50 protein-coding genes, 3 tRNA genes and 1 riboswitch (1 of these 54 running past the window's edge) are annotated in these 57,671 nt (G+C 44.0%); of the genes, 27 read left to right on the top strand and 26 right to left on the bottom strand.

The window, feature by feature from the left end:
* Window positions 1-93: 93 nt before the first annotated feature.
* Both AACT19_RS17270 and AACT19_RS17275 read right to left on the bottom strand, forming a co-directional pair.
* The gene (locus AACT19_RS17270; protein ID WP_165689850.1) at window positions 94-855 is read right to left on the bottom strand and encodes a tyrosine-type recombinase/integrase; all 762 of its coding nucleotides are present in this window, start codon (window positions 853-855) and stop codon (window positions 94-96) included.
* A 613-nt stretch (window positions 856-1,468) separates the two neighbouring features.
* Window positions 1,469-1,559, bottom strand: a tRNA-Ser gene (locus tag AACT19_RS17275).
* A gap of 325 nt (window positions 1,560-1,884) precedes the next feature.
* On the opposite strand from AACT19_RS17275, the gene AACT19_RS17280 reads away from it, so the two are divergent.
* Together AACT19_RS17280 and AACT19_RS17285 are read left to right on the top strand one after the other, a co-directional pair.
* Window positions 1,885-2,328 (top strand): RrF2 family transcriptional regulator, encoded by a 444-nt coding sequence (locus tag AACT19_RS17280; RefSeq protein ID WP_076647699.1) that lies wholly within the window; start codon window positions 1,885-1,887, stop codon window positions 2,326-2,328.
* A 38-nt stretch (window positions 2,329-2,366) separates the two neighbouring features.
* The gene (locus AACT19_RS17285; protein ID WP_076647702.1) at window positions 2,367-3,551 is read left to right on the top strand and encodes an NnrS family protein; all 1,185 of its coding nucleotides are present in this window, start codon (window positions 2,367-2,369) and stop codon (window positions 3,549-3,551) included.
* 655 nt (window positions 3,552-4,206) lie between these two features.
* On the opposite strand, the gene AACT19_RS17290 is transcribed toward AACT19_RS17285, so the two are convergent.
* The 3 genes from AACT19_RS17290 to AACT19_RS17300 all read right to left on the bottom strand — a co-directional run bounded on the left by AACT19_RS17290 (window position 4,207) and on the right by AACT19_RS17300 (window position 6,500).
* Window positions 4,207-4,297, bottom strand: a tRNA-Ser gene (locus AACT19_RS17290).
* Window positions 4,298-4,435: 138 nt separating this feature from the next.
* Window positions 4,436-6,244, bottom strand: coding sequence for a DUF3413 domain-containing protein (locus AACT19_RS17295; RefSeq protein WP_076647705.1), 1,809 nt, complete (start codon window positions 6,242-6,244; stop codon window positions 4,436-4,438).
* Window positions 6,245-6,272: 28 nt separating this feature from the next.
* Window positions 6,273-6,500 carry a YejL family protein gene (locus AACT19_RS17300; protein ID WP_004734063.1) on the bottom strand — a complete coding sequence of 76 codons (228 nt, stop codon included), beginning with the start codon at window positions 6,498-6,500 and terminating at the stop codon, window positions 6,273-6,275.
* 84 nt (window positions 6,501-6,584) lie between these two features.
* On the opposite strand from AACT19_RS17300, the gene yejK reads away from it, so the two are divergent.
* The 3 genes from yejK (at window position 6,585) to AACT19_RS17315 (ending at window position 10,332) form a co-directional block, all read left to right on the top strand.
* Window positions 6,585-7,589 (top strand): nucleoid-associated protein YejK, encoded by a 1,005-nt coding sequence (gene yejK / locus AACT19_RS17305; protein ID WP_017079528.1) that lies wholly within the window; start codon window positions 6,585-6,587, stop codon window positions 7,587-7,589.
* Between the two features lie 105 nt (window positions 7,590-7,694).
* A complete protein-coding gene (locus AACT19_RS17310) occupies window positions 7,695-9,065 on the top strand; it encodes an Hpt domain-containing protein (protein ID WP_076647708.1) in 1,371 nt (456 codons plus the stop codon).
* A gap of 76 nt (window positions 9,066-9,141) precedes the next feature.
* A complete protein-coding gene (locus AACT19_RS17315; protein WP_076647711.1) occupies window positions 9,142-10,332 on the top strand; it encodes a chemotaxis protein in 1,191 nt (396 codons plus the stop codon).
* A 112-nt stretch (window positions 10,333-10,444) separates the two neighbouring features.
* Here AACT19_RS17315 and nhaC read toward each other — a convergent pair whose 3' ends face one another.
* Window positions 10,445-11,881, bottom strand: a complete 1,437-nt coding sequence (gene nhaC / locus AACT19_RS17320) for a Na+/H+ antiporter NhaC (protein ID WP_017079531.1) — start codon at window positions 11,879-11,881, stop codon at window positions 10,445-10,447.
* A 500-nt stretch (window positions 11,882-12,381) separates the two neighbouring features.
* Here nhaC and asd point away from each other — a divergent pair, with 500 nt between their 5' ends.
* The gene (asd, locus tag AACT19_RS17325) at window positions 12,382-13,500 is read left to right on the top strand and encodes an aspartate-semialdehyde dehydrogenase (protein WP_076647714.1); all 1,119 of its coding nucleotides are present in this window, start codon (window positions 12,382-12,384) and stop codon (window positions 13,498-13,500) included.
* 138 nt (window positions 13,501-13,638) lie between these two features.
* Here asd and AACT19_RS17330 read toward each other — a convergent pair whose 3' ends face one another.
* The gene (locus tag AACT19_RS17330; RefSeq protein ID WP_029405983.1) at window positions 13,639-14,481 is read right to left on the bottom strand and encodes an ion transporter; all 843 of its coding nucleotides are present in this window, start codon (window positions 14,479-14,481) and stop codon (window positions 13,639-13,641) included.
* Between the two features lie 149 nt (window positions 14,482-14,630).
* Window positions 14,631-15,269 (bottom strand): YchE family NAAT transporter, encoded by a 639-nt coding sequence (locus AACT19_RS17335; protein ID WP_004734056.1) that lies wholly within the window; start codon window positions 15,267-15,269, stop codon window positions 14,631-14,633.
* Window positions 15,270-15,907: 638 nt separating this feature from the next.
* Between AACT19_RS17335 and adhE the strand changes: the two genes are divergently transcribed.
* Window positions 15,908-18,613: a bifunctional acetaldehyde-CoA/alcohol dehydrogenase gene (gene adhE, locus AACT19_RS17340; protein WP_076647717.1), complete on the top strand. Its 2,706-nt coding sequence runs from the start codon at window positions 15,908-15,910 to the stop codon at window positions 18,611-18,613.
* A 190-nt stretch (window positions 18,614-18,803) separates the two neighbouring features.
* Here adhE and AACT19_RS17345 read toward each other — a convergent pair whose 3' ends face one another.
* The 3 genes from AACT19_RS17345 to sodB form a co-directional block, all read right to left on the bottom strand.
* The gene (locus tag AACT19_RS17345) at window positions 18,804-19,487 is read right to left on the bottom strand and encodes an SDR family oxidoreductase (RefSeq protein WP_004734052.1); all 684 of its coding nucleotides are present in this window, start codon (window positions 19,485-19,487) and stop codon (window positions 18,804-18,806) included.
* A gap of 279 nt (window positions 19,488-19,766) precedes the next feature.
* Window positions 19,767-20,270 (bottom strand): VC2046/SO_2500 family protein, encoded by a 504-nt coding sequence (locus AACT19_RS17350; RefSeq protein ID WP_004734051.1) that lies wholly within the window; start codon window positions 20,268-20,270, stop codon window positions 19,767-19,769.
* 302 nt (window positions 20,271-20,572) lie between these two features.
* Window positions 20,573-21,157 (bottom strand): superoxide dismutase [Fe], encoded by a 585-nt coding sequence (gene sodB / locus AACT19_RS17355; protein WP_004734050.1) that lies wholly within the window; start codon window positions 21,155-21,157, stop codon window positions 20,573-20,575.
* 269 nt (window positions 21,158-21,426) lie between these two features.
* Here sodB and AACT19_RS17360 point away from each other — a divergent pair, with 269 nt between their 5' ends.
* Entirely contained in the window at window positions 21,427-21,765 is a 339-nt protein-coding gene (locus AACT19_RS17360; protein ID WP_017076187.1) for a Grx4 family monothiol glutaredoxin, read from the top strand.
* A gap of 97 nt (window positions 21,766-21,862) precedes the next feature.
* The gene (locus AACT19_RS17365; protein ID WP_076647720.1) at window positions 21,863-22,492 is read left to right on the top strand and encodes a DsbA family protein; all 630 of its coding nucleotides are present in this window, start codon (window positions 21,863-21,865) and stop codon (window positions 22,490-22,492) included.
* Between the two features lie 236 nt (window positions 22,493-22,728).
* Here AACT19_RS17365 and AACT19_RS17370 read toward each other — a convergent pair whose 3' ends face one another.
* Together AACT19_RS17370 and rnt are read right to left on the bottom strand one after the other, a co-directional pair.
* A complete protein-coding gene (locus AACT19_RS17370) occupies window positions 22,729-24,054 on the bottom strand; it encodes a Na+/H+ antiporter family protein (protein ID WP_017079305.1) in 1,326 nt (441 codons plus the stop codon).
* A 65-nt stretch (window positions 24,055-24,119) separates the two neighbouring features.
* A complete protein-coding gene (gene rnt / locus AACT19_RS17375) occupies window positions 24,120-24,764 on the bottom strand; it encodes a ribonuclease T (protein WP_017061178.1) in 645 nt (214 codons plus the stop codon).
* A gap of 188 nt (window positions 24,765-24,952) precedes the next feature.
* Between rnt and motY the strand changes: the two genes are divergently transcribed.
* Complete coding sequence (gene motY / locus AACT19_RS17380) at window positions 24,953-25,834, top strand: flagellar protein MotY (protein WP_017080932.1); 882 nt, start codon at window positions 24,953-24,955, stop codon at window positions 25,832-25,834.
* Between the two features lie 95 nt (window positions 25,835-25,929).
* Here motY and AACT19_RS17385 read toward each other — a convergent pair whose 3' ends face one another.
* From AACT19_RS17385 to AACT19_RS17430, 10 genes are all read right to left on the bottom strand, one after another.
* Window positions 25,930-26,364 carry a DUF2753 domain-containing protein gene (locus AACT19_RS17385; protein ID WP_004734047.1) on the bottom strand — a complete coding sequence of 145 codons (435 nt, stop codon included), beginning with the start codon at window positions 26,362-26,364 and terminating at the stop codon, window positions 25,930-25,932.
* A gap of 201 nt (window positions 26,365-26,565) precedes the next feature.
* On the bottom strand, window positions 26,566-26,982 hold the full coding sequence (gloA, locus tag AACT19_RS17390) for a lactoylglutathione lyase (protein ID WP_004734046.1): 417 nt from the start codon (window positions 26,980-26,982) through the stop codon (window positions 26,566-26,568).
* Between the two features lie 126 nt (window positions 26,983-27,108).
* Window positions 27,109-27,744, bottom strand: a complete 636-nt coding sequence (gene nth / locus AACT19_RS17395; protein ID WP_076647724.1) for an endonuclease III — start codon at window positions 27,742-27,744, stop codon at window positions 27,109-27,111.
* A 206-nt stretch (window positions 27,745-27,950) separates the two neighbouring features.
* Complete coding sequence (locus AACT19_RS17400; RefSeq protein WP_004734044.1) at window positions 27,951-28,643, bottom strand: electron transport complex subunit E; 693 nt, start codon at window positions 28,641-28,643, stop codon at window positions 27,951-27,953.
* Complete coding sequence (gene rsxG / locus AACT19_RS17405; RefSeq protein ID WP_017085651.1) at window positions 28,643-29,272, bottom strand: electron transport complex subunit RsxG; 630 nt, start codon at window positions 29,270-29,272, stop codon at window positions 28,643-28,645. Before rsxG ends, AACT19_RS17400 begins: the two co-directional genes overlap by 1 nt.
* A gap of 12 nt (window positions 29,273-29,284) precedes the next feature.
* On the bottom strand, window positions 29,285-30,331 hold the full coding sequence (gene rsxD / locus AACT19_RS17410) for an electron transport complex subunit RsxD (RefSeq protein ID WP_004734042.1): 1,047 nt from the start codon (window positions 30,329-30,331) through the stop codon (window positions 29,285-29,287).
* A complete protein-coding gene (rsxC, locus tag AACT19_RS17415; RefSeq protein WP_076647728.1) occupies window positions 30,331-32,895 on the bottom strand; it encodes an electron transport complex subunit RsxC in 2,565 nt (854 codons plus the stop codon). The genes rsxD and rsxC overlap by 1 nt, the downstream gene beginning before the upstream one ends.
* Window positions 32,896-32,902: 7 nt before the next feature.
* Window positions 32,903-33,496 carry an electron transport complex subunit RsxB gene (gene rsxB / locus AACT19_RS17420; protein ID WP_076647731.1) on the bottom strand — a complete coding sequence of 198 codons (594 nt, stop codon included), beginning with the start codon at window positions 33,494-33,496 and terminating at the stop codon, window positions 32,903-32,905.
* A gap of 2 nt (window positions 33,497-33,498) precedes the next feature.
* Window positions 33,499-34,077, bottom strand: coding sequence for an electron transport complex subunit RsxA (gene rsxA, locus AACT19_RS17425; protein WP_004734039.1), 579 nt, complete (start codon window positions 34,075-34,077; stop codon window positions 33,499-33,501).
* A gap of 367 nt (window positions 34,078-34,444) precedes the next feature.
* A tRNA-Asn gene (locus AACT19_RS17430) sits at window positions 34,445-34,520 on the bottom strand.
* A gap of 509 nt (window positions 34,521-35,029) precedes the next feature.
* Here AACT19_RS17430 and uvrB point away from each other — a divergent pair.
* From uvrB to luxU, 3 genes are all read left to right on the top strand, one after another.
* Window positions 35,030-37,060: an excinuclease ABC subunit UvrB gene (gene uvrB / locus AACT19_RS17435; RefSeq protein ID WP_017084035.1), complete on the top strand. Its 2,031-nt coding sequence runs from the start codon at window positions 35,030-35,032 to the stop codon at window positions 37,058-37,060.
* Between the two features lie 302 nt (window positions 37,061-37,362).
* Window positions 37,363-38,751, top strand: a complete 1,389-nt coding sequence (luxO, locus tag AACT19_RS17440) for a quorum-sensing sigma-54 dependent transcriptional regulator LuxO (RefSeq protein WP_004734031.1) — start codon at window positions 37,363-37,365, stop codon at window positions 38,749-38,751.
* 24 nt (window positions 38,752-38,775) lie between these two features.
* Entirely contained in the window at window positions 38,776-39,120 is a 345-nt protein-coding gene (gene luxU, locus AACT19_RS17445) for a quorum-sensing phosphorelay protein LuxU (RefSeq protein WP_004734030.1), read from the top strand.
* A 90-nt stretch (window positions 39,121-39,210) separates the two neighbouring features.
* Here the strand turns inward: luxU and AACT19_RS17450 are convergent, their stop codons facing one another.
* Complete coding sequence (locus tag AACT19_RS17450) at window positions 39,211-40,098, bottom strand: YvcK family protein (RefSeq protein WP_017092489.1); 888 nt, start codon at window positions 40,096-40,098, stop codon at window positions 39,211-39,213.
* A 194-nt stretch (window positions 40,099-40,292) separates the two neighbouring features.
* Window positions 40,293-40,445, top strand: a riboswitch (molybdenum cofactor riboswitch).
* Between AACT19_RS17450 and moaA the strand changes: the two genes are divergently transcribed.
* The 11 genes from moaA to AACT19_RS17505 all read left to right on the top strand — a co-directional run bounded on the left by moaA (window position 40,434) and on the right by AACT19_RS17505 (window position 51,029).
* Complete coding sequence (gene moaA, locus AACT19_RS17455; RefSeq protein WP_009848642.1) at window positions 40,434-41,423, top strand: GTP 3',8-cyclase MoaA; 990 nt, start codon at window positions 40,434-40,436, stop codon at window positions 41,421-41,423. (Overlaps the previous riboswitch by 12 nt.)
* 356 nt (window positions 41,424-41,779) lie before the next feature.
* Window positions 41,780-42,292: a molybdenum cofactor biosynthesis protein B gene (gene moaB, locus AACT19_RS17460; protein WP_017084034.1), complete on the top strand. Its 513-nt coding sequence runs from the start codon at window positions 41,780-41,782 to the stop codon at window positions 42,290-42,292.
* Window positions 42,293-42,304: 12 nt separating this feature from the next.
* A complete protein-coding gene (gene moaC / locus AACT19_RS17465) occupies window positions 42,305-42,784 on the top strand; it encodes a cyclic pyranopterin monophosphate synthase MoaC (RefSeq protein ID WP_004734026.1) in 480 nt (159 codons plus the stop codon).
* Window positions 42,781-43,026, top strand: coding sequence for a molybdopterin synthase sulfur carrier subunit (gene moaD / locus AACT19_RS17470; protein WP_076647734.1), 246 nt, complete (start codon window positions 42,781-42,783; stop codon window positions 43,024-43,026). Before moaC ends, moaD begins: the two co-directional genes overlap by 4 nt.
* A gap of 2 nt (window positions 43,027-43,028) precedes the next feature.
* Window positions 43,029-43,502, top strand: a complete 474-nt coding sequence (gene moaE / locus AACT19_RS17475) for a molybdopterin synthase catalytic subunit MoaE (RefSeq protein WP_076647737.1) — start codon at window positions 43,029-43,031, stop codon at window positions 43,500-43,502.
* A 663-nt stretch (window positions 43,503-44,165) separates the two neighbouring features.
* Window positions 44,166-45,797, top strand: coding sequence for an ABC transporter substrate-binding protein (locus tag AACT19_RS17480; protein WP_076647740.1), 1,632 nt, complete (start codon window positions 44,166-44,168; stop codon window positions 45,795-45,797).
* A gap of 103 nt (window positions 45,798-45,900) precedes the next feature.
* Window positions 45,901-46,821 carry an oligopeptide ABC transporter permease OppB gene (gene oppB / locus AACT19_RS17485; protein ID WP_017078103.1) on the top strand — a complete coding sequence of 307 codons (921 nt, stop codon included), beginning with the start codon at window positions 45,901-45,903 and terminating at the stop codon, window positions 46,819-46,821.
* A 15-nt stretch (window positions 46,822-46,836) separates the two neighbouring features.
* Window positions 46,837-47,739 carry an oligopeptide ABC transporter permease OppC gene (gene oppC / locus AACT19_RS17490; protein ID WP_017078104.1) on the top strand — a complete coding sequence of 301 codons (903 nt, stop codon included), beginning with the start codon at window positions 46,837-46,839 and terminating at the stop codon, window positions 47,737-47,739.
* Window positions 47,740-47,781: 42 nt separating this feature from the next.
* On the top strand, window positions 47,782-48,753 hold the full coding sequence (locus AACT19_RS17495; protein ID WP_017078105.1) for an ABC transporter ATP-binding protein: 972 nt from the start codon (window positions 47,782-47,784) through the stop codon (window positions 48,751-48,753).
* Window positions 48,750-49,736, top strand: a complete 987-nt coding sequence (oppF, locus tag AACT19_RS17500; RefSeq protein WP_004734019.1) for a murein tripeptide/oligopeptide ABC transporter ATP binding protein OppF — start codon at window positions 48,750-48,752, stop codon at window positions 49,734-49,736. The genes AACT19_RS17495 and oppF overlap by 4 nt, the downstream gene beginning before the upstream one ends.
* Before the next feature lie 354 nt (window positions 49,737-50,090).
* On the top strand, window positions 50,091-51,029 hold the full coding sequence (locus AACT19_RS17505) for a glutathione S-transferase family protein (RefSeq protein WP_076647744.1): 939 nt from the start codon (window positions 50,091-50,093) through the stop codon (window positions 51,027-51,029).
* A 92-nt stretch (window positions 51,030-51,121) separates the two neighbouring features.
* On the opposite strand, the gene pta is transcribed toward AACT19_RS17505, so the two are convergent.
* A complete protein-coding gene (gene pta, locus AACT19_RS17510; protein WP_004734017.1) occupies window positions 51,122-53,287 on the bottom strand; it encodes a phosphate acetyltransferase in 2,166 nt (721 codons plus the stop codon).
* 147 nt (window positions 53,288-53,434) lie between these two features.
* On the bottom strand, window positions 53,435-54,631 hold the full coding sequence (locus AACT19_RS17515; RefSeq protein WP_004734016.1) for an acetate kinase: 1,197 nt from the start codon (window positions 54,629-54,631) through the stop codon (window positions 53,435-53,437).
* 344 nt (window positions 54,632-54,975) lie between these two features.
* Between AACT19_RS17515 and yfbV the strand changes: the two genes are divergently transcribed.
* From yfbV to malZ, 3 genes are all read left to right on the top strand, one after another.
* On the top strand, window positions 54,976-55,428 hold the full coding sequence (yfbV, locus tag AACT19_RS17520; protein WP_017084030.1) for a terminus macrodomain insulation protein YfbV: 453 nt from the start codon (window positions 54,976-54,978) through the stop codon (window positions 55,426-55,428).
* 346 nt (window positions 55,429-55,774) lie between these two features.
* Window positions 55,775-56,740, top strand: coding sequence for an ABC transporter substrate binding protein (locus AACT19_RS17525; RefSeq protein WP_017078108.1), 966 nt, complete (start codon window positions 55,775-55,777; stop codon window positions 56,738-56,740).
* A gap of 190 nt (window positions 56,741-56,930) precedes the next feature.
* Window positions 56,931-57,671: the beginning of a maltodextrin glucosidase gene (gene malZ, locus AACT19_RS17530; RefSeq protein ID WP_076647747.1), read on the top strand. Its footprint extends 1,128 nt past the window's final position; the window shows 741 of its 1,869 coding nt (coding positions 1-741); the start codon lies at window positions 56,931-56,933; its stop codon lies off the right edge, out of view.

Below are 57,671 nucleotides of genomic sequence, written 5' to 3' on the forward strand. Positions count from 1 at the left end.
TAGTTCTAACAAAGTTTGGGGCAAAAGCAATTCAGGCAACTGGTAAGGATTTGTTATTAGTTGCCAGCGACTTGCGGGATTAATGTTTTAACTTTAGTCTCCTATTGGCTCATAGCTGATCCCATTAACAACTTCTGCTAACTGGCTCAGTGGCAACCGCTTTCCATAACGCCCGTAAGTCATACTATTATTTCCATGCCCAACGAGCTGAGCGGTGATGTGCTCAGGAACACCTTGTTGCTTCAATTCGTCTATGAAAGTGTGTCGGAACCCGTAAGCGGTAGGTCTCTGGCGGGGTTTCATACCTATCAACGTTTGGTATTTACCGATCTTTATGCAATATGATTTAGACCAATCATCAAACTGATTTCCTGGGCTATAGTTAAATAACTGTCTTCTACCCGCAGCCTTCACCTTAGCAACATAGTCTAGAATGCCCATATTGATCAGGTGATTGTGAATGGGAACCTCACGGATACTGTTAGCGTTTTTTACATATTTACCGTCCTCACTTTCTGTAATAGAGAAGTAGTAAATACCGTTTTCTTGCTTGATATCAGCAACTCGCAATTGGCAAGCTTCCGATGGACGCATACCAGATAGAGGTAGGATTTTCGAAATCCACTGAAACTCTTCATCTTTTTCTTTAAATAGGCGTGTGCCGAAAAACTTCTTCATATCCTTCAATAGCCAGCGTTCCCGTTGTTCATCTTGGCGCTTAGTTGCCTTCTTCTGGATTTTAACGTCCTCAAAAGCATTGAACCCTGTGTGGTTCATCAGTTTGCAGTATTTAAAGAACTGAAAACAAGCTGCAAGGTATTCTTTATCCGTTTTAGCGCTTCGACCTTTTTTCAACAAATGGTCTCTGTACAGTAAGGCATGAGCCGTTGTTATATTGGCAACTCTATCTACTGGCGCAAATTGAATGAAATCGTTAATACGTGATTCTAGCTGATGGATTGTAAGCGGTCGGATTGATTGGAGCTTTTTAGAGTCGATAAATTTTACCAGTGCACATTTCAAGGAAGCAAGTTATGTAGCTTGTCGTGTTAAGGGCACTGATTGTGTCTGTAGAGAAGTATTGCGTACTGGTATTGGTTTAGTAACGAAAGTACTGTCATTATCGTCAAAGTCGCTTCTAAGCTCATTGATAAGCTTATTTGCAGCAATATTGAAGTCTGCGGGGTGAGTCTGAATTGTAATGCTGTCAATAAGCTGTTTGAGCTCGATGGCAACGTTTAAGTTACGTAGTGAGGCAATTCGACGATTTTTGGTTAACAGTGATACTTTTAGGTCAAAAGGGAACCCACGATCACGACAACTTTTAGGTAGGCAAATACGAGTGTAGTAGTTATGGCTAGCAGTTTTTAAAAGGTACATTGTCTCAGTCAATCCTTGCGGTTGAACTTAGTACCCTTCAGATATGAAAAAAGCCGTTGATAATCAACGGCTTTTTTCATTTTTAAAGTGGTGGAGGGATAGGGATTTGAACCCTAGAACCGCTATTAACGGTTGCCGGTTTTCAAGACCGGTGCTTTCGACCACTCAGCCATCCCTCCAATGGAGCATATAATATAAGGGTGGCTTAGGCTTGTAAATACCCTTATCAACTGACTGCTTTTTTTATGAACAAGTTTGAGCATTTTTATATGGTTAGAGTGAAAATACATCGAAAAATGTTCCTGATCGTTTCGGCTTAGGGGGTTAGGTATCGTTTGAGGAAGGAAAATGGAGAAAGGATCGAATACAACTGATGTGAGGAACGTAATTAGGTCCGAAGCCTTAGCTTTTGGTGTGTAGCCACCATTCCTCATTGGGGTTAACTTGCCTTTGCTGTCTATAAGATTCATAATGAATACATCTTATAGAGTGAAATATCCCACCATGCATATCACACGTTACACTGATTATTCCCTACGAGTATTGATCTATTTAGCGATCAACAACCAATCTCTTAGCACCATCGGCGACATTGCTAACAGTTATGGTATTTCTAAAAACCATTTAATGAAGATCGTTCAGCAACTCAACCTCAAAGGACATCTGATCGCCACAAGAGGAAAAAATGGTGGTTTGAAACTCAGTTGCCATCCAAGTCAGATCAACATAGGTACGTTAGTTCGAGAGTTAGAAGACAAACGTAACTTGGTTGAATGTTTTGGCGAGGATAATAGCTGTGTCATTACACCAAATTGCCAATTGAAAACTATCTTTGCCGAAGCTCAAGAGTGTTTTTACACAAGCTTAGACGCTTATAGCTTACAAGATCTCCTAGGCGAAGAGCACAGCTACAAGCTAGGGCAACTTTTGGCGGTTGAAGTTATTTAAAAGTAAGCAAGTTTTGTTTACTCACTAGGTTTACGATGATGAAAGATTTAAATCAAAACCCCAACAATGGCGTTTCAATGACGGCATTTTTTGAACTCGCGTTTCGACCGTTTTTCTTGTTTGCGTCACTTTTTAGTATTGCAGCGTTAGTCGGGTGGGCCGCGTTTTGGAATGGCAGCGCAACCTTAAATGTTTATGGCGGTGCAATGTGGTGGCATATTCATGAAATGTTGTTTGGCTTTGCAGCCACTGTCGTGGTTGGTTTTTTACTGACGGCCGTACAAAATTGGACGGGTGTCCGCAGTATTAACGGACGCGGGTTAATGATACTTCTGGCTATCTGGTTGTGTGCAAGAATAGCCATGTTCCTGCCTGAAGTTCTAAGCCCTTGGCTGGTGGCTGGACTCGATTTACTGTTTTTATCTATCGCTGTAATTTATCTTGCTCACAATATTGTCAGTGTGAAGCTTTGGCGAAACCTGTTGTTCGTCCCCATTTTATTGCTAATGACTTTTGCCAATGCCGCAATGCACTATGGCGTTTTATTTCAGCAGCCAGTCTTAATTTCACAAGCTAGCACAAGCATGGTGCTGTTGGTGACCCTAGTCATGTGCATTATGGGTGGGCGAGTTTTTCCTATGTTTACCGCTAATGGCACACAGACACCACGAACCCCTGCATTACCATGGCTTGAAAAGCTGAGCATCGTGAGCACGATTTTCGCCGTTGTGTTGAGCTTTCAGATACTTCCAGTTCCACAAAGTGTCGTTGCTTTCGTTTTTATTGTCAGTGGCTTGGCAAATGCGGTTAGGGCGGTAAGGTGGAAAATATGGGTTGCTTTTAAGACTCCTCTTGTGTGGTCTTTACACTTAAGCTACTGGGCCATTTCGTTAGGGTTGGTTTTGTATGGCGTTTCGATCATTTCGTCATTGGTCACACAATCACAAGCGATTCATGCATTAACCGTTGGTGGAATGGGAGTGATGATCTTATCAATGATCTCACGTGTGTCTTTAGGGCATACAGGCCGAACTATTGCGATTGGTAAAATAATGACTGTGGCGTTAATCGCCATTGTTTTTGCCTTTATTGTTCGAGTGTTTGGTGGATACTTTACCCATGATATTGTCTCTATCATCACCTTATCCAGCGCTCTGTGGGTCGCTGCATACAGTTGTTTCGTTGTATTGTACTTACCAATTTTAATAAAACCAAAAGCTTAAATTACTACAAGTTGCGAATGTTCAATATTGATGACTTTAAAGTTGCATTTAAAATGCATCTTTAATATTATGTCTGCAGTGAATGACTTAAACACAATCAAAGAGAGTATGATTATGAGCTGTTGTGGCGGATGTGGTGGTTCAAACCACGAAGAAAAAGCAAATCAAGCTGAACAAAAGAAACAAGCAGAGCAGCAAGAGACTAAGCAAGAAAACGCTTAATTAAAGTAGCGCTCAAGCCAAATTTAGAAATCCAGAGACTTAGATGAAGCCTCTGGATTTTTTTTATTTTTATGGATTTATGATGAGTGCCTGAAACAAGCCTAAACACTATTCGAGCCTGCAGTGAATTCTGACTCTCTAGCGAGTAACTGTACCCGATTGGCATGCACCACCAGTCTAGTCATATTGAATGAACGCGCTGTGCAAATAAGTTTGGTCTAAGGTATGTATCGATGACTGGAGTGCGGAGAGAATACAAATTGAGCTAGCCAGTGATATTCAAACAGCTATAGAGTCGTAACAGGGCTTTAAACTGTTCAGAATGAACCAAACAATCTGTCTTTGGGGAATAGTTGAATATTAAACTTTAGATTCGATTCACTTTACGTCAGACGCAAAAAAGCCGCTGATTTCTCAGCGGCTTTCTTTAAAGTGGTGGAGGGATAGGGATTTGAACCCTAGAACCGCTATTAACGGTTGCCGGTTTTCAAGACCGGTGCTTTCGACCACTCAGCCATCCCTCCATTGGCGTGAATAATATAAGGGGGAGACTGCCTTGTAAACCCTTAATTATCATAATCTTGTTTGGTTGCTTGTTTTCTAGTCATTAGCGGCAATAAAAAAGGGAAGCCATTAGCTTCCCTTTTCTGTTTGGTGACTATTTAGTCATTTTTTGTGTAGAAACGCTGTAGCTCAGTCAGGCCTTGCATCAACACAGGTAAGCGAGGGCTTACATCTTTCAGGCGCTTGTAATTCTGGTCGTACAATTTGTAGTTACCAAATTTATCTAACACCGTGGTTTGCTGGTCGGTAACAAGGGCAAGTTCACGTGAGTCACCCGCGAGAATCCACTTTCTTTTGCGCTCATTAAACAGGCTGCGACCGCTACTGAAATCTGTTGGGTTTGAAGATACGCCCAATAGCTCTTGCATCAACGTTACGGACACGTCTAAATGACTAGAACGGTGAGTGTATTCAGAAGCAGACTTACCAGGCCAGCTGATAAATAGTGGTACTTGTAACTGATAACGACTGTAGTTGGAGTTTGCGCCCCAGCTGTTGGTCTTAGTTTCGTTAAACTCGCTACCGTGATTAGAGGTAATGATAACCACCGTGTTGTCGGTTAGCTCTAAGCGTTCCAGTTCAGCGTAGATTGTTGCTAGCTGAGCATCGGCTGCTTGAGCAGACTTTTGATAGTCTGCAGCAAAACGTTCTGCTGTCGTTAACGTTGAGTCTGACTCTGAACTTGAATCGTAGCTAGAGAAGTTATCCAGCGTGGTCAGCTCAATGAAGTTAAACCAAGGACGTTTAGCTTGTGGTGATTGAATCCAGTTAGACCAAGCTTGTATCGCGCTTTTGTCATCATAAGTTGCTTGCTCTGGCATAACATCACGGCCTCGGAAGATGATTTCCGAGTAAAGTGCATCGTCAAAGTTGTCGCCACTGAAAGCCGCAAACTTATAATTGTGATTATCTAATACATCTAACAGTACTGCACTTGAACCCTGAGCTTCGATGCTGCTTGCGTAGCTGCTTGGAAGGCCATAGAACAAACCGAAGATACCAAACATGTCGTTACTTGAACTGTAGTGATTGGTGAAGTTGATCGATTGTTGTGAGTATGCGTAGCTGTTTGGCATCGCTGTGGCATTGAGTGCATCAGAGCGAAGGTTGTTTACACTCACCATCAGGATATTAAGATCATCACTGCGGCGGTTGTATTGAATTTTTTCGAGCGGGTAGCTAACTAAGTTTACGTTCTCTTTGTTGGCTTCTAAACGCTGTAGATACTCTTCACGGTCTAACAGACCATGTTTTTCCATAAAGCTTTTCGCTGTCATTGGGTATGACAGTGGGAAGTTCGCTTTCTGGCTAGTAATTGGGTTGTAGAAATACGCATCAGCCCACATGTAGGTCAAGTGGCTGCTGATGAAACACAAGAAGAAGACGGCAGTAATCGGACGGCCAATGTGTTTATGAGACAGTTTACGTTGCTTACGCCAAACCCACTCAGACAGACCTAGCTGCAATAAGAAGATAAGTGGCATAACAATGAAGAGGTGTTGCAAATCAGATGTGAATGCAGACTCCTCTCCACTGAATAAAACCTCCCACACGACAGGTGTCAGGTGGAGGTTTATATTTTGATACGTTTGGGTATCAATCAGTAGGACAGTTAAACCTATGGTTGCAAAACAAACGGCAACCAAACGTAATAACTTCCTCGACGGAAGAATAAAAGTGAGCGGAAACAGCACTAATAGATAAAGCGCGAATACTAAAAATCCGAAATGACCAACCCAAGATGCGGCCAAATAAAATTGACCCAATAGGGTTTCTGGCCAAGCAGATTGAGTAATATAACGAGTACCAATCAACATCGCAGCAATGATGTTGAAAAATGCAAACCAGTGACCCCAACCAACAAGTCGAGATACGCGATCGCTATATGAGTTTGCGCTGTCTACCATTTATAATTCTTTTATCCGTCAATCAAATTTAGTGAGACTTTTTATCTTCAAGAGAAGAGATTAAAGCTTCGGCAAATTTTTCAGCAATTCCTTTGCGTTGTGAAGCAGCAACATTCTGATTTAAGACATTGGTTGCGATATTTCCAGCGATCATCAGTGAAAGTTCTGGTGAAGCTTTGTGCTTAGTGAGTACAGCACCTACTTCAGCTAGGATTTTTTCAACTTGATCATCTGTGTATTTAGATATAATCGGCATAAGGACTCTAATAATGATAGTAAAAGCGGCTTATGATAACCTACTATGCACGACAACTGAAACCTGAACGGTAATATTTTCACTATGAGCCTTCACCTTTCCAACGTAATTTTACACCAGCTGAGCAAGAACGATCAGGATGAACTGATTGTTAACTATCGTGCTGAATCTCTAGAGAACGATGCTTCATCTGAAAGCCTAGTTGCTGAACTTCACCGTGTTTTTAATTCAAAAGCAGGCAAAGGGTTTGGTTCTTTCAAATCCGACAGCGAATTCCAGCAGTCGTTGCATGAATTTCGAGCGGGAGAGCAAAGTTTCTATGATTTCTCTCAAAAAAGTGCGCTACGTCTAAAAGATGAGTTATCGAAGTACCCATTTGCTGACGAAGGCACTTTGGTACTCGCTGAATACCAATCTCTGGCGACAGACTACCTTTTCATTGGTTTACTGCCTTCGAACCAAAGTTTGAAAGTGACTGAAGGGCTAGACATCAGTGCGACTGATTACCTTGATATCTCAAAGATGGATATTGTGGCGCGCCTTGATCTTTCAACATACGACACAGACAAAGAGTCAAACCGTTACTTAACTTACATTAAAGGACGTGTTGGCCGTAAAGTCGCGGATTTCTTCTTAGATTTCTTACAAGCTGAAGTCGGTTTGGATGCGAAACAGCAAAACCAAGTACTGATGCAAGCGGTAGAAGATTTCGTTTCAGACTCTAAGTTAGAAAAAGAAGAAGCTATCAGCTATAAAAAGCAGGTTGCGGATTACTGTAACGAACAGCTAAAAGCGGGCGATGAAGTTCAAGTTCGTGAACTTTCTGGAGAACTGCCAGCAAGCACTGATGGTACAAGCTTCTTTGACTATACTAGTGAGCAAGGCTACGAGTTAGAAGACAGTTTCCCCGCTGATCGCGCAACTATGCGTAAACTAACAAAATTTGTTGGTGCTGGTGGCGGTTTGAATGTTAGTTTTGATAGTCTGCTTCTAGGCGAACGTATCTTTTACGATCCGGAGACAGACACGCTAACGATTAAAGGCACTCCACCGAACTTACGTGACCAACTGACTCGCAATAAGTCATAGTCCGAAGTGAATGAGTAAAAGCGGCAGCAAGATGTTGTCGCTTGTTTTGTGCTTAGTCTTTTAGCAAGTGTCATGGCTTCAAGTTAACACGCACAAGGAATATAGATGGAACAATCAGTAGCAAAGCCCAAACGCTTTAAAAAACCGGCCACTTTCTTGGTTGTGCTCTTGGCTCTGTGGCTACTTCCTTCATTGGCTCTCCTTAATCTAAGCCGTTCCTACACCAATTCTCTTGCTCAAATTGAAGAACTCGGTATTCGCGTCAATGAATTGAGGCAATCGCTTTATTTCTCTGAGCCGCTGCGAGTTTCTCGTATCAATGAGTTAGCACTTGATGCTCAGTTGGTTTATTCGATCCGACTGCAGATTGAATCTGATTTTCAACACGCCTTGTTTCGCCCTGATGTGAATCAACTGCTTTATGTAGCCGATCAGTTCCTAGAAAAGTTTGATGAGTTCATCCCGATAGAAAGTCAGGTTCAAGACATCGTTGACAATATTAAGATACTGCGCGCTGATAAAGAGCTTTCCCCTAAACTAAAACCGCTACTCAACGAATTCGGCGTTGTTGTCTTTGAAGCGATGTATTCTGACAATCAAAGCTCGTCAGCGACTTATCGTGCGTTTGATTCAATTCTAGAAAAATCATATTCATTAAAAACTGAAGAGCAAGACGCACTGCAACAGTTATTGGCTGATGCCTCAGCGTTGTTGAGTGATTACGCTCAGCTCAATTATTTAGTCGATAAAATCAAGAAAAACTCGGTGAACGAACAGATCATTAAACTTGAAGCTGAGTTCCATGACCATCAGTTTAACCTATTGCTAGTGATGCTAGGTTTAAGCTTGGTAACGATGATCACATTAGTGTTGTGGGGCGTTAGATCGAGAAAATTGATTCAACAAGCTGATAAAGAACTGAGCCCTGAACCAGTTACCGATTCAAGTAAGGAAAATGCTCTCTCTGCGGTGAAACAACCAACTAATGACTCTTCCGTATTGGAGATTATGCCAACGAGCAAACATTCCGACCTTCAACCTCAAGAGGGCGTTAACGTAACAAGCCAGAAAATTGTTCAGAAGAACACTGAGGAAGCTCCAGTGGCAGAGAAACACATCGCAAGTGTCACTGATTCAAAGCCTGCGATTGATATTGAAGACATGCTAGAAACGCTTGATGGTGATGCTGAGTCTGTCGAATTGCTACTTGGTGTTTTTGTACAAGATCACGCTGATGATTACACGAAGTTCAAATCTCTTCTCACTAAAGATGAAACCTCTGCTGATCGCATTGTACATAGCTTAAAAGGTGTGGCTGGCAGTATCAAAGCATCTCGATTAGCGATCATTGCAGCAACCATTGAAATGACAATGAAACAGTCGAGAGCGATCAGTGAACACGATTTAGAAGAACTAGAGGCGGCAATAAAAGCCTCTATAGATGCTGCGTTTGAATATTTAGATAAGCAGCGTTAACTTTTGTAGGAATTTTGACAATACTCTGACGAAGTGCTCATACAATCCGCGCCCTTAGTCTTTGTCAGAGGTTTACATGTTACGATTTTCGAGTCGACGTTGGATGGTGTTGGTGCTTAGTGTTGTGCTTAGTGTTGTGCTAAGTGGTTGTTCTCTATTAGAAGTTAAGTTAGATACTCAGACGACACCTCTCACTCAACAAGAGCTAAATGCTCGAATCATGACGCGTGAATACGCCAAGATGTTTTTTATGCGAGTAGAAGACTCAGCCGATCTCATTGCTCAATCTTATCCTGCTGATGACACCTTACATCAATCTTACGTCTTGCTTTGGAAGATCCATGCGGAGCAGGGCTTACAGCAAGCGGCTTATCAAACTTCACCGATGTCTGCCTTAATCGACTCGTGGGTGTTCACTGCCCAAATGAATCAGTTTTATCGCCAAGGCGATGGTGCGGATCTGTTCGCGACAGATGATGCGGTAGAGACTGCTCGTTTTCTTGATCAAGAAGCAGAAAAACTGGCAAAGGGTGTATTGAGCTCGAGTGATTTCAAGAACAGCAAAGTGTTCGTTGCGCAGTTTGCTGCTAGCCACCCATTTAAAGACCTCACATTCAGAAGCACACCTGCTTACCGAGAATGGCTGAGCTACCTAGGTAAAGACGAGTCGCAAATTGTCCAGAGCTTAGGCACTATGCCTGAAGCAATGAGTGACGCATCCGATCGTTTAAGTTTGATGGCTGATCAGACGCCTAAACTAATGTCTTGGAAAGCGGAGCTGGTTGCGTTAAACAGTTCGCTAACGGGTGAAGACCTGTCTATGACGCTAGAAAGTCTTCGTCAAACGTCAGCAAGCATGCAAGACTTCATCGAGAACAACCCTGAGTACATGCAAACACTGGCTTCTATTATGTCGACAGAAATGCAGCCATTGCTCAACGACCTCAGCGATAAAACCGACCAAAAATTAGCGATGCTGAGTGATGAACGTGTGGCATTAGAAAAAATGGTGACACGTGAGAGAGAAGCTCTGGTAGAGATGATTGCGAAAGAGCGCATTGAGATTGCAGGTATCGTGACTTCAGAAAGGGAGTTGTTTACGCAAGACCTTGACCGCGTATCTCAAGAGGTGGTGGTACTGGCGATTGATAAGCTGATGGAGTTAATCAAAAGTGTGATTATCTACTTCATCCTGTTTATCTTAGTGGTGTTCTTTGCACCGTTAGGCATCGGTTACTGGTTGGGTAAGCGAACCATAAATAGATAAATAGATAAATAGATGAACCAGTAGATCAAAAAAAGAGCGCTCTAGGGCGCTCTTTTTGCATTTATATCATTAACGTTTTTGTACTTACTTTCTAAAGCTCTGAGGCATTAACTTATGCTTGCTGCTTAGTAAGCTCTGCCGCTTCTTCAGTTTCAACGGCTGGTGCTGTTGGTTCACACTTATCAACGAACCAACCCATGTAAGAGGTCACGATAGTCACGATGATACAGATGAAGCTTAGCCACATGAACGGTGCGTAAGATAGTGTTGCAACGCCTAGAATACTCGCCATGTAGATACCGTTATCACTCCAAGGAACCATACCTGACGTTAACGTGCCACCAAACTCAGCATTACGAGATAGGTTCTTACGTTTGTAGCCCAAGCGGTCGTAGTTCTTTGCACAGATTTTTGGCGTAAGGATTAACGATACGTACATCGCAGAACCGAACACGTTACCCATGAAAGCCGTACCAATGGTGCTAGTTGCTAGAGAACCTGCGCTGTTTACACGGCGCTCGAACACTTTAGCAATTGTCTCTAGTACGCCCACTTTATCCAGTAAGCCACCAAAACCTAGACCAAATACGATAACCGCGACCGAACCAAGCATTGAAGACATGCCACCACGGTTAAGAATTGAATCAATGAATTCTACGCCAGATGATATAGAGAACGGTGCCCAAGCAGTGTTGAATGCCGTTAGGAAATCGATCTCTTGGATCATGACTGCCCAGATAATACCAAGCAGAGAACCAAAGCTAATGACTGGGAATGAAGGCATGCGGAAAGCCAACAGGCCAAGCACGATAAGTACTGGAACGAATGAGTAAGGCGTGATGTAGAACTGAACTTCCATTGCTTTGATGACAGAATCTACTTGGCTCATGTCAACATTACCTGCGTAGTGGAAACCAAACGCAGTAAACATGATGCCGGTAATAATGTAGCTGATTAGCGCAACAGGCAGCATGCCTTTGATGTGTTCAACCACTTCGACACCAGACATTGAAGAAGCCAGAATCACTGAATCAGAAAGTGGAGACATCTTGTCACCGAAGTAACAGCCTGATAGCACCGCACCCGCTGTAATTGGTGCTGGAACACCTAAGCCTTGGCCAATACCCATCATCGCGATGCCTGCAGTACCCGCAGCACCCCAAGACGTACCGGTCGCCAATGCGGTTAGAGAACAGATGATCATGGTCGCTAAAAGGAAGATAGAAGGATGGATAGCTTTCAGACCATAGTAAATGATAGTAGGTACGATCCCGCCTGAGATCCAAGTACCAACAAGAGCGCCAACGGCTAAAAGTATTAAAACTGCGCCTAAGCCATTGGATATTCCTTTGAGTGCTGCTTTTTCTAAGTCTTTGTATTCGTGGCCAAGACGAATACCAAGAACCATGATAATGAACCAACCAATATACAAGGCAAGTTGAATTGGAAGGTCAAGCTTTGCTGTAAAGGAAAAAGCAAGGGATAGAAATAGTCCTAACGCGATGAATACCTGTAATAGGTTCGGTAGGCGAGTTTTACTCTGCTTCATAAAAGCCTCTTGTTAATTCGAGCATTTATAGTGCTTCGTTATAGTGTGTGGTGCAAAACGGACACTACAGTAATTAGTTTATTATATCGAAAAAATACGCCCAAGTTGTGATATTTGACTGCTAACTCAATCAATTGTGGTTTCATAATCTGAAATTTTGTTAAATTCATGATTGTTACATGTTGAAGTTTGTCGCACGTTGTTTTCGTTTTGTAAAATATAATTCTGATTAACCTTGGTTTAAAAGAGGGATTTACTGTTTGTGATGGGTGTCGATTCAAGCGGTTTTGGCGATGTAAATGTTTGAATCTGACGATAATGGGTGCTTTAACAATGGTGTAGACATTGAATGTCGATACAGAGATAACTGCACGATTCATTACGTTCACTTAAAAGAAACGAAAAAGTTACACTTTTTGACAAAAAGCGCTTGAGTTCTGTTTCTGAAAAACTTATAGATGGGGGAGAGCAATTTTTAATTTATACATGGAGAGTGAGCGATGAGAGTAGGTCTAGTTGGTTGGCGCGGTATGGTTGGTTCTGTACTAATGCAACGTATGGTTGAAGAGAAAGACTTCGACTTGATTGAGCCTGTTTATTACAGCACATCTCAGATTGGTATTCCTGCCCCTGTTCTAGGTGGTAAAGATGCGGGTCTACTTCAAGACGCCTTTGATATTGATAGCCTAAAACAGCTTGATGCTGTGATTACCTGTCAAGGTGGCGATTACACATCAAAAGTATACCCAGCATTGCGTCAAGCAGGTTGGAAAGGTTACTGGATTGATGCGGCTTCTACCTTACGTATGGACGCTGATTCAATCATCACTCTTGATCCTGTTAACTTGGCTCAAATTCAGCAAGGCATTCACGGCGGTACTAACACTTTCGTTGGTGGTAACTGTACTGTGAGCTTAATGCTTATGGCTTTGGGTGGCCTTTACGAGAAAGGCATGGTCGAGTGGATGAGTGCCATGACTTACCAAGCGGCTTCTGGTGCAGGTGCTAAGAACATGCGTGAACTGATCTCACAAATGGGTGTGATCAACGATAGCGTAAGTTCAGAGCTAGCAAACCCTTCAAGTTCCATCCTTGATATTGATAAAAAAGTCGCTGATACCATTCGTTCATCTTCATTCCCAACAGACCAATTTGGTGCTCCGCTTGCGGGCTCACTAATCCCTTGGATCGATGTGAAGCGTGAAAATGGTCAAAGCAAAGAAGAATGGAAAGCAGGTGTTGAAGCGAACAAGATTCTTGGCCTAGATGGTCAGCCAATCCCGATTGATGGTACTTGTGTACGAATCGGTGCAATGCGTTGTCATGCTCAAGCACTAACAATCAAGCTTAAGCAAGACGTGCCAATGGACGAGGTCGAAGAGATCATCGCGACGCACAATGATTGGGTTAAAGTGGTTCCTAATGACCGTGACATCACGGCACAGGAGCTAACACCAGCGAAAGTAACAGGCACTATGTCTGTACCAGTAGGTCGTCTGCGTAAGATGTCTATGGGTAACGACTTCCTGAACGCGTTCACTGTCGGTGACCAATTACTTTGGGGTGCTGCAGAACCACTACGTCGTACTTTGCGCATTATCCTTGCTGAGAAAGCGTAATAGGCAAGATTGCTTAAATTCTATTAGCTGATAAACCGAAAGGGTTGACGATAAACGTCAACCCTTTTTAGTTTATTGATATCTCGTTATTCGGCCCTCGAAACTGCCCTTAAATATCTTCGCATCTCGTGTCTGCTTTTATTCCTCGTCGGTAACGACACGCTTGTCTGGGTCTGCCAATTCACTCGCACAGTGTTTGCAATACATGGCATCCGAATCATGGCCGGCTCGGTTGCAGTTCGGGCACTTAACCAACTCTTTGTGTGAGTTCATCTCATTACTGAGTTCTGCGGTAATGATCCCGGTTGGCACCGCTAAGATAGAGTAACCCAACAGCATGGTAAGCGAAGCGATCGCTTTACCTAAAGCGGTTTGGGGGATCATGTCACCGTAGCCAACCGTAGTGATGGTTACAATTGCCCAATAAATACTGTGGGGAATACTGGTGAAGCCATTTTCTGGTCCTTCAATAACAAAGATAAGAGCGCCGAAGATAACGACCAAGATACCCACTGTACTGAAGAAGATCAGTATCTTTCGTCGTGCCATCAACAGTGAGCGCAACAAGATATTGGAATCTTGCAGGTAGCGAACCAGTTTTAGGATTCGGAAGATACGCATCACACGCAGCAGTCTCACCACCCCCATAAATGAAGCGCCAGGGAAGATGATCGCTAGGTAGGTTGGAAGAATCGCCAATAGGTCAACGACACCATAAAAGCTGGTGGCGTAGGATTTGGGTTTTGGAGAGCAATAAAGTCTCAACAAATACTCGAGAGTAAAGAGGGCTGTAAAGGTGTATTCGATATAACGCAGCTGCTGTGACCATTCGGTCATCACATTAGGGATGGACTCTAAGATCAGAACCAACAGCGAAGCCAAGATTGCAACGATCAGAGAGATATCAAATGCACGTCCGGCTGGCGTGTGAGTACCAAAGATAATGACGTACAAATGATGCTTTAGTGGCTTGCGTGACATAAGGAAAGATTCATCTTCTGTTAAATGCATTAACAATCATTATACAAGCTTCATAATAACGAGGCGAGTGAAAGCCCAATTGCTTTACTCGCCTCATCTATATTTCAATATTGTTGCCCTTTATAGAGCAACCGAAATGCCGTTAAACGTTATGCCAAACCTGGGAACAGATTACGTAGGCCATTGGCGATGAACTCGATGCCCAATGCGCCAAGAATCAAGCCCATGATACGAGTGATCACGTTGATACCCGTTTGACCTAAAAAGCGAACGATAACCGGCGCTGAACGGAACAGAAGCCAAGAGCATGTTGCAAACGCGATGATACTAATGCCGATGCCTACGGTATCAATGGCTGCTGGATAGCGAGACCCATAAACAATGGTCGAGCTGATTGCACCCGGACCCGCCATTAGCGGCATAGCCAGTGGAACAACTCCGATTTGCTCTTTGCTGATGTATTCAGATTTCTCTTGTTTGTTCTGTTTATCTTCACCGAGCTTACCGCTCATCATCGAAAATGCGATGCTCAGCAATAGCAAACCACCTGCAACACGAAATGAATCTAGCGAGATGCTGAACATATCAAGCAGCATTTGCCCCGCAACAAGCGACACAATCAGGATAACGGCAACAGCAATGTTTGCTTGTAAGGCTGTCCTGTTCCTCTCTTCTGGTGGCATATGAGCCGTAAGAGAAACAAAAACAGGCATGATGCCGATAGGGTTTACGGCAGCAACAAGCCCAAGGAAGAATTGCATAAAAATTGCGAGTTCTAAGCCTTGCATGAGAGCGGTCTCCAGTTAGCGTACTTAAAGTAGAAGTGTTGATCTGTGAATAGTCAGAGCGCGTAATGTAAGGGACAAACTGAATTTGCACGAATGAAAAAAACTAACCTGAAATAGGGGATTTTTTTTAGAAAAACTAATTGAATCTCACTTTTGTATTCGCCTTGTTGAAAGCTAGTTGTTAGTGTTTCATTTTGTAACTTGTTATTGAGTAACTGTTAACCATCGCACGAATTTAATAAAAATTATGTCAGAATCTAGCCGCTGCAACGGTATGGATATACTCTCAGTAGCACGAATATAGCTGTATACATGTAATTTAACGGACTAAAAATGAAACTTTTTTACAGTTTATGACGCTATGTAGAAAAAAGTTGTCTGTTTGCTTGTTTTTTGCGCTAACGAAAAGTGTGATTTTAATCTATGTAAATCATACTCTTAAGTTGATTTTTGCGATTGCCTTACTACTTTCTGGTTAATTCTTTTTGGGTAACTGATCTGGGTCAATTTTTTTCACACAGTGAAATAATATACTCAGTCCTGAAAGCAATTTACTAAGAACGCTGATGTTTAAGGTTAAAAGCAAGCAGCGAATTTAATAAAAAGTTTTTAATATTTATTATTTTAGGAGATCCACCATGCCTGTAACTAACTTAGCGGAACTTGATGCTCTAGTAGCTCGCGTTAAAGCAGCACAAGAAGAATTTGCAACATTCTCTCAAGAGAAAGTAGACGCAATCTTCCGTGCAGCTTCTCTTGCTGCTAACCACGCTCGTATCCCACTTGCACAACAAGCAGTTGCTGAATCTGGAATGGGTATTGTTGAAGATAAGGTTATCAAAAACCACTTTGCATCTGAATTTATCTACAACAAATACAAAGACGAAAAAACATGTGGCATCTTAGAAGAAGATGACAGCCTAGGCACAATGACTATCGCTGAGCCTGTAGGTATCATCTGTGGTATCGTTCCAACAACGAACCCAACTTCTACAGCAATCTTCAAATCTCTAATCTCTCTTAAGACACGTAACGGCATCATCTTCTCGCCACACCCACGTGCAAAGAATTCTACTAACGACGCTGCTAAACTTGTTTTAGACGCGGCTGTTAAAGCGGGTGCACCAAAAGACATCATCGGTTGGATCGACCAACCATCTGTAGAGCTTTCTAACGCGCTTATGAAGCACGACGGTATCGCGCTTATCCTAGCTACTGGTGGTCCAGGCATGGTTAAAGCAGCATACTCTTCTGGTAAGCCTGCTATCGGTGTTGGTGCTGGTAACGTTCCTGTAGTTATCGATGAAACAGCTGACATCAAACGTGCTGTAGCATCTATTCTTATGTCTAAAACATTCGATAACGGCGTAGTATGTGCTTCTGAGCAAGCTGCAATCGTAGTTAGCGAAGTATATGACGAAGTTAAAGAGCGTTTCGCTTCTCACAAAGCTCACGTTCTATCTAAAACTGACGCAGATAAAGTACGTAAAATTCTTCTTATCGACGGCAACCTAAACGCTAAAATCGTAGGTCAACCTGCTCCAGCAATCGCTGAAATGGCGGGTGTTAAAGTTCCTGCTGATACTAAAGTTCTTGTAGGTGAAGGTCTTGGTAAAGTTTCTTACGATGACGAATTCGCTCACGAGAAACTGTCTCCAACTATAGGTCTATTCCGCGCAGACGATTTCGAAGACGCTGTTGCTCAAGCGGTAACGATGGTTGAAATCGGTGGTATCGGTCACACGTCTGGTCTTTACACTAACCAAGACGTAAACGCAGATCGTATTCGTTACTTCGGTGACAAGATGAAGACGGCTCGTATCCTAATCAACATCCCTACTACTCACGGTGGTATCGGTGACCTGTACAACTTCAACGTTGCACCTTCTCTAACTCTTGGTTGTGGTTCATGGGGTGGTAACTCTATCTCTGAGAACGTAGGTCCTAAGCACCTTATCAACAAGAAAACTGTAGCGAAGCGAGCTGAAAATATGTTGTGGCACAAACTACCTAAGTCTATCTACTTCCGTCGTGGCAGCCTTCCAATCGCAATGAGCGACCTAGAAGGTAAGAAACGCGCATTCCTAGTAACTGACCGTTTCTTGTTCAACAACGGTTACGCAGATGACGTAGTACAAATCCTGAAATCGCAAGGTATTGAAGTTCAAGTATTCTTCGATGTAGAAGCGGATCCAACATTGTCTGTTGTTGAGAAAGGCGCTGAAGCAATGAAGAGCTTCCAGCCTGACGTAATCCTTGCTCTAGGTGGCGGTTCTCCAATGGATGCTGCTAAGATCATGTGGGTTATGTACGAGCACCCAGAAACTCACTTCGAAGAACTTGCAATGCGCTTTATGGATATCCGTAAACGTATCTACAAGTTCCCTAAAATGGGTAAAAAAGCTGAGCTTGTATGTATCACTACAACTTCAGGTACGGGTTCAGAAGTTACGCCTTTCGCCGTTGTTACTGACGACAAGACTGGTGCTAAATACCCACTAGCGGATTACGAAATCACGCCAAACATGGCTGTTGTTGATGCTAACCTAGTAATGAACATGCCTAAGTCTCTAACAGCGTTCGGTGGTTACGATGCCGTAACTCACGCTCTTGAAGCTTACGTATCAGTTCTTGCGAACGAATACTCTGATGGTCAAGCTCTACAAGCTCTTAAGATGCTTAAAGAATACCTACCATCAAGCTACAAAAACGGTTCAGCAGACCCAATCGCTCGTGAGAAAGTACATAACGCTGCAACGATTGCTGGTATTGCCTTTGCGAACGCATTCCTAGGTGTGTGTCACTCAATGGCTCACAAAATTGGTGCTGAGTTCCACATACCACACGGTCTTGCTAACGCACTACTTATCTCAAACGTTGTACGTTACAACGCGAACGATAACCCAACGAAGCAAACTGCATTCTCTCAGTACGACCGCCCACAAGCACGTCGTCGTTACGCTGAAGTTGCTGACCACCTAGGCCTAAGCCAAGCTGGTGACCGTACTGCTCAGAAGATTGAACGTCTACTAACTTGGTTAGAAGAGCTTAAGAACGACCTAGACATCCCACTATCAATCCAAGCTGCGGGTGTTAACGAGTCTGACTTCATTGCTAAACTAGACGAGCTAGCTGTTGAAGCGTTCGATGACCAGTGTACAGGTGCTAACCCACGTTACCCACTAATCACTGAGCTAAAAGAAGTACTAACAACGTCTTACTTCGGTACTCCTTACGTTGAAGGTGAAACTTTCGAAGGCACTACCGTGATTCTTAAGAAAGCTGACCAAAAGCCAGCTGACGCGAAAGCGCCAAAAGCTAAAAAAGAAAAAGCTAACGCGTAATAAGTAAGCATTAGTTTTGAGATAAGTTTTCGCTAGCACGAACCTTATCTATCGGGAAAAGATCAAAGCCCTAGTCTAGAGACTGGGGCTTTTTTTATGTTTGTTGCCTGATCTACGCGGCTTGAAAGGCTAGAGAAATGTCACTCGATTAGAAATGAATGGCTCAAATGTGCTTGGCATCGGGGAAGAACTAAACCTCAGCAGCGACCACTCGCCCACTAAAGTAATCATTAGAGACGATGTATTCCGTTGTTCTGGTCAGCTCATCTTGCAGCTGAGCCCAGTGGCATCGGTTGAGCTTGCCATCGGAGTTATGGATTGCCGGGACAACACCGCCGACTCGAATACCAAATGGAGTCAGTTCTTTGGCCCAGCTATGGGTAAAGCCAGTAATCATTGAGTTCGCACTTTCTAAGCCGGACACGTCATGGAAGTCATCGTGAGAGATCACATTCACAATAACGCCTTCTTTATCCTCCTCTCGTAATCTCTCGGCACTGATTTGCCCAAATGCGAAAAGAGTCGTAGCCATAGAAGAAAGATCATTGATAAAGCTACTGACAGGCTGATCGCCAATTAGGCTTGGCATCGGGGAGCTTATCCAATTATTGACCAGTACATCGGGCGTAGTGTTGAAGGTGGTTTGAATAAAATCAAACACGCTGAGAATTGCTTGGTTGTCATTACTTTTGAGCGTGTAGTGGTAAACCGAGTCAGAAAAGCGGGCACATTGTAAATAGGTCGCTTGAAGTGCTTCCGTGTCTTTATCACAAAGGATGACAGTGGCTCCCAGGTTAACAAAGTGGTTCGCAATCGTCCCTCCGAGTTGCGAGCCTGCAGATGTCACCAATATGATTGAGCTTTTTATTTCCATCCCAGCACCTAAATAAATCGTCCATGTCGGATAAGGATGGGTTAAATTTCATACAATGGGTGTGAAGAGGTTCAAACTAAGGCGTGCCAATTGATAAGTTTTTATGAACTTAGTGGCATCTCACATTTCGCAGTAACTTCAAGTAGTAATCGACAACTCGTATTTCATGTTCACCCAAGGCTGGTGGTTCATATCACTTATGTGAATGATTTGAAATGCGGCGAGCTAATCAAGAATAGCAGTGGATAGAGAACGAAAAAGAGGAAAGGTAGGTGACCGCTATACTTGAGCTTGAATTTGGTACTGACGCTGGGCAGTTGATAGTTCATTGTAGAGCGTAGCAAGTGGCAAATCAGGTACCTGTTTGTTTGCCAATTTACGTCGGTCATGACCAGAAAGGTTTTGGTAAACCTCTTCGGGTAAGTCGGCTGTATCTTCAGGCATGAAGGCAAGCGCTTCCGGTTTCAAGTAATGGCTGAGTTTTGCACTGGCAAGGCTAGCTTGATGAAAATGATTAGATTGCTGAGCTGAAATCTCATACGAAGATTGGTTCGAACGCAGCTGCTGCGGTTCTGCAACGCCGAAGTGTTTACGCAGGCGATCTTCAGTTGTCTCTGTGACTTCAATGGTGTCAATCGGCGTGCAATCACGAACGTCATTAGAAAACATAGACAACAGCAACGCGAAATCTGCACGGCGACCTTGCTCAACCGCTTGGCTGATCCCGATGCCGAACTTCAGTTCGTTGATGATTCCTGCTTTGTCTAAAGTATGTATTTGCATGCTGCCTCTCATTGGATACACCTTTAACGGCATGGAGTCGGCAAACTTTAGTGTTTAATTACAGGCAAATAGAGAATTTATGCAGGGTGGGGAAGAGTGCTAGGAGTTGGTCGAGAAGTAAGCTCTCTTGGCTAACTGGCTAACTGGCTAACTGGTCAATAGGCTAACTGGTTAATAGGTTAATAGGTTAATTGGCTAAGAAAGGTCTAGATTTGTGGAATACGATAGATACAAAAAAGCTCACGCCGAGGCATGAGCTTTCAATAGATAACTCGCTATAAATAGCGCAGCGTAAGTAATAATTACTTAGCTAGGTTCTCTTCTACGAAAGACCAGTTTACTAGGTTCCAGAATGCAGCCATGTAGTCAGGGCGAACATTGCGGAAATCGATGTAGTAAGCGTGTTCCCATAGGTCAACAGTTAGAAGTGGAGTAACACCTTCTTCTGTTAGAGGAGTAGCAGCGTTAGAAGTGTTAACGATGTCTAGAGAACCGTCAGCTTTCTTAACTAACCAAGTCCAAGAAGAACCGAAGTTGTTGATTGCTGAATCAGTGAATTTCGCTTTGAATTCTTCGAAAGAACCGAATGCAGCATTGATAGCTTCTGCAACAGCGCCAGTTGGTTCGCCGCCTGCTTTAGGAGCAAGACAGTGCCAGTAGAACGTGTGGTTCCAGATTTGAGCAGCGTTATTGAAAACACCACCAGTAGAAGTCTTAACGATCTCTTCTAGTGTTTTGCCTTCAAACTCAGTACCTGGGATAAGACCGTTTAGCTTAACAACGTAAGTGTTGTGGTGCTTACCGTGGTGGAAATCTAGCGTTTCTGCTGAGATGTGTGGTTCTAGCGCGTCTTTCGCGTAAGGAAGAGCCGGTAGTTCAAATGCCATTGCTCAATTCTCCATTGATATGAAAGAGTTAACTCTTTCGATTGCTTCCAGTGATATTATTATTCATGGTTCGCTTTACAGCCAACCATGGTCAATTTGCTGACTTGCGATATAGTTTAGCAAGTTTTTACTTTATTAAAAGCTTAATTCATCACTTTTGTGTGAATTGTTAGCTTAGCTCGTAAACCGCTTTTTTTATATGGTTTTTATTCTTTTGGTTTGGGGTAGAATAAAGGCAATAAAAGCCGTAATCCATTAACGAGGAAGCAATGGAAACTATCGATAAAATCAAACAGCAAATTGAAGAAAACACCATTCTACTTTACATGAAAGGTTCTCCTAAGCTGCCAAGCTGTGGTTTTTCTTCTCAAGCATCTCAAGCTCTAATGGCATGTGGTGAAAAATTTGCTTACGTAGATATCCTACAAAACCCTGACATCCGTGCAGAGCTTCCAGCTTACGCACAATGGCCAACGTTCCCACAACTTTGGGTTGACGGTGAGCTGATCGGTGGTTGTGACATCATTCTTGAGATGTTCCAAAAAGGCGAACTTCAGCCAATCGTTAAAGAAGCGGCTGCTAAAGTAGCTGGCGACGACGCTGAGTAAGCTTTAAGCCTTTGCGCTTAAATATTGAATGGAAGGGGCCCTTAATGAGGCTCCTTTTTTGTTTGAATGGTTTGAAAGACTCGATAAGGAATGAACAATGGACGTAAAACTTCATTATGTGCATGACCCAATGTGCAGTTGGTGCTGGGGTTATAAGTCAACATTAGAACTCTTAAAACAGCAGCTACCTGCGAGTATTGAGTTTAACTACGTAGTCGGTGGTTTGGCCCCTGATTCTGAAGATCCAATGTCAGAAGAGATGAAAGGTAAGCTGCAAGCTATCTGGAAGCAGATTGAAGCTAAGTTGGGTACTGAGTTCAACCACGAATTCTGGACTGAATGCCAACCAGTTCGCAGCACTTACCCTGCTTGTCGTGCCGTGATCGCTGCTGGTTTTCAAGACCATTACGAAGCGATGCTTGAAGCAATTCAACACGCTTACTACCTTCGTGCGATGTTGCCACACAGTCAAGAAACGCATTTGCAGTTAGCTGAAGAGCTAGGGATGAATGTACAACAGTTTGAAAATGATCTTTCTAGTAAGTTATTGGAAAGCGAATTAGATGACCAGCTAGGCTTTAAAGAAGCGATCGGTGTGCATTCTTACCCGACGTTAATGCTTGAAGTAAATGGTATTTTTACGGCAGTAGAACTGGATTACCATTCAACGGAAGCGACGCTTAAGTCTATTCGCGAAGTATTGGTGAATAACGCTCCCGCGGCATAATTCTGCGAGAGTTGTCTGTATTAACGTAAATTATGTCCAAGGCTTACTCATCAGAGTAAGCTTTTTTTGTTTGGCGTCGCTGGTTCATTGAGAGTGAGGGGGAAGGAAGAGTGGAATGAATCCCAGGAACAAAAAAGACCGCACAAGGCGGTCTTTATAATGTCTTTCTTTAGCTTACAGCTTACAGCTTACTACTTACGGTTTATTGCGTATTGATTCTTAGCTAAAGAACCCAATTACAGAACCATAGCCGCAACCCAACCGAATACGATCAGTGGGATGTTGTAGTGTAAGAATGTCGGTACAACGGTTTCCCAAACGTGCTCATGCTGTCCATCAGCATTAAGACCCGATGTTGGACCTAATGTTGAGTCAGAAGCAGGAGAGCCCGCATCACCTAGCGCTGCAGCTGTACCTACTAAAGCGATCGTTGCCATTGGTGAGAAACCAAATGCTGCCGCTAGAGGAACGTAGATAGTCGCAAGGATTGGAATCGTAGAGAACGAAGAGCCGATACCCATTGTTACCAATAGGCCAACGATTAGCATAAGCAGTGCCGCTAGAGGTTTGTTGTCACCAATGCTGGTTGAAAGTGCTTCAACCAGAGATTCAACGCCACCTGTTTGCTTCATAACTGCCGCAAAACCTGCCGCTGCGATCATGATGAAACCGATCATTGCCATCATGTGAACGCCTTTAGTGAAGACATCGTGTGTCTCTTTCCAAGCGATTACACCACCGAAGGTGAATACCATGAAACCAGCCAAAGCACCGATGATCATAGAACCTGTCGATAGTTGAACCGTTAGCGCAGCAACAATACCAGCAGCAGCCACTAGGATGTGCTTCTTGTTGATCTCTTTCACTTCGGTTGAAACAACAGTATGAGACGTTTCTTTGTATTGACGTGGCTTACGGTAAGTAAAGAACACGGCCGTAAGAAGGCCAAAGATCATGCCTGCAGCCGGTAACAACATCGCCATTGGTACTTGGCTTGCTACTACGTTTTCAAGACCGTTGTCGTGAAGGTTTTTTAGCAGGATGTTGTTTAGGAAGATGCCACCAAAACCAATCGGTAACACCATGTAAGGTGTAATCAGACCAAAAGTCAGCACACACGCAACCAGACGACGGTCTAGGTTCATTTTTGCGAATACGCCTAATAGAGGTGGGATTAAGATTGGGATAAAGGCGATATGTACAGGGATTACATTTTGCGAAGACATGGTCACTAGGATCAAAGACGCTAGGATGCCATATTTTAGACCATTAGATGCTGCACTGTTCTCTTTACCGTGAATACGCTTAATGACGCTTTGAGCAAGCAGGTCTGTGATACCAGAACGTGAGATAGCAACAGCGAATGTACCAAGCATAGCGTAGCTAAGTGCGATAGTTGCACCGCCACCTAATCCACTTTCGAAAGCCGCGACTGCGTCGTTCAAGCCCATACCAGAGGCTACGCCACCGATAATTGCGCTGAACGTGAGAGCAACGACTACGTTTACGCGCATCAAAGCTAAAACAAGCATGATGCAAACTGAAATTACAACAGGATTCATATTATTCTCGGGATGTTGTGTTTTTTATGAAGGCAATACGAGTGAACGTTTACCGACTCTATTTTTTATTCTTCGTCAACAAGAGGCCAACCACCAAGGGCTTTCCATTTGTTTACAATGCCGCAAAATAACTCTGTGGTTTTTTGCGTATCATACAAAGCAGAGTGTGCTTCTTTGTTGTCAAATTCCATCCCTGCAGTGCGGCAAGCTTTAGCCAAAACGGTTTGACCGTAGGCAAGACCACTAAGAGCTGCAGTGTCAAAAGTAGCAAATGGATGGAAAGGGACGCGTTTAAGCTTACAGCGCTCACTTGCTGCATTAACGAAGTTCAAATCGAATGTAGCGTTGTGAGCAACCATGATTGCGCGACTGCAATCTGAAGCTTTTTGTTCTTTTCTCACTAGCTTGTAGATTTCTTTAAGGGCTTCTTGTTCCGACACAGCACCACGTAATGGGCTAAATGGGTCTTTAATTCCGTTAAAGTCTAATGCTGCCTGCTCTATATTTGCGCCTTCAAAAGGCTCAATGTGAAAATGAAGCGTTGATGCAGGGTGCAGATCTCCGTTCTCATCCATTTTTAATGTAATGGCACAGATTTCTAATAATGCATCGGTTTCAGCGTTAAACCCTGCGGTTTCCACGTCGATGACCACTGGAAAATAGCCGCGAAAGCGTTTTTTTAGGGTCAGAGCTTCGTTTTCTACAGTCATGTTAGCCCAAATAAGTGTGATTAAGGCTGCATTATTGCAGATAATAGCAGTGATAAAAACTAGGGAAGGGCAATAAATCATAAATTACCTAATCCATTGCGGCTTGATAATTGCATATTTAAACGTGAGAGAAAAATGCGGCAATTGGCTGCATTGTTAAACGAATTGCTTAAGAGATACTCCACTTTATGAAGAAACAACTCATAACAGGTTCAATGCTATTTTCGCTACTTATGTCGTTACCAGTAATGGCACAAGAAAAGCGTTATGGAGCATCTCCTCAACAGTCAAAGTGGGAGATGGTGGCCAACACGCCACTCGAATGCCGCTTGGTTCACCCTATCCCAAATTTTGGTGATGCTGAGTTCTCATCTCGCGCGAGTAAAAAAATCATTTTGGACTTTGAGCTTAAAATGCGTCGCCCAATGGGTGCTACGCGTAATGTCAGCTTGATTTCGATGCCGCCACCTTGGCGTCCGGGTGAAAGTGCTGATCGCATGACAACCATTAAGTTCTTCCAACAATTTGATGGCTACGTCGGTGGTCAAACAGCTTGGGGGATTTTGAGTGAGTTGGAGAAAGGTCGCTACCCGACATTCAGTTACCAAGAGTGGCAGAGCCGAGATCAGCGAATCGAAGTGTCGCTGTCGTCGGTGTTATTCCAAGAAAAATACAATGTGTTCAGTGACTGTGTTGCTAACCTGTTGCCTTACAGCTTTGAAGATATCTCTTTCACTATTTTGCACTACGACCGTAATAGTGATCAGCTGAACAAGTCGTCGCGCAAAAGGCTGAGCCAGATCGCCGATTACGTTCGCTATAACCAAGACATCGATCTTGTGCTGGTGGCAACGTACACCGATTCTGTCGACAGCAAAGGTATTAGCCAAAACCTTTCAGAGCGCAGAGCGGAATCGTTAAGAGAGTACTTCAAATCTTTAGGCTTGCCAGAAGATCGTATCCAAGTTCAGGGCTATGGTAAACGTCGCCCGATTGCAGACAACAATTCGCCAATTGGTAAAGACAAGAACCGACGCGTTGTTATCTCTTTAGGTCGTACGCAGGTTTAATCAGAATAATTGCTTGTTTTGAAATCAGATAGCCCGTCGTAATGACGGGCTTTTTTGTCTTTAAAATTTGGAGCCATTGTCTAAACGTAACTCGTTTAGTTCAAGCGGAAACGAGCGATCATTTCACAGTTGGTCGCGGTATCGATCTTTTCTACCATAGAAGCAATTTTAGGATTGGGATGGCGTTTCATGAAATCGATCAGCGCTTTCTTACAGCAACCAATAGAATCGATAAAGCTGGAACATTGAGTGTTAGGGCACTGCGGGATCAGTGTCAGCACTTTTTCTGAAGCCAATTGAAGATACTTGAGCTCGTATTCGGTATCACCAGCCCATCGCCAGAATTGCGCAAGATTGTGACAAGAGATCACTGAGATCAGTAGGCGTTCGTCAGCCTGAATATCGGTACGCTCAGTGATTTCTTCGCTTAAGTTCAGTGCTTGCTGATAGTGAAGAATACTTCGTACAGGATCGTCGAGCTGCAATGCAGTATCGGCAAGTAACGTGTGTTTTTCCCATTCGCTAATCATTGTATTGCCTCACTAATCAATAGGTGGTTAATTTAAATGATAATCATTATCATGTAAAGTTTCATTGGTGAGATTGTTAATAATAATTGGTGAAGGGTATTGTTCGTGCGTGGAAACATAAAAAAGAAGCGAGCACAGTGCTCGCTTCTTTTTTTCATTTCATCAGGCGTTCAAGCCCAACTTCGCAAAGAGGTTGAGGGTTTAACCTTCTAGACCTGCGCTTGCTTGTTTGTTCTGAATCAGCTCAATCATGTAGCCATCAGGATCTTTAACGAATGCGATGTGTGTAGAGCCGCCTTTAACAGGGCCAGCTTCACGCGTTACGTTACCGCCTGCTGCTTTTATTGCATCACACGTTGTGTAGATGTCATCAACACCGATAGCAACGTGACCAAAAGCTGAGCCAAGGTCGTATTCAGTCGTGCCCCAGTTGTAAGTCAGCTCAATCACAGCGCCTTGAGATTCGTCTCCAAAGCCAACGAAAGCCAACGTATATTCGTACTCTTTGTTTTCGTTCTTACGTAATAGCTGCATGCCCATTACATTGGTGTAGAACTCGATAGACTTATCTAGATCACCCACGCGCAGCATGGTGTGTAAAATACGACCGTTTGACATGATTTGCTCCTAGCGTTAATTATGTATACGTTTTTGTAATTCTGTTTTATGCCGCTAGATAAACGCGGCGCTTTTTGGCCAATAGGCCTGTTAGCTTCTTTCGCTTAGGGCTAACAGCTTATGAGCCTAGACGTCCGTTTTCTCTTTGAACTCACACAGGTCTTCAATGATACAGCTGCCACAGCGTGGTTTACGCGCGACACAGGTGTAACGTCCATGAAGAATGAGCCAATGGTGGACATCCAGTTTGAATTCTTTGGGAATAACTTTGAGCAGCTTGGCTTCGACATCGTCGACGGTTTTACCCATCGCTAACTTAGTGCGGTTTGATACACGATAGATGTGAGTATCAACGGCAATGGTTGGCCAACCGAATGCAGTATTTAACACTACGTTGGCTGTTTTACGACCAACGCCTGGAAGAGCTTCTAATGCAGCGCGATCTTCCGGTACTTCACCATTGTGTAGGTCAAGCAGCATACGGCACGTTTTGATGGTGTTTTCTGCTTTCGAATTAAACAGACCGATGGTCTTGATGTACTCTTTTAGGCCATCGACACCTAGGTCGAAAATAGCCTGTGGAGTATTAGCCACAGGGTAAAGCTTATCAGTGGCTTTGTTGACGCTGACATCGGTTGCCTGCGCAGATAAGAGCACGGCGATCAGCAACTCGAAAGGACTGTTCCAGTTAAGCTCAGTTTCTGGCTTGGGATTGTTTTCTCTTAAACGCTCAAGTATTTCTATTCGTTTTACATTGTTCATAGCGACATTACTTTCAAATAGTTAGGGCTTGAGTTCCGGCGGAGTTCTTTCAAACTTACTCGTTTTAAAATAACAAGTTCCGCAATGGTTCAGGCTTTATCATCGGTTACGCGCTCTTATGAGCGTCATTATTATGTGTACTTGGTTTATCTATTTACCTGCTGAGCGGTTGAGTTACTCAGCAGGGTTTAAGCTACTGTAACCTATCAGGCATTGGTAACGCGAGCGCGTTCAATAGCTGGTTTTTCTTGTTTGGGCTGTCTAGCTTTAGCTTGGTTGTCGATGATATTTTTCAAAGCAATCAAGAAACCAACACCAATAAAGGCACCTGGTGGTAGCAGGGCTAACAAGAAGCTGTTATCAAATTGGAATATCTGGATGCGCAATACCGAAGCCCAATCACCAAGGAGCAAGTCTGCGCCATCAAATAGGGTTCCGTTACCAATAACCTCACGCATCGCACCCAATACAACCAGTACCGATGTCATGCCAAGGCCCATCCAGAAACCATCTTGAGCAGCAGGTAGCACTTCGTTTTTAGACGCGAAGGCTTCAGCTCTGCCAATGATGATACAGTTGGTTACGATCAGTGGGATGAAGATACCCAAAGATAGGTAAAGCCCGTATGCGTAGGCATTCATCAGTAGTTGAACACAGGTTACCAGTGAAGCAATGATCATCACGAATACTGGAATACGAACTTCTTTTGGCACATGGTTTCGAACCAAAGAGACAGAAACGTTCGAACCGACCAATACAAGCAAGGTGGCAATACCTAAGCCAAGTGCGTTTGTCACTGTCGAAGAGACAGCCAACAGCGGACACAACCCAAGAAGCTGAACTAGAGCAGGGTTATTGGCCCACATGCCATTTTTAATCAGTGTTTTATGGTCACTCATTATTCACCACCACAATTTAGAGGTTGAGCAAGCAATGCTTGGTTGTTTTGGTTAACGTATTGAACCGCCTGTTTGACGGACTTAACGACCGCTCTTGGTGTGATGGTTGCGCCGGTAAACTGGTCGAAATCACCACCATCTTTACGAACCTTCCAACGGTCAAGATTCGACTCGGTTACTTGTTTACCTGCAAAAGAGAGTATCCAATCACTCACTCGAAGGTCAATCTTATCGCCTAACCCCGGAGTTTCCCTGTGGGAAAGCACACGTGTACCTAAAATGGTACCGTCAATTTTCATCCCAACAATTACTTTTATTGCACCATTGTAGCCATCAGGAGCAATGGCTTCGATTGCAATCGCGCTAGGTTCACCGTTGAGTGTAGCAATATAAGCCGGCATTGCTTGTTCAGTGCCCAGCTCTTCTGCTTGAACCAGAGTACAGGCTGAAAATAGTTCATTATCGTGCAGATCGTGCGGGATAACTTGGTTAAGCACAGACAGTAACTGAGCCTGTTCTTGCTGCTTAATCTGGTCTTTGGTCAGGTAGTGAGTTACCGCGACCAAACCTGTTGAAGCACACGCAAAAATCGCGAGTACAAGGCCATTTTTCTTAATTGCGTTTAGCATGGTATCCGCTCCTTAGTGGCCGTAAGTACGAGGTTTGGTGTAGTAGTCAATCAGTGGAACACACATGTTGGCTAACAATACAGCAAACGCCACACCATCAGGGAAGCCACCCCAACTGCGGATAATAAAGACTAACCCGCCAATCAGAGCGCCAAATACCAAGCGACCTTTCACTGTCGTCGAGGCTGAAACCGGATCGGTTGCAATGAAGAATGCACCAAGCATGGTTGCGCCAGACAATAGGTGAATGGTTGGCGAAGCGGTTTCACCTGGAGTTAAGATTAAGAATACCAGGCTAAACAGCGCAAGGCTGCCGATGAAAGCTACCGGAATATGCCATTGAATCACACGTTGCTTAATCAACACTAGGCCACCAACAAGGTAAGCAAGGTTTACCCATTCCCAACCCACGCCAGCTAACCAGCTAAATTGCGGTTGAGACAGAGCTTCAGAAGCTGTGTTACCTGCCGTTAATGCGGTTTTGAAGGCATCGAGTGGCGTTGCCATCGTGGTGCCATCAATACCTAGACGCGCTTGTTGCAGAGATAAACCTTCATTATTGAAGCCAGTAAAGATCATCAAAAATGAGTCAACAAAGCTCGTAGCTTCAGCCGTTAAACTGGTCGGCGCATTCCAACTGGTCATTTGAACTGGGAATGAGATAAGCAAAACAACGTAAGCGACCATCGCTGGATTAAATGGGTTTTGCCCAAGGCCGCCATAAAGGTGTTTTGCGATGACAATCGCGAAGAACATACCTATCACGAGAATCCACCACGGAGAGTGTGGCGGAATCGCGACACTGAGTAGCCAAGCGGTCACAACAGCGCTGTAATCACGTAATGCCATCACTGGCGGACGTTTTCTTAGCAGCATTACAGCGGCTTCAAAGGTAACAGCAAGTGCAATAGCAAATACTAACTGGATGAGCGTACCCCATCCAAAGAAGTAGGTTTGAGCTAGTAGACCTGGCAATGCACAAATAGCGACCCATTTCATGAGATCTGGGGTGCTTCTACGATTGTGTGCGTGCGGTGAGCTGGCGATAAAGAAGGCCACTACTCTTTCTCCTCATTATTCTTTTTGTCTTGCTCTTGCTGCGCCTTTCTTGCTTTAGCACGAGCAATTGCGGCAGCAACAGCTGCTTTTTTAGGATCGACTGGTTCTGATCGAATCTCAGCTTCCACTTCAATTTCAACTACAGCTTCAGGAGCGGTTGCTTCTGCTTCGACCTGCTTAGCTTGCTGTGCTTTCTTCGCTTTAGCGCGAGCTATTGTAGCGGCAACGGCAGCTTTTTTAGGATCGACGGGCTCTGATTGAATTTCAGCTTCAACTTCAATCACTGGCTCAGGAGTTTCTGCTGTTTGGTCTTGTTTAGCTTGCTGTGCTTTCTTGGCTTTAGCACGAGCAATGGCCGCAGCGACTGCATCTTTCTTGGTATCGCCAGAGCTTTCAACCGGAGCTTCACTTTCGGTTAGAGTAGCTGACTCCGCTTGTTGAGCTTTCTTGGCTTTAGCGCGAGCGATGGCTGCAACAACAGCGGCTTTCTTAGGGTCGCCAGAGCTTTCAACCGGAGCTTCACTTGCGGTTTGAGTAGCTGATTCTGCTTGTTGAGCTTTCTTCGCTTTAGCACGAGCAATAGCAGCAGCGACGGCGTCTTTCTTAGCGTCACCTGATTTTTCTACCGGAGCTTCAGAAGCAGATTCTGCCTGCTGAGCCTTCTTGGCTTTAGCGCGAGCAATAGCTGCAGCGACGGCATCTTTCTTAGCGTCGCCAGAGCTTTCAGCTGAAGCTTCAGACGCTGACTCCGCTTGTTGAGCTTTCTTGGCTTTAGCGCGAGCAATAGCCGCAGCGACAGCATCTTTCTTAGTATCGCCAGAGTTCTCTGCTGGATTATCCGTTGCAGCTTGTTGTGCCTTACGTTCTCTAGCTTGTCTCTTACGCTCTTCTCGTAACTTAGACATTTCAGAGTTATCAGGTCCGGCGTCGTTTGCTTTTTGAGCTGCAGCTTGTTTCGCTTTTGCCTTAGCAATCGCAGCGGCTACCGCAGGTTTCACTGCTGGTTCTGCATTAGGTGTTTGGTCTGCTGTTGTTTTTTGAGCTTTAACGCGAGCAATCGCAGCTGCAATCGCATCATCACCATCCGCAGACTTCATATCTTTACGGCGGTTGTCAGCAGCTTTCTTGAAGCGGTTTTCACGCTCGGCTTTATCACGCTCCATACGAGCGTTTTTCTCTTCGAAACGAATCTTGGCACGTTCTGCAGCTGTTGCTTCGTCTTTTCTTGTTTTGATTTCAGCTTTCGCTTGGCGATAGTATTGAACAAGAGGGATTTCACTTGGGCAGACAAACGCACAAGCACCGCATTCAATACAGTCTTTAATATTCAGCTCTTCACACTTATCCAACTCGTTGGCTTTGGCGTGCCATTGCAGTTGTTGAGGAAGTAGAGACGCAGGACAAGCTTCAGCACACGCGCTGCAACGAATACATTCCATCTCGTAAGTGCTTGGTGAGATCTCACGACGCGTTGGCGCTAAAATACAGTTCGACGTTTTGGTGATTGGCACATTGGCATGCGGCAAGGTAAAGCCCATCATCGGGCCGCCCAAAATTAAACGCGGCAGTTTTTTATCTGCTTTGTAGCCAAACTCTTCAAGTAACTCATGTACTGGTGTGCCTAATAGCGCCCAAACGTTACGAGGTTGCTTAAAGGTTTTACCGGTTAATGTCACAACGCGGTTAACCACAGGTTCGCCGTCAATTACCGCTCGCTTAATCGAGTAAAGAGAGCCGACGTTCTGAACCAAAACACCAATATCTGCAGGAATACCGCCAGCTGGAACCTCTTTGTTGGTGAGAATCTTGATAAGTTGCTTCTCACCACCAGAAGGGTATTTAGTTGGGATAACACGAATGACGATACCTTTGTCTTTCGCTGCAATCTCAAGTGCTTTTATCGCATCTGGTTTGTTGTCTTCAATGCCGATAACCGTCAGCTTTGGTTGAAGGATGTGTTCAACCACTTCGATGCCTTTCAATACTTCTTCGGCATGCTCTTGCAGCAACTTGTCATCTGAGGTGATGTAAGGTTCACACTCAGCAGCGTTGACGATCAAAATGTCGGTACGACCTAGACCTGATTGAAGCTTTTTGGCGGTAGGGAAGCCTGCGCCCCCCATGCCTGAGATACCAGCTTGGCGAATCACATCAAGCAGTTCATCGGATGTCTTTGTAGAAAAATCTTCAACCGGGTGTTTTGTAACCCAAGAGTCTAGGCCATCAGGTTTAATCACCACGCACACATCACTCAAGCCTGAAGGGTGAGCGGTGGTTCGTGGTTCAATAGCGGTAATCACACCCGATGTTGGTGCATGTACGGGCAAAGTGAAGCCAGTCTCTAAGGCCGTCAGTTGTTGACCTTTTAGTACGGCATCACCGACAGCAACCAACAAGTTACCAGGCTTACCGATGTGCTGTTTCACTGGAAGAACGATTTCTTCAGGAAGCCTTGCATGCACGATATCAGTAGTATTCGACTGTTTCTTGTTTTCAGCAGGGTGCACACCGCCCGGGAAGTTCCAAATAGAGCCCGTGCGAATTTGTTCAATTAAAGAGATCATACTAACCCTATGCCTTAGGCTCTGACGCGGTCGCATCAGTTACTTGGTTAGTGATATCAGTAATAGGAATGATGTTCATCTGCCATTTCCAATTTTCAGTCGTTGTTGCCACTGGAATCATTTCGATACAGTCAGTAGGGCACGGTGCGACACATAGATCACAACCTGTACATTCATCTTTGATTACTGTGTGCAGTGCCTTGGTACCACCAACAATGGCGTCAACAGGGCAGGCTTGAATACACTTGGTACAGCCGATACACATATCTTCATGAATGAAGGCAACGGTTTTTACTTTGTTATCTAAGTCATGAGCGGAGTCTTCAACTTCTACGCCCATTAAATCTGCTAGCTTCTCAATGGTTGCTTGGCCGCCCGGAGGACATTTGTTGATCTTATCTCCGTTAGCGATCGCCTCTGCGTATGGGCGACAGCCAGGGTAGCCACACTGACCACATTGAGTTTGCGGTAAAATGGTGTCGATTTGATCAACGATAGGATCGGCTTCCACTTTAAAGCGGATAGAAGCAAAGCCCAAAATAGCGCCAAAAACAGCGGCTAAAACGGCTAGCGCAATGATCGCAATTAAAATGGTACTCATGCTTATTTCACCAACCCAGTAAAGCCCATAAATGCCAGAGACATTAGGCCAGCTGTGATCATCGCAATCGATGCGCCTTTGAAGGGCATTGGAACATCAGCAACCGCAATACGCTCACGCATTGCAGCAAATAGGATCAATACAAGCGAGAAACCAACCGCAGCACCGAAACCATAGATGATTGACTGAATGAAGTTGTGGTTTTCATTGATGTTCAGAAGTGCCACACCTAATACCGCACAGTTGGTGGTGATAAGCGGCAGAAAGATCCCCAATAGGCGATATAGTGTTGGGCTGGTTTTGTGAACGACCATTTCCGTAAATTGAACAACCACCGCGATAACCAAGATAAAGCTCATGGTACGCAGGTATTCAATACCCAGAGGGGTAAGGATGTAGGTTTCTACTAGGTATGCAGATACCGACGCTAACGTCAGAACGAAAGTCGTCGCGAGGCCCATGCCAATCGCAGTCTCCAGTTTCTTGGAGACTCCCATGAAAGGACATAGCCCTAAAAACTTCACTAGCACAAAGTTATTGACCAGCACTGTGCCAACCAACAACAAAAGGTATTCGGTCATAATGGATTAATTCTTGAGATTCCGATCCCGATATTATCCTGCTTTGCTTACCTAATAACAACCAAGGATCACTAGGGATTTAGACACTTGGTGAAAAAAACATCAGGTAATCGATTGATTATTAAAGTTACCGTAAGTATAGACGGCCAATTTTTACTTCGTGAGACAAGTTTGTAGGAGTAGTTGAATTGGATCTTTCATAAGATCATTCTTGAATTGAGCTCGATTTGCTTCCTAAGAATAGGGTCATATTTGTGGATTTTGGTGCTCAGAACTATCAAAAAGAGAAGGAAAGCTGCGAGTCGAATACGTTCCCAAACCGCTAAAACGCAAAAAGCCGCATCGAGTGATGCGGCTTCTTTGAATTTGGCTCCCCTTGCAAGACTTGAACTTGCGACATACGGATTAACAGTCCGCCGTTCTACCAACTGAACTAAAGGGGAATTGCTTGTTAGCGACGCAAATTCTAATAATAGTCCGAATTTCTGTCAATAAAAAATAGCAGAAAAAAATAATATAAAAAACTTTACTTTCTTGGACGCCTTACCGGATTTAGCCTTTCTTTAGTTATCCACCAAAATTGTGGATAAGTGTGTGCGTGAAACTTTAACAACAATAATTGGGATAAATCTGAGAATATAAAAATCTGAGGTAAGGTAATGTATTTAAAAGATTTGTATCAAAATATCACTATTGTATAACTTTTGACGATTATAAAACATACAGCAAAACAAGTGCTATTTTTAGATTTTTTGGGGAAAAGTAGTGGATGAAAAATTGAGTGATTTAGCTGAAGAGATCTTGCAAGGGCACGAATAATACCAAGTTCTAAAAGTAAAAGCTATCACTGATATCTAATCTTAAGAAGCATTTCTCTAGATAATAGTTGCAACTACACTCCTCCTAGAGTGACAATGACCTGATTATAAAAACAGTATGGAAATGGCGACCTATGAGTAAACTCTTTGACTTGGTATCGGACTATAGCCCGTCCGGTGACCAGCCGACAGCGATAACCAGATTACTAGATGGATTAGATTCTGGTTTGGCACATCAAACTCTATTAGGGGTAACGGGCTCTGGTAAAACCTTTACTCTTGCCAACGTCATTTCTCAATCTCAAAGACCAGCAATCTTGTTAGCGCCTAACAAAACGTTGGCAGCTCAACTTTATGGCGAGATGAAATCCTTCTTTCCGAATAACTCCGTTGAGTACTTTGTTTCTTACTACGATTATTACCAACCGGAAGCCTACGTTCCAACCACGGATACCTTTATCGAGAAAGATGCGTCGATAAATGCTCATATTGAGCAAATGAGACTTTCAGCTACCAAAGCTTTGTTAGAAAGAAAAGATGCCATTATTGTTGCGTCTGTATCGGCTATCTACGGTCTTGGTGATCCTAAGTCTTATTTGAAGATGATGCTTCATTTGAGTCGTGGTGAGGTGATGGATCAGCGAGACATCCTACGCCGCTTGGCTGAGCTGCAATATTCGAGAAACGATGTCGCATTTGAACGTGGTCAGTTCCGTGTTCGTGGTGAGGTGATTGATATCTTTCCCGCTGAATCTGACCAAGATGCGGTTCGAATTGAAATGTTCGATGACGAAGTGGACTGCATTAGTATTTTTGATCCTCTGACTGGTGCGGTGAAACAAAGAGACTTACCGCGTTTTACCGTTTATCCAAAAACTCACTATGTCACCCCAAGAGAGAAGATCCTTGAGGCGATTGAGAAGATTAAGGATGAGTTGCGCGATAGGGCTCAATATTTAAAAGACAACAACAAGCTTCTCGAAGAACAGCGTATTTCTCAAAGAACTCAGTTTGATATCGAGATGATGACGGAGTTGGGTTTCTGTTCCGGTATCGAAAACTATTCACGATACTTGAGCGGCCGTGCGGAAGGGGAAGCGCCTCCAACGTTATTTGATTACCTGCCTGATGATGGTTTGCTGATCATCGATGAGTCACATGTAACTGTGCCGCAAATTGGCGCCATGTATAAAGGTGACCGCTCTCGTAAAGAAACTTTGGTTGAGTTTGGCTTTAGGTTGCCTTCTGCGTTGGATAACCGTCCGATGAAATTTGAAGAGTTCGAATCGATCGCGCCACAAACCATTTTTGTGTCGGCCACGCCGGGTAATTATGAGATTGAGAAATCAGATGGTGAGATTGCTGATCAAGTGGTGCGTCCTACTGGTCTGTTAGACCCAATCATCGAAGTAAGACCTGTCGCGACTCAGGTGGATGACTTGCTGTCTGAAATCAGAATCCGTTCAGTGAAAGAAGAGCGCGTATTGGTCACTACGTTGACTAAACGAATGGCAGAAGACTTAACCGAATACCTTAGTGAGCATGGTGTTAAGGTTCGTTACTTGCACTCAGATATCGATACCGTTGAGCGTGTAGAGATCATTCGAGACCTACGTTTGGGCGAGTTCGACGTGTTAGTGGGTATTAACTTACTTCGTGAAGGTTTGGATATGCCGGAAGTATCGCTGGTGGCGATTCTTGATGCTGATAAAGAGGGTTTCTTACGTTCTGAGCGTTCTCTGATTCAAACCATTGGTCGTGCAGCTCGTAACTTGGAAGGTCGAGCTATCTTGTATGGTGACTCGATTACCAAATCAATGAGAAAAGCGATTGATGAAACTGATCGTCGTCGTGAGAAACAGCAAGCCTATAACGAAGAGCAAGGTATCACGCCACAAGCGCTTAAACGTAATATCAAAGATATTATGGAGCTGGGTGATCTAACCAAGTCGAAGCAGCAGCGCCAATCGAAGCAAGTTCCTCTATCTAAGGTTGCAGAGCCTTCTGAAAGTTATGCAGTACTTACACCGCAACAGCTTGATAAAGAGATCAGCAAGCTAGAAGCTGCGATGTATCAGCATGCTCAGAACCTAGAATTTGAATTGGCAGCACAGAAGCGTGATGAAATTGAGCAACTAAGAAAGCAGTTTATTACCAACAGCTAATCTCACTTTTCACTTAAGAAGTTGATCCCCTCAAGACAAGAATTGAGAGTGTTTCAGGCAAAAAAACAGCCAGTAGTAAATGTTCTACTGGCTTACGTTTGTGAACACTCGGTCCACTAACAACGTCAGTTGGCTAGGTGACCCGAAGGTCATTTATACCGTTGCATCGTTCGTGCCAGATAGATAAAACATTGATTATTTGAAGTAAGTAAAAAAACACACTACAAATATTGTGGCTAATTTGCATAATGCAAAGCGGAATGCGACTATAATAAGAAATGCAAATTATAAATGGCTAGGATATGCAATCAAAAACGCTAGATAACAAATCGAAGTATTTGTTGATGGTCGAGGATACCGCTTCGGTAGCAGCTTTATATCGCTCGTATCTTACACCGCTCGAAATTGATATCAACATTGTCGGCACTGGCCGCGATGCAATCGAGAGTTTGAATCATCGAATCCCAGACCTTATTTTATTAGATCTACGTCTGCCTGACATGACGGGTATGGACGTGCTATTTGCTGTAAAACAAAAATACCCTGAAGTTCCGGTTATCTTCATGACGGCTCACGGTTCTATCGATACCGCCGTAGAAGCCATGCGTCATGGTTCTCAAGATTTCCTTATCAAGCCGTGTGAAGCCGACCGACTCCGTATTACGGTGAACAACGCGATCCGCAAAGCCACCAAACTTAAAAATAGCTCGGAACATCCGGGAAACCAAAATTACCAAGGCTTCATTGGTAGTAGCCAAACCATGCAGCAGGTTTACCGAACTATCGACTCTGCAGCATCGAGTAAAGCCAGTATTTTCATCACGGGTGAAAGTGGTACGGGTAAAGAGGTATGTGCAGAAGCTATTCATGCGGCGAGCAAGCGTGGTGACAAGCCTTTCATCGCGATTAACTGTGCGGCTATCCCTAAAGATCTAATTGAAAGTGAGCTATTTGGCCACGTTAAAGGCGCCTTTACCGGTGCTGCAACTGATCGTCAAGGTGCCGCTGAACTTGCTGATGGCGGAACACTATTCCTTGATGAATTGTGCGAAATGGACTTAGAGCTGCAAACCAAGCTGCTGCGCTTTATCCAAACCGGTACTTTTCAAAAAGTTGGCTCTTCGAAGATGAAGAGTGTCGATGTTCGTTTCGTATGTGCAACCAACCGTGACCCTTGGAAAGAAGTACAAGAAGGTCGCTTTAGAGAAGATTTATACTATCGTTTATACGTGATTCCATTGCACCTGCCGCCATTGCGCGAGCGCGGTGAAGATGTCATCGAGATTGCGTACTCGTTACTAGGTTACATGTCGGTTGAGGAAGGTAAAGCGTTTGTGCGTTTTGCTCAGGAAGTGCTTGATCGCTTTAATCAATATGAGTGGCCGGGTAACGTTCGTCAGCTACAAAACGTATTACGGAACGTGGTGGTATTGAATAACGGCAAAGAGATTACTCTCAACATGCTTCCACCACCATTGAACCAACCGATTGAAAACAGCTTGCGCTTGAAAGAGAAGCAGAACGAAGACATCACGGTAAAAGATATTTTCCCATTGTGGATCACTGAGAAGACGGCTATCGAACAGGCCATAAAAGCGTGTGACGGCAACATTCCCCGCGCGGCCGGTTTCTTAGATGTCAGTCCATCGACGATATACCGTAAGTTGCAAACGTGGAATGCGAAGCAGTAATCACCAAACAATAAGAAAATCATAATGACGAAAGTATTAAATCAGCAAAAAGTTGATGAGCTTGCCGGTGAAATAGGGCAAGAGAATGTACCAGTTTTGCTGGAAATCTTCTTAGGTGAGTTGAAAGGCTACTACGAACATCTAGAGATAAATAAAGCGTCGGATACATCTAAGTACTTGGCTGATATAAGCCATGCACTTAAGAGTAGCGCTGCGAGTTTTGGCGCAGACTCTTTGTGTAGTTTTGCGATTAGCTTAGACGCAAAAGTGAAGCAAGCATTGCCTGTAACCGATATTGATTTCCAAGATATGCAAGAGCTCCTGTTATCAACGTACACTGAATATCAGCAGTTGATGACGGATCTCTAAAGCGGCTAGTTATTAAAGAGACTAAAAAAGGAGCATGATGCTCCTTTTTTGTTTTTACTGGTCTCTGTCGTCTAGCCTAAGCTACAAGCATTAAGCCAGTTGATCCCTAATCGCTTGTTGGAGTTTTAAACGGTCGTGTCGCCAATCTCGGTTAGGAGAGGCAAGATCAGTGGTCACACAATTCCATTGCCCTTCCAATTCAGGGTGTGGTTCATTGCCTAGTACAATGTCTATCTTTCTTGCCTTACAGGTACGTTCACACCACTCCAATTGTTCTTGAAGCGTCATTTTTCCTGCAGGGCCGTGTTCTGGCGAAAGGTTTTCAACAAAGATAACTTTTGCCTTGGTATTTTCCGCGATTGCTTTGCCAATTTCTGGCAGTAGCAGCGGGGGCATCACACTGGTTAAAAAGCTTCCTGGTCCAAGGACAATGCAGTCTGCTTGCTCAACTGCAGCAACAGCTTCTTTGGTTGCCGGTACTTCTGGAGATAAGTCCATCATGCGCAGCTTTTCTGTCATGTCATCAACGTTAGTTTCGCCAGTTACCCAACGACCGTCCATTGATAGCGCCGTGAGATCAGAAGGGTGCTCGGTCATCGGGACGATATTGACATCGACTTTGAGCATATTTCGAATTAGGTTAATTGCTTCCAATGGGCGAACGGAAAGGTTGTCTAGCGCCGTTAGCATTAGGTTACCTAAGTTGTGACCATCGAGTTCACCTTGACCGCGAAAGCGATATTCAAACATCATCGAACTGATCGAAGGTTCTGTGATTAATTGGTTGATACAGTTACGAGTATCTCCCCAAGCAATACCACCTTGGCAGTCTCGAATTCTCCCGGTGGAACCACCATTATCTGTTGTTGCAACAATGCCAGTCGCATTGCTACCAAAGTCTTTTAATGCAGCAAGCATACGACCTAAGCCATGGCCCCCACCGATTGCTACGACTTTCTTTGAAGAGTAAATATTCATTTTTTGTTCTTGTTAGATTATTACCAACTATAATTTAGGTTAAATGCTTCTCGTCAGATACTCAACAAGAGTTATTTTGAGGGTTTGATACGTTTTTTTTGCCGATGTGACCCGTTTTTTGTCATCAGAGCTAGATTCACGTACAAATATTAAGTATTTTATTACTCAGCTACTGCGCGTGTGAATATAACGTGCAGTTGCCATAACTCCGAGCTCTCGCATGCTAAGTCGCACAGTGGTATTTGCTGTACCGATACGCATCAAGAGCCAGTGACATGTTGTCACAAGGGCTTAATTGGAAATGATTATGCCTCCCGTGTTTGGAAAGGTGTTCCGTGGCGCAACAATTCGAAGATAGATTCCATCGCAAGTTTTATTACTTGCGCTTGTCGGTTACAGACGTCTGTAACTTTAAATGTACTTACTGCTTGCCAGATGGTTATAAACCGTCAGGGCAAAAAAACTCGTCTTTTTTAAGTGTTCCCGAGATCAAACGCGTTGTAAAAGCGTTTGCAGATTGTGGTACCTCAAAGATCCGCATTACAGGCGGAGAGCCGAGCCTGCGTAAAGACTTTCCTGAAATCATACATACTGTTGCTTCTACTCCAGGCATCGAAAAAGTAGCCACGACAACGAATGGCTACCGCATGGAGAAACAAGTAGGGCAATGGCGTGATGCTGGTTTAACCCATATAAACGTGAGCGTGGATAGCTTAGATTCGCGCATGTTCCATCAGATCACTGGTGAGAATAAGTTTACAGAGGTTATGCGAGGCATTGATAAAGCGTTTGAGGTTGGCTTTGAACAAGTCAAAGTCAACGTCGTATTGATGAAAGACCTCAATAGTCAGGAATTACCAGCCTTCCTTAATTGGATCAAAGACAAACCTATTCAATTACGTTTTATCGAGCTGATGAAGACCGGCGAGATGGACGAGTTGTTCGATAAACACCATGTGTCTGGCGTTGCGATCCGCAACCAGCTTATTGCTAATGGTTGGCTGTTAAAAGTCAAAGCCGTTAATGATGGCCCCGCGCAAGTGTTTGTCCACCCAGACTACAAGGGTGAAATCGGTTTGATCATGCCTTACGAGAAAGACTTTTGCGAGAGTTGTAACCGACTGCGTGTTTCTGCGACCGGTAAACTTCACTTATGTCTGTTTGGCGACCATGGTGTTGAACTGAGAGATCTAATTCAAGAAGATCAACAAGAGCAAGAGCTCATTGATCGAATTCAGGCTCAGCTTCAAACCAAGTCCGTTAGCCACTTTTTACACGATGGCAACAGCGGCATGACTCCAAACTTGGCGTCAATCGGCGGTTAACCCGCTATATACTCTAAAGCATTTTATCGCTCAGCTTCTTTAAGCTGGGTGAATCAGTCTAGGGCGTGTTGCTCTTTCGAGCTGATTTTTGCAGCGAGTTGCTGGGTATTTATATAAGGCAGAGGCTTTGATGTGTAGCTAGCCTACATGAGAAGCCGATAACGTAGTAGAAATGACCAGCAAACGCTGCCCGAAGGGTTCGGCTAAAAGCGTTTTACTCTTTGTTGAGGGAGATTTGCTTAGAATGACTAGGCTACTTCCCCCTCGCCGCGATTAAAACGCTTTTATCTCGAACAAAATTTAATCACGAAAGGTCAACACGCCCTCATAATTGAAAAATTTATATAGGTGAACAAATGGGTCACGCAGAAAGCAAATTTCAAGCAGCAAACATCGCAGTACTAACCGTTTCAGATACTCGTACAGAAGAAAATGACACGTCAGGTGGTTACCTAGCTGAGCATGCTAAAGAAGCAGGCCACAACGTGGTTGATAAGCAAATCGTTATCGATGATATGTACAAGATCCGTGCGATCGTATCTCAGTGGATTGCTGACGAAAGCGTTCAAGCGATCATGATCACTGGCGGTACGGGCTTCACATCTCGTGACAGCACGCCTGAAGCACTTAAGCCACTATTCGACAAAGAAGTTGAAGGCTTTGGTGAGCTTTTCCGCCAAGTGTCTTATGAAGAGATTGGTACATCGACGATTCAATCTCGTGCGATTGCGGGTTTTGCCAACCACACGGTTATCTTTGCGATGCCTGGCTCTACAGGCGCATGCCGCACCGGTTGGACTAAGATCATCAAGCAACAGATGGATGCTAGCCACCGCCCTTGTAACTTCATGCCACACCTTTCTGTATAAGGTGGTTTGAGCATGAGCCAATTTACACATATTAACGCGTCTGGCGAAGCGAACATGGTCGATGTATCGGCTAAAGCAGAGACAGTACGTGAGGCGAGAGCAGAGGCTTTCGTTCAAATGTCAGCAGAAACGCTAGAGCTGATTGTTTCTGGCAGCCACCATAAAGGTGATGTTTTCGCAACGGCACGTATTGCTGGTATCCAAGCAGCGAAGAAGACGTGGGACTTGATTCCACTGTGTCACCCTTTGCTACTGACTAAAGTAGAAGTACAACTTGAAGCCATTGAGTCTGAAAACAAGGTTCGTATCGAATCGGTATGTAAGCTTGCAGGTAAGACAGGCGTAGAAATGGAAGCGCTAACGGCTGCTTCTGTTGCTGCACTGACGATTTACGATATGTGTAAAGCTGTTCAGAAAGACATTGTTATCGAGAACGTACGTCTGCTAGAGAAGACGGGTGGTAAATCAGGACACTTTAAGGTGGAATCATGATTACGGTACTTTTCTTTGCACAAACTCGTGAACTTGTCGGTGTTGATAGCCTAGAGATCGATGCGCAATACAATACTATTGAAGCGATTCGCAGCCACCTTGCAGCAAAAGAAGGCAAATGGGATATCGCATTGGAAGAGGGCAAGCTTCTGGCTGCACTTAACCAGTCAATTGTACCTTTGACGACAGAAGTGAAAGACGGCGATGAAGTGGCTTTCTTCCCACCTGTTACTGGAGGTTAGTCATGAATGACTCTCGAGTTATTGATCCAAGAGTATTAGTTACTGCTGAAGATTTTTCTGTGGGTGGCGAATACGATTTTCTAGCTCAAGGCACATCTGCGGGAGCGGTTGTGACGTTTGTTGGTAAAGTTCGCGACATGAACCTTGGCGACAACGTGATTGGTTTGTCTCTAGAGCACTATCCGGGTATGACAGAGAAGTCGCTGAGCGAGATCTGTGACCAAGCTGAAGCGCGCTGGCCTATCCAGAAGATGCGAGTGATTCACCGCGTGGGTGACCTAGATATTGGTGACCAGATTGTTTACGTTGGTGTATCAAGTGCACACCGTGGCGCTGCCTTTGAAGCGTGTGAGTTTGTGATGGACTTTCTGAAAACCAAAGCGCCATTTTGGAAAAAAGAACGCACCACTGAAACAACTCGCTGGGTTGATTCTCGCGATTCAGATACTAAAGCTGCGGATCGCTGGGAGAAATAATCCACTCCCTAGCGTGTTTCGCTCTTAACGTGAAAGTGTATTTCAGGTTGGGACGTAGATAGTAAGAAAGCCGACGTTTGACGTCGGTTTTTTTGTGCGTGCTACAAAGTGATTTATAAATAAAAGGCTCTTTAATAAATGGTTAAGCAGTCAAGTTGCATATGAATTCAACGCGTGATTTAGTCTGTCTTGGTGCATTTCCAAATCTGTTTTGGTGCAGTGCATTATGCTGTTTTGTATAAAGTGATAATCCTCACAAATAGTGGAGTCTATTTAGGGGATATGTGATGTGCAATTAGATTTCATGTGGCATTAATGTTAATTTGCCGACAGTGTTCTAGCATAAGATGCTAAATAAAAGTATCAATTCAGATACATCAACACTAAAGGCTGTTTTTTAATAAATCCCTATGTGTAATTAACTATTCATTAGGTTTTTATTAGAGATTTACACTGTTACCTTGAGTAAATCGGAGAATTATCCGATTTTTTGCGACTTGTTTATGGCAAATTACTTCAATGGTTGATAGTGTGTGCCTCAATCTTTGTAAGGTTTTAGGTTTTTATGCTTAAATTTTTAGCTAAATAAATCTAAATCACTGCCGTTCAGTGAACTTAGCAAAGAAGTCATGGATGCAATACGAAAAACTTGGAGTTTATTAAATGTACAAGAATAAAATCACTCAGGCCCTTCTTCTAGGTGCTGGTTTGGCAGTGGCTGCCACTTCTACTCTTTCTATCGCTGCTGAAGTTCCAGCAGGTACAGAACTAGCAAAAGTTCAGGAACTTGTTCGCGGTAACGGTACTGAAGTAGCAACGCTGGATCCGCACAAATCTCAAGGTGTTCCAGAGTCACACGTAATTCGTGACTTGCTAGAAGGATTAGTAAACCAAGATGCTAACGGCAATACTATCCCTGGTGTTGCTGAGACCTGGGAAACGACAGACAACCAAACGTACACATTTCACCTACGTAAAGACGCTAAATGGTCTAACGGCGATCCTGTAACAGCAAATGACTTCGTATACAGCTTCCAGCGCGCTGTTGATCCTGTAACCGCTTCTCCATATGCTTGGTACATGGAATACACCAAAATGGCGAACGCGAAAGACATCGTTGCAGGTAAGAAAGATAAGAGTGAACTAGGTGTTAAAGCTGTAGACGATTACACGTTAGAAGTTACGTTAGATACAGCTGTTCCATATTTCGTAATGATGATGGGTCACACAACAGTTAAGCCAGTACATAAGGCAACTGTTGAGAAGTTTGGTGATCAATGGACTAAACCAGAAAACTTTGTTGGCAATGGTGCATTTGTTCCAAATCAATGGGTAGTTAACGAGCGTCTTGAGCTTGTTCGTAGCGAAAATTACTGGGATAACGAACACACAGTTCTTAATAAAGTAACGTTCCTGCCAATCGAAAACCAAGTTGCTGAAATGAACCGCTTCCTTTCTGGTGAGCTAGATTTCACATACGAAGTGCCTAACGAACACTTTCGTCGTCTACAGAAAGAATACCCACAAGATGTAAACATCAAGGGTAACCTGTGTACTTACTACTACCAGTTTAACGCACAGAAAGCGCCTTTCAACGATGTACGTGTACGTAAAGCGATGTCTTATGCTATGGACCGCGATATCGTGACTAAAGCGATCCTTGGCCAAGGCCAAAAACCAGCGTACTTCCTGACTCCTGAAATTACAGCTGGTTTTGACCCAGTAACTCCAGAGTATGGTCAACTTTCTCAAAAAGAGCGTATCGCTGAAGCGAAGCGTCTTCTAGAAGAAGCTGGTTACACGAAGAGTAATCCTCTTGAGTTCAATCTCCTTTACAACACATCTGAAAACCATAAGAAGCTTGCAGTCGCAATCGCATCAATGTGGAAAAAAGAGCTTGGTATTGATGCGAAACTCGAAAACCAAGAGTGGAAATCATACTTAGACAGTAAAGATACTGGTAACTTTGACGTTGCTCGTGCAGGTTGGTGTGGTGACTACAATGAAGCATCTTCATTCCTAACATTGATGGTTAGTCAAAATACTACTGCTGGTCAGCACTACAAGAGTGCAGACTATGACAAGATTATCGATAAAGCACTGCACTCTACTTCGGAAGAAGAGCGCACCAAGCTATACATTGATGCAGAAAAATTGCTAGCTAAAGACATGCCAATTGCTCCTGTCTACCAGTACGTTACAACACGTCTAGTATCGCCTCAATTAGGTGGTTACCCAGAAGGTAACGCCGAAGATAAGATTTATTCAAAAGATCTTTATATCAAAGCAAAATAACCTCCTATAAAAAATAAAATATAACTAACTTAGACCTGTGTGCGTAAAGCGCACACGGTGTCTATTTGATTTTTAATTGTCACGGACTGAAAAGAGTGAGTTTATGCTTAAATTCATTATGAAAAGGATATTTGAAGCGATTCCAACCATGTTGGTGTTGATCACTATATCTTTCTTTCTCATGCGTTTCGCACCGGGTAACCCGTTTTCAAGCGAGCGTCCATTACCGCCAGAAGTTATGGCTAACATCGAAGCTAAATACGGCTTAGATAAACCTGTATTTGAACAGTACACCACGTACTTGACCAACATCCTTCAGGGTGATTTTGGTCCATCTTTTAAATACCAAGATTACACCGTAAATGAGCTGATCGCGGTTGCACTTCCAGTATCTGCGAAGGTAGGTTTTGTAGCATTTATCTTTACCCTGATTATGGGGGTATCGGTCGGAACCATTGCCGCGCTTAAGCACAATACTTGGGTCGATTACACTATAATGTCGACCGCCATGCTCGGGGTGGTGATGCCATCCTTCGTGTTGGCACCAGCGCTTATTTACCTATTTTCACTGCACTGGCATATTTTTCCTGCCGGCGGCTGGCACGGTGGTACGTACATGTACATCGTCCTACCCGTTATCGCGATGTCTCTTTTATATGTAGCAACCTTTGCTCGTATCACTCGCGGTAGCATGATTGAAACCCTTAACAGTAACTTTATCCGTACTGCTCGTGCTAAAGGGCTAAGCTACCGTTATATCGTTCTTAAACATGCGCTCAAACCAGCACTACTCCCTGTTGTTTCATACATGGGGCCAGCGTTCGTAGGTATCATCACAGGTTCAGTTGTTGTTGAAACCATCTTCGGCCTGCCGGGTATCGGTAAGCTGTTTGTTAACGCCGCGTTTAACCGTGATTATTCGTTAGTAATGGGTGTTACCATTTTGATTGGTTTCCTATTCATCTTGTTCAACGCAATCGTTGATATTTTACTAGCGCTTATTGACCCGAAAATTCGCTACTAGCAGGGACGCATGGTTATGTTGAAGAAAAAAGAAAACTTAGAAGCGATCGAAAAATTCTCTGAGAGTTTGGAAATTGAAGGCCGTAGCTTGTGGCAAGATGCGCGTATTCGTTTTATGCGTAACAAAGCGGCAATGGTCAGTTTGTTTATCCTTACTATCATGGTGCTATCGGTAATCTTCTTACCTATGCTAGCACAGCATGCTTATGATGATACTGACTGGTACGCAATGCATGCAGCGCCAAGCGCGGATCACTGGTTTGGTACCGACAGTTTAGGTCGTGATCTATACGTTCGTACGATGATTGGTGGCCGTATTTCTCTTATGGTTGGTGTGATGGGTGCATTCGTAGCGGTACTGATTGGTACGCTTTACGGTGCAGCTTCAGGCTTCATTGGCGGTCGCACTGACCGAGTGATGATGCGTATCCTGGAGATCTTATACGCGGTTCCTTTCATGTTCCTAGTTATCGTACTGGTGACGTTCTTTGGTCGTAATATCGTACTCATCTTTGTTGCTATCGGTGCGATTGCTTGGCTCGATATGGCGCGTATTGTACGTGGCCAAACATTGAGTTTACGTAGTAAAGAGTTCATTGAGGCTGCTCACGTATGTGGTGTCAGTAAATGGAAAATCATTACACGTCATATCGTACCGAACGTATTGGGTATTGTTGCGGTTTACTCAACGCTACTTATTCCAAGCATGATCCTTACTGAATCATTCTTATCTTTCCTTGGTCTTGGTGTTCAAGAGCCTATGACAAGTTGGGGAGCGCTGTTACAAGAAGGCTCGCAAACAATGGAAGTTGCTATTTGGCAACTGGCATTCCCAGCGGCATTCATGGTAGTTACGCTGTTCTGCTTTAACTACGTAGGTGATGGTCTGCGCGACGCGCTTGATCCAAAAGACAGATAAAGAAATAGCAATTAAAAGCTATAAAAGATTAAGGAAGCAATAATGAGCTTATTAGATGTCAAAGATCTGCGCGTCGAATTTACCACGCAAGATGGTATCGTAACCGCAGTAAACGACCTGAACTTCTCACTCAACCAAGGCGAAACGCTGGGTATTGTTGGTGAGTCGGGTTCGGGTAAATCTCAAACGGTATTTGCACTAATGGGACTGCTGGCTAAGAACGGCATCATCTCAGGCAGTGCAAAGTTTGAAGGTAATGAGATTCTCAATCTACCTGAGAAAGCACTGAACAAGGTTCGCGCTGAACAGATCGCGATGATCTTCCAAGATCCAATGACGTCACTGAATCCTTACATGAAAGTATGTGATCAGCTGATGGAAGTGCTTATGCTGCATAAAGGCATGGGCAAAGCGGAAGCGTTCGAAGAATCAGTACGTATGCTGGAAGCGGTGAAAATCCCTGAGGCACGTAAACGTATTACCATGTATCCACACGAATTTTCTGGCGGTATGCGTCAACGTGTGATGATTGCAATGGCTTTGCTATGTCGTCCAAAACTACTGATTGCTGATGAACCAACAACGGCGTTGGATGTAACCATTCAAGCGCAAATCATGGAATTGCTGAACGAGCTTAAAGATGAGTTCAATACAGCAATCATCATGATCACCCATGATTTGGGTGTAGTTGCCGGTTCTTGTGACAAAGTTCTAGTGATGTACGCTGGCCGTACCATGGAATACGGCACAGTAGATGAAATATTCTATGAGCCTAGCCACCCTTATGCGGAAGGCCTGCTTAAAGCAATTCCTCGTTTGGATACCGAAGGTGAAATTCTGCCGACGATTCCAGGTAACCCACCTAACTTACTTCGCCTGCCAACAGGCTGTCCTTACCAAGATCGTTGTCATCGGGTAATGGACCGTTGTAAGCAAGAAGCACCAATTTTGCAGCCATTTGCGAAAGATCGTCAGCGTGCTTGTTTTTCTGACTGGGAGACTTGGACAAAATGAGTAAAGAATTACTATTAGATATTAAAAACCTTAAGGTTCACTTTAGCATTGCTGCCAAGTCTGCTTGGCCTTGGGCGAAACCATCAAACCTTAAAGCGGTTGATGGTGTGGATGTTCACCTTTACGAAGGTGAGACTCTGGGTGTAGTAGGGGAGTCTGGCTGTGGTAAGTCAACATTTGCACGCGCAATTATTGGCTTAGTTGAGGCAACTGAAGGCGAAGTTATGTGGTTAGGTCAAGACCTGACTAAGATGCAGGAAGTGAAGCGTCGTGAGACTCGTAAAGAGATTCAGATGATCTTCCAAGACCCACTAGCATCGCTTAACCCACGTATGTCAGTTGGAGACATCATTGCTGAACCTCTACAAACTTTCTATCCAGAGCTTTCTAAACAGGAAGTGAAAGATCGAGTTAAAGAGATGATGGCAAAGGTTGGTTTACTACCAAACGTGATCAACCGTTACCCACATGAATTCTCTGGTGGCCAGTGTCAACGTATCGGTATCGCGCGTGCACTTATCTTGAAGCCTAAGATGATCATCTGTGATGAGCCGGTTTCTGCTCTGGATGTATCTATCCAAGCTCAAGTTGTTAACCTTCTTATGGAACTACAGAAAGAGTTAGGTTTGTCTTTGGTATTCATCGCGCACGATTTGTCAGTGGTGAAACACATCTCTGACCGTGTATTGGTGATGTATTTAGGTAATGCTGTTGAACTAGGTGAATCAGATGCCTTGTTCTCAGATCCTAAGCACCCATATACCAAAGCATTGATGTCTGCAGTTCCAATTCCAGACCCTCGCTTAGAGCGCAGCAAAACGATTCAGATGTTGGAAGGTGATTTACCATCGCCAATCAACCCACCATCGGGTTGTGTGTTCCGTACTCGTTGCCCTGAAGCAACCGAGGCCTGCGCGCAAACCAAGCCAACCATTCAAGGCGATGACGTACACGCAGTATCTTGCTTGCACGTACAAGTCTAGAACCCGTTTGATACGGTTCAGCCTGTGACAGGCTTAAGCGCAACTTTTTATAGGTTGCGCTTTTTTTATGCTTACGTATTCGAGGATCTTCACCTTCATCAAATTATTTGAACAACTAAGCCAACTTCTTCTAGTTTTGAAAAAGTTTGCTTTTTTTATACTAATACCAATCGTAGTAAATAACTGCTCATCCTAGCTTGTTAAAACGCTCGATAACGGCGTTAGAATTTTTGATTGTAGAATAACTACTAACAGAAAAATTCTTCCTTGTTCTCAAGCCTTTTCTCTGCGCTATTTCTGAACATTTACTTACTGTGATTGGTATAAAAAATTTTGGATGACAGAGGTTTGGATATGGGTAAGTTAGTTGAAGGTGTTTGGCATGACGTTTGGTATGACACCAAAGAAAGCGGTGGCAAGTTTGTTCGCGAAGATGCAGGCTTTCGTCACTGGATAGAGAACAAAGCCGGTGCACAATTTCAGCCAGAAAGCGGCCGTTATCACTTATACGTATCATTGGCTTGCCCCTGGGCGCACCGAACTTTAATCTTCCGTGAACTTAAAGATCTAACCGATCATATTGACGTGACGGTCGTCTGCCCAGACATGATGAGTGAAGGGTGGCAAATGGGGTTACCTGAACCTTTATTCGGCCATACTCGTATGCACCAAATTTACACTCAAGCCAAGCCTGATTACTCAGGACGAGTAACGGTTCCTGTACTGTGGGATAAAAAGACCAATACCATCGTGAGTAACGAGTCCTCTGAAATTATCCGCATGTTCAACTCAGAATTTAATGAGTTAACAGGCAACACGGATGATTACTATCCATGGGAGTTGGCAAAGAAGGTTGATGAGTGGAATGATTATATTTATCCGAACATCAACAACGGCGTTTATCGTACTGGCTTTGCAACGACACAAGAAGCTTGTGAAGAAGCGTATGACGCGTTATTTGAGGCGTTAGACAAAGTAGATGCACATCTTAGTGAACATCGTTATCTAGCGGGTAATGACATCACAGAAGCAGACTGGAGGTTGTTTACCACTCTGGTTCGATTCGATGCAGTGTATGTAGGTCACTTTAAGTGTAACAAGCAGCGAATTTCAGACTATGTCCATATTCAGGGTTACTTAAAAGAGTTGTACCAAGTAGAGGGTATTAAAGAGACTACTGATTTCTACCATATTAAGCGTCACTACTACTACAGCCACACTGGCATTAATCCGACTCAAGTTGTGCCCAAAGGACCAGCATTAGATTTAGAGTCAGCCCATGGGCGAGGCTAGATTAATCTTAAAAGTATCAAATAACCTTAAGCGTTAGACATAAAAAAACCCTAGATAAGAATCTAGGGTTTTTGCTTTCTACAAAAGAAAAATTAGTTAATTACTTTTTCTTCAGCTTGAGCTGCTTGGTCTGCTTGGATAGCCGTTAGAGCTACTGTGTAAACGATATCGTCTACTAGAGCGCCACGAGACAAGTCATTTACTGGCTTGCGCATACCTTGAAGCATTGGACCGATAGACACTAGGTCTGCTGAACGCTGTACAGCTTTGTAAGTCGTGTTACCCGTGTTTAGGTCTGGGAATACGAATACTGTCGCTTTACCTGCAACTGGAGAGTTAGGCGCTTTAGAAGCGGCTACGTTTTCCATGATTGCTGCGTCGTACTGAAGAGGACCGTCGATCACTAGATCAGGACGTTTCGCTTGAGCAAGTTTGGTTGCTTCACGTACTTTATCTACGTCTGCACCTTTACCAGATTCACCAGTAGAGTAAGAGATCATAGCAACGCGTGGGTCGATACCGAATGCCGCAGCAGAATCTGCAGATTGGATAGCGATTTCAGCAAGCTGTTCAGCTGTTGGATCTGGGTTGATCGCACAGTCACCGTATACAAGCACTTGATCAGGCAGAAGCATGAAGAAGATTGAAGATACGATAGAAGCATCAGGAGCCGTCTTGATGATCTGGAACGGAGGAACGATTGTGTTCGCCGTTGTGTGAACAGCACCAGAAACTAGGCCGTCAACTTCACCAGCTTCAAGCATCATAGTACCTAGGAATACTGAATCGTCTAGCTTCTCACGAGCGACAACTTCAGTCATACCTTTAGCGCCACGAAGTTCTACTAGACGAGCTACGTAGTTTTCGCGAACAGATGCAGAATCGATGATCTCAACGCCAGCGCCTAGTTCAACACCTTGTTGTGCAGCAACGCGACGGATTTCGTCTGGGTTACCAAGAAGCACACAAGTTGCGATACCGCGTTCAGCACAGATAGAAGCTGCTTTAACAGTACGTGGCTCATCACCTTCAGGAAGAACGATACGCTTAGCCGCTTTACGAGCGAACTCTGTTAACTGGTAACGGAATGCTGGTGGGCTTAGACGACGAATACCTTGAGTGCCTTCAGATAGAGAATCAATCCAAGGGCCATCAATGTGGCTTGCAACGTGATCGTTAACGAACTCGATACGCTCTTTATCGTCTGCAGGAACTTCTAGGTTGAAGCTCTGTAGGTTTAGAGACGTCTGCCAAGTGTTACCTTGAGCCTTGAAGATCGGTAGACCTGACGCGAATGCTGGTGCACAAAGGTTAGCAATGCTTTCTGGAATGTCGTAACCGCCAGTCAGTAGGATTGCGCCAATCTCAACACCGTTTTTCGCAGCAAGAGCCGCAGCAACGATAACGTCAGGACGGTCTGCAGAAGTTACTAGCAGTGAACCTGGTTTGAAGTGCTCAATCATGTGCGGTAGAGAACGTGCACAGAAAGTGATGCTCTTAATACGACGAGTTGAGATTTCACCTTCGTTAACGATTTCAGCGTTAAGGTGCTTAGCCATATCAACCGCACGAGTAGCGATTAGGTCGATGCTCCATGGCACACAGCCAAGAACACGGATAGGGCTAGAGTTGAAGATTTGCATTACTTCAAGGTTCGCTTGTTGAGCGCTATCTGCATCATCGAAGATTTCAGAAAGGTCAGGGCGAGTACGGCCAGCTTCATCAACAGGTGCATTCAGTTTGTTAATAATAACGCCTGAGATGTTCTTGTTTTTAGTGCCGCCGAAGTTAGAACATGCTACTTCGATGTGCTCTTTAAGCTGAATAGGGTTGTATGTACCCGGAGTCGCAACGAATACGATCTCTGCGCCTAGTGTTTTAGCGATTTCCGCGTTCACTTGGTTAGCAAATGGGTGCTTACGAGTAGGTACTAGACCTTCGATAAGCGTTACTTCTGCATCTTTGTTGATCTTGTTGTATTGCTCAACAACAGACTCTAGAAGCTCGTCCATTTTTTCGCTACCGATCAAAGCTTCAGCTTTAGTCATTGCGATTGGCTCACCAATCTTAATGTCGCTGTTTGCGCTGATGATAGTAGACGTTAAATCAGGTTGGTTACCACCGCTGCGAGGTTGAGCGATTGGCTTGTAGAAAGAAACACTTACGCCCTTACGCTCCATAGCGCGAAGAACACCCATGCTAACACTAGTAAGACCAACACCAGCGCTTGTAGGGATAAGCATAATAGTACGGGACATTGACGAACACCTTTGACTATTGGAAATAAAAAAAGCTCAACTGCTATTCCCACCGATATTTAAATTGGGGTAGGAATAGAAGTTGAGCCCCATTTTCTTGATATGAAAAACTGACTAGCTTCGAGTGAAGCTAGTCAGGAAAATCAATTAAAGACCTGCTAGTTTCGCAGTGTCTTCAGCAATTACTAGCTCTTCATTAGTAGAGATAACCATTGCAGGGATACGGCTGTTAGCTGTAGTGATAGTACCTTCGCCGCCGAAACGTGCTTTAAGGTTAGCTTCGCTGTCAACTTCGATGCCGAAGATGCCTAGGCGGTTAAGAACCATTTCACGGATTGGGCCAGAGTTCTCGCCGATGCCGCCAGTGAAAGTGATTGCGTCTAGACGACCTTCTAGAGTTGCAGTGTAACCAGCAACGTACTTAGCTAGACGGTGACAGAACACGTCCATTGCACGAGTTGCTTCTTCTTTCTCACCGTAGTTGTCTTCAACGAAACGACAGTCAGAAGTCACTTCAGTTAGACCTGCTAGGCCAGACTCTTTAGTTAGCATGTTGTTGATTTCTTCAACAGAGTAACCAAGAGCGTCGTGTAGGTGGAAGATGATCGCAGGATCTAGGTCACCACAACGAGTACCCATTACAAGACCTTCAAGAGGAGTAAGACCCATAGAAGTATCTACAGATTGACCGTTCTTGATAGCACATACAGATGCGCCGTTACCTAGGTGACAGTTGATGATGTTAACTTCTTCAACTGGCTTGTTTAGTAGACCAGCAACTTCACGAGTAATGAACAGGTGAGAAGTACCGTGCATGCCGTAACGACGGATGCCGTGCTCTTTGTACAGGTTGTACGGTAGAGCGTATAGGTAAGACTCAGAAGGCATTGTTTGGTGGAACGCAGTGTCAAATACAGCAACGTTTTGTAGACCAGGGAAGTTCTGTTGAGCCGCTTCGATACCGATAAGGTGAGCTGGGTTATGAAGAGGTGCGAAAGTCGCAGCGTCTTGAATACCCTTAAGAACTTCATCAGTGATAAGTGCAGAAGAAGTGAACTGCTCGCCACCGTGTACGATACGGTGACCGATAGCGCCAAGGTTAGCTTTAAGCTCAGGCTTAGAAGCAAGAATAGTTTCTACCATGAAAGATAGTGCTTCTACGTGAGCTGCGCCCGCGCCTAGTTGTGCTTCATGCTTGCCGTCAAGTTTCCACTTCATACGAGCTTCTGGAAGACCAAGACACTCAGCAAGACCAGTTAGGTGCTCAGCACCTGTTTCTGCATCAACAACAGCAAATTTAAGAGAAGAACTACCACAGTTTAAAACTAAAACTAGCTTAGACATTAATGACTACCTGTTTATTTTTCTGATCGAAATCAGTTAAGGATGAAAATTAATCTCAAGAATAGTCGAAGCACATAGGCTTGCGTACTAACCTTGGTCAAAAAAACGTTAATTTCCGTATTAAAGTGAAAGCGCACTTTTTCAGAAAAAGAGGCTTTTGCATTCCTTGCAGAAGTCGTCCCAAAGTTGCTTAAATTGTAAATAAGGGCAACAATGAGATTGAGGTCTGCAAATAATAGCGATATTGTGCAAATATAACAAAAAAATTTGAAAGAATATTATTTTTCGTCAAATTTTTGTGTTTTTAGTTGATGATTTCAACTTTTTTTTAATGGGAGACTCATATGAGTAATAGAGTTGGTTTAGCGAGTAGTTTAAAAGATGGCCAAAAGTACATGGATCTCTGGCCTGTTCGAAAAGAGTTAAACGCTATCTTCCCTGAACAGCGCATCATTAAAGCCACACGTTTTGGTGTGAAAGTGATGCCAGCGATAGCTGCTATTAGTATTCTGACACAAATGGTCTTCAATAATTATCATGCGATGCCGCAAGCTGTGGTTATGGCGTTGTTTGCGATCAGCTTGCCGCTTCAAGGCATGTGGTGGTTAGGTAACCGTTCGAACACTCAATTACCGCCAGCATTGGTTTCTTGGTATCGAGAGTTGCACGAGAAGATCAGCGAAACAGGTTTTGCATTGGAACCAATGAAACCACGCCCTCGTTATAAAGAGTTGGCGATCATTTTGAATCGCGCATTTCGTCAGCTAGACAAATCTTCAATGGAACGTTGGTTCTAGCAGGTCGTCTTATCTCTCCCTCTAGTCTGAGAACAGTCATACATCATCGATAGCTCGTTCTCAGATTTGCTCCTCTTTTCTAATCGCTTCACTTGCCTTTTATTCACTTGTCTTTTATCCACATAGCCTTGCCTTTATCTACCGTGCTTATCTTGTATTCACTGAGTTTCTTAACTTTAAATCAAACAAGCCCGCTTATCCTCGCATAATTCGAACCTTGTTGTATTTTTGTTAAATATCACTTCAAGTTATCAATGGTTACTGGTAATAATGTCAATAGTGGTTTTTTTGATGTTGTTCTCTTCGAGCGAGTAATAACGAGTAGAGCTTGATTTAGGGAGCGATAATGAGTTCTGTAAGAAAGGTATTGGCAGCGGTTTTAAGCTGTCTGTTGTTGCTATGGACTGGTAATGTAATGGCGAACGTCGCCAAAGTGTCGGTTTCACAAGTTGTCGACCATCCAGATCTGAATGCGACGCGTCTAGGGCTTCTTGAAGGGTTAAGAGCCAAAGGTTACGAACCGGGAAAAAATTTAGAATTCTCCTATGAAATGGCTGATGGTAACCCCGCTCAGGCAGCAAAAATTGCCAGAGAACTAGTCAGCGAAAACCCTCATGTCTTAGTTGGCATCGCGACACCGACTTCGCAAGCTTTGGTTTCTGCGACTCGCTCAATACCGATTGTATTTACCGCGGTTACGGACCCTATCGGTGCAAGGCTTGTTAAACAATTGGATAAACCGGGACGAAATGTCACGGGCCTTTCTGACTTATCACCTATTTCCCAACACGTATCTCTTATTAAAGAGCTACTCCCTAATGCAGATTCAATCGGAGTGGTTTACAACCCCGCCGAGGCAAATGCCGTCGCGTTAGTTGGGCTATTAAAGAAGTCGGCACGAGACTTTGGTTTTACTCTGCACACTGAAAAAGCGCTAACCATCGATGATGTAGAATCAAAAACCGAATCCATTGCTAAGAAGTCGGATGTTATTTACGCACTGACAGATAACACTGTTGCAAGTGGTATCGAAGGGCTTATAGAAGCTGCGAACCGGGCTGGAACGCCAGTGGTTGCCGGAGCGACGTCTTATGTGGGTAAGGGGGCGATAGCTGGCTTAGGTCTAGACTACTATGATGTTGGGGTGCAAACCGCCGATTATGTGGCTGCTATTCTGAACGGACAAAAACCGGGGAAGCTGAGTGTTAAAACTGCACAGAGTTCGCAACTGGTTGTGAATTTGGATGCTGCTCGTGAGCTTGGTGTCACATTGCCTCAGTCTGTGATTGATCGTGCGATAGTTAGCCGTTGATGGAGTAATTGAAAATTGGGTCTCCTCTTGAAAAATGGTCGATTCATTTGATCATTTTGAGAGAAATCGACTTAATGTAAACAAAGTGGATCTACAAAGCGTGATCTACTTTGACTGATGTTATTTTTCTCGTTGTGGTCAAAGAAATTTTTCATATCTTAAGCAAATTAAATATTGCTCGAGAACCGCTATGAAACCTTTTATCTTTCATGCTCAAACCTCCGATTACTTCCACGAAAAAGAGGGTGTGCTAACCGTAACATTAGTGTCTGAACGCACTGACTGGAATAAGGTTCAGTTGAGGCATGAGCCAGATAACGAAGAGTATCTACTCGACATGGTGCAAGTTGGTACTGAAGGGCGGTTGACGCTGTGGCAAGCCTCTTTTCCTGCGAATACAGACAGAAACGTTACGCACTATGCGTTCAAGCTTGTCGATTCAAAAGGACAGTATTGGCTTGATGCTAAGGGCGTCCATAGCCGCGTTGCGAGTCGTGAGTTTCATTTTAAGTTTAATACCCAACATCGCCCACCATCATGGGTGCCGGAGCAGGTATTTTATCAAATCTTCCCTGAACGATTTTGCAACGGAAATCCGAGTATCAGTGTCAAAGCGGGCGAGTATCGCTTAAAAGAAGATACCTTAGATGTCGTAGTGAAAGAATGGGGCGAGTCTGTCGAAGGACACAATGGAACGGGCGCCGCAGAGTTCTTTGGTGGTGACCTAGCGGGTATTCATAGCAAGTTAGATTACCTGCAAGATCTAGGCATCACCGCGTTGTATCTCAACCCCATTTTTCAGTCGCCGAGCAACCATAAATACGACACAACCGATTACTACAATGTCGATACCCATTTCGGGACCAATGATGAGTTCTCTGCACTTTCAAAAGACATTCACACGCGTGATATGAAAATCGTTCTGGATGCG

The sequence above is a fragment of the Vibrio sp. 10N.222.47.A9 genome (genome assembly GCF_963872585.1).
GTDB lineage: Bacteria > Pseudomonadota > Gammaproteobacteria > Enterobacterales > Vibrionaceae > Vibrio > Vibrio splendidus.

Excerpts from the sequence above, each read along its gene's own strand:
- moaE (WP_076647737.1), top strand. The coding sequence starts at position 43,029 with ATGAATGACTCTCGAGTTATTGATCCAAGAGTATTAGTTACTGCTGAA.
- nhaC (WP_017079531.1), bottom strand. The coding sequence starts at position 11,881 with ATGAAGCAGAGTAAAACTCGCCTACCGAACCTATTACAGGTATTCATC.
- moaD (WP_076647734.1), top strand. The coding sequence starts at position 42,781 with ATGATTACGGTACTTTTCTTTGCACAAACTCGTGAACTTGTCGGTGTT.
- rsxB (WP_076647731.1), bottom strand. The coding sequence starts at position 33,496 with ATGAGTACCATTTTAATTGCGATCATTGCGCTAGCCGTTTTAGCCGCT.
- rnt (WP_017061178.1), bottom strand. The coding sequence starts at position 24,764 with ATGACTGTAGAAAACGAAGCTCTGACCCTAAAAAAACGCTTTCGCGGC.
- AACT19_RS17285 (WP_076647702.1), top strand. The coding sequence starts at position 2,367 with ATGAAAGATTTAAATCAAAACCCCAACAATGGCGTTTCAATGACGGCA.
- asd (WP_076647714.1), top strand. The coding sequence starts at position 12,382 with ATGAGAGTAGGTCTAGTTGGTTGGCGCGGTATGGTTGGTTCTGTACTA.
- yejK (WP_017079528.1), top strand. The coding sequence starts at position 6,585 with ATGAGCCTTCACCTTTCCAACGTAATTTTACACCAGCTGAGCAAGAAC.
- rsxC (WP_076647728.1), bottom strand. The coding sequence starts at position 32,895 with ATGATCTCTTTAATTGAACAAATTCGCACGGGCTCTATTTGGAACTTC.
- AACT19_RS17515 (WP_004734016.1), bottom strand. The coding sequence starts at position 54,631 with ATGTCTAAGCTAGTTTTAGTTTTAAACTGTGGTAGTTCTTCTCTTAAA.
- pta (WP_004734017.1), bottom strand. The coding sequence starts at position 53,287 with ATGTCCCGTACTATTATGCTTATCCCTACAAGCGCTGGTGTTGGTCTT.
- AACT19_RS17350 (WP_004734051.1), bottom strand. The coding sequence starts at position 20,270 with ATGCAAATACATACTTTAGACAAAGCAGGAATCATCAACGAACTGAAG.
- AACT19_RS17295 (WP_076647705.1), bottom strand. The coding sequence starts at position 6,244 with ATGGTAGACAGCGCAAACTCATATAGCGATCGCGTATCTCGACTTGTT.
- gloA (WP_004734046.1), bottom strand. The coding sequence starts at position 26,982 with ATGTCAAACGGTCGTATTTTACACACCATGCTGCGCGTGGGTGATCTA.
- motY (WP_017080932.1), top strand. The coding sequence starts at position 24,953 with ATGAAGAAACAACTCATAACAGGTTCAATGCTATTTTCGCTACTTATG.
- AACT19_RS17330 (WP_029405983.1), bottom strand. The coding sequence starts at position 14,481 with ATGTCACGCAAGCCACTAAAGCATCATTTGTACGTCATTATCTTTGGT.
- AACT19_RS17365 (WP_076647720.1), top strand. The coding sequence starts at position 21,863 with ATGGACGTAAAACTTCATTATGTGCATGACCCAATGTGCAGTTGGTGC.
- AACT19_RS17400 (WP_004734044.1), bottom strand. The coding sequence starts at position 28,643 with ATGAGTGACCATAAAACACTGATTAAAAATGGCATGTGGGCCAATAAC.
- adhE (WP_076647717.1), top strand. The coding sequence starts at position 15,908 with ATGCCTGTAACTAACTTAGCGGAACTTGATGCTCTAGTAGCTCGCGTT.
- rsxG (WP_017085651.1), bottom strand. The coding sequence starts at position 29,272 with ATGCTAAACGCAATTAAGAAAAATGGCCTTGTACTCGCGATTTTTGCG.
- AACT19_RS17280 (WP_076647699.1), top strand. The coding sequence starts at position 1,885 with ATGCATATCACACGTTACACTGATTATTCCCTACGAGTATTGATCTAT.
- AACT19_RS17360 (WP_017076187.1), top strand. The coding sequence starts at position 21,427 with ATGGAAACTATCGATAAAATCAAACAGCAAATTGAAGAAAACACCATT.
- oppC (WP_017078104.1), top strand. The coding sequence starts at position 46,837 with ATGTTGAAGAAAAAAGAAAACTTAGAAGCGATCGAAAAATTCTCTGAG.
- AACT19_RS17450 (WP_017092489.1), bottom strand. The coding sequence starts at position 40,098 with ATGAATATTTACTCTTCAAAGAAAGTCGTAGCAATCGGTGGGGGCCAT.
- nth (WP_076647724.1), bottom strand. The coding sequence starts at position 27,744 with ATGAACAATGTAAAACGAATAGAAATACTTGAGCGTTTAAGAGAAAAC.
- oppF (WP_004734019.1), top strand. The coding sequence starts at position 48,750 with ATGAGTAAAGAATTACTATTAGATATTAAAAACCTTAAGGTTCACTTT.
- AACT19_RS17315 (WP_076647711.1), top strand. The coding sequence starts at position 9,142 with ATGTTACGATTTTCGAGTCGACGTTGGATGGTGTTGGTGCTTAGTGTT.
- AACT19_RS17480 (WP_076647740.1), top strand. The coding sequence starts at position 44,166 with ATGTACAAGAATAAAATCACTCAGGCCCTTCTTCTAGGTGCTGGTTTG.
- AACT19_RS17370 (WP_017079305.1), bottom strand. The coding sequence starts at position 24,054 with ATGAATCCTGTTGTAATTTCAGTTTGCATCATGCTTGTTTTAGCTTTG.
- AACT19_RS17495 (WP_017078105.1), top strand. The coding sequence starts at position 47,782 with ATGAGCTTATTAGATGTCAAAGATCTGCGCGTCGAATTTACCACGCAA.
- AACT19_RS17525 (WP_017078108.1), top strand. The coding sequence starts at position 55,775 with ATGAGTTCTGTAAGAAAGGTATTGGCAGCGGTTTTAAGCTGTCTGTTG.
- AACT19_RS17335 (WP_004734056.1), bottom strand. The coding sequence starts at position 15,269 with ATGCAAGGCTTAGAACTCGCAATTTTTATGCAATTCTTCCTTGGGCTT.
- rsxA (WP_004734039.1), bottom strand. The coding sequence starts at position 34,077 with ATGACCGAATACCTTTTGTTGTTGGTTGGCACAGTGCTGGTCAATAAC.
- yfbV (WP_017084030.1), top strand. The coding sequence starts at position 54,976 with ATGAGTAATAGAGTTGGTTTAGCGAGTAGTTTAAAAGATGGCCAAAAG.
- uvrB (WP_017084035.1), top strand. The coding sequence starts at position 35,030 with ATGAGTAAACTCTTTGACTTGGTATCGGACTATAGCCCGTCCGGTGAC.
- AACT19_RS17345 (WP_004734052.1), bottom strand. The coding sequence starts at position 19,487 with ATGGAAATAAAAAGCTCAATCATATTGGTGACATCTGCAGGCTCGCAA.
- oppB (WP_017078103.1), top strand. The coding sequence starts at position 45,901 with ATGCTTAAATTCATTATGAAAAGGATATTTGAAGCGATTCCAACCATG.
- moaC (WP_004734026.1), top strand. The coding sequence starts at position 42,305 with ATGAGCCAATTTACACATATTAACGCGTCTGGCGAAGCGAACATGGTC.
- AACT19_RS17300 (WP_004734063.1), bottom strand. The coding sequence starts at position 6,500 with ATGCCGATTATATCTAAATACACAGATGATCAAGTTGAAAAAATCCTA.
- AACT19_RS17385 (WP_004734047.1), bottom strand. The coding sequence starts at position 26,364 with ATGATTAGCGAATGGGAAAAACACACGTTACTTGCCGATACTGCATTG.
- AACT19_RS17505 (WP_076647744.1), top strand. The coding sequence starts at position 50,091 with ATGGGTAAGTTAGTTGAAGGTGTTTGGCATGACGTTTGGTATGACACC.
- sodB (WP_004734050.1), bottom strand. The coding sequence starts at position 21,157 with ATGGCATTTGAACTACCGGCTCTTCCTTACGCGAAAGACGCGCTAGAA.
- luxO (WP_004734031.1), top strand. The coding sequence starts at position 37,363 with ATGCAATCAAAAACGCTAGATAACAAATCGAAGTATTTGTTGATGGTC.
- AACT19_RS17310 (WP_076647708.1), top strand. The coding sequence starts at position 7,695 with ATGGAACAATCAGTAGCAAAGCCCAAACGCTTTAAAAAACCGGCCACT.
- luxU (WP_004734030.1), top strand. The coding sequence starts at position 38,776 with ATGACGAAAGTATTAAATCAGCAAAAAGTTGATGAGCTTGCCGGTGAA.
- moaB (WP_017084034.1), top strand. The coding sequence starts at position 41,780 with ATGGGTCACGCAGAAAGCAAATTTCAAGCAGCAAACATCGCAGTACTA.